The following is a 55,661-nucleotide window of genomic DNA, read 5'->3' on the forward strand; positions in this document are numbered from 1 at the left end:
CACCGGTCACCACGATCAGGAACCCGACTTACACCACTCGGCGGGACTCTCCCCATTCGCATGCCCCAGAGCCTTGGAACATGATGGGCACCATGACGTCGCTGCCTGCTCCCCGGACCCCTGATCCCAAGAGCGCCCCGGCCATCCGGTGGGGCATCGTCGCGCCCGGCGGGATCGCGCGTGACTGGACGGCCGCCCTGCACGCCACGACCGCGTCTCGCGTGACGGCGGTCGGGTCGCGCGCGCAGGACCGCGCGCAGGCCTTCGCCGACGAGTTCGGCGTCGAGCGGGCGTACGGCAGTTACGAGCAGCTCGTGGCCGACGACGGCATCGACGCCGTCTACGTGGCCAGCCCGCACTCCGAGCATCGCGACCATGCGTTGCTCGCGCTCGAGGCGGGCAAGCCGGTGCTCGTGGAGAAGGCGTTCACCCGCAACGCGGCCGAAGCGAAGGACGTGATCGACGCGGCGCGGCGGCACGGTCTGCTTGCCATGGAAGCGATGTGGACGCGGTTCCTGCCGCACCTCGACGTGGTCCGGCAGTGCCTCGAGCAGGGGTTACTGGGCGACGTCGTCGCGGTCGAGGCCGATCACGGCCAGCAGCTGTACCCGGGCGGCCCGCAACGTCTCGCCGATCCGGCGCTGGCCGGCGGTGCGCTGCTCGACCTCGCGATCTACCCGGTGTCGTTCGCGCACCTGGCCCTCGGCGGCTTCGCCACCGTCCGCGCCACGGGCACGTTGGCCGAAACGGGCGTGGACGCGAGCGAGACCATCGCAGTCGTCTCGCCGACCGGCGCAATCGGCACGCTGTCCTCGACGATGCTGGTCAAGACGCCCTGCGCGGCGTCGGTGTCCGGGACCGCCGCGCGGCTCGAGGTCAACGGCTGGTTCTACCGGCCGAACACGGTGCGGCTCATCGACCCCGACGACCGCGAACTCGACCGCCACGAACCGCCGGCACGCGAGCATGGGCTGGCCTACCAGGCCGCCGAGTTCGCGCGGCTGCTCGAGCAGGGTCGCACCGAGTCGGACCTGCTGCCGCTCGACGAGACGCTGCGCATAATGCAGGCACTCGACGAGGTCCGCGCTCAGCTCGGCGTGCGCTTCCCCGGGGAGTAAACAGGTGTCCGGGAGTAGGAGCGTTCAGTGGATCAAGTACTTGAGCACGACGAGCGCGATCCCGAACACGGCGGACGCCCCGACGAAGCCGACGAGTCGTAGACCGCGCGCACCGGCCCGCCGTGCAGCGAGCAGCGCCCACCCCACGATCTGCACAGCGGCGACGATCAAGGCCGCGCCCGTCGCCGTTCGCGTCGCGGCCCCGAACAGCACAGCCAGCCCCAGCACCACAGCCGGCACGATGCCGCTCTCGACGATCGGCCACTCGACCCGCAACGCGCGCCGCAGCGACGGCTGCTCACCGTCGACGCCATCGGCGCCGCCGATGACCCCGCCGAGCGTGTCGGTGTATGCATGCGCCAGCCAGAACACGATCAACGTAGCCGCAAGCGAACCGAGGATCTGACCGGTCGAGTCGTCCGTCCCGCTCTCGACGGCGAGCTGTCCGGCGACCAGGATGGTGCCGTACACCGCGCTGGCCGGGCTGCCCGGGAGTTCTCGCGGCACCTTCACGATCGACGAAGTGTCAGGACGCAGCGGCCAACGCGCGTCGGGTGAGCACGCGCGCGAGGTGCTGGCGGTAGCCGGCGTCGGCGTGCATGTCCTCGACCGGCGTAGTGCCCTCGGCGGCAAGCGCGGCGGCGTCCTCGATCGACGCGCCGTCGAGCAGAGCAGCCTCGGTGGCCTCGGCCCGCAGCGGTGCGCCGCCCATGTTGGCCATGGCGACCCGGCCGGCGACGGTGGCCACAGCCACGATCGCCCAATCGTTCGCCCGGCGAGTGAATTTCTCGTAGTGGGCGCCGGCGGGCCCGGTGCGCGGTACGCGAAGCTCGACGAGCATCTCGTCGGGCGTCATGGCCGTCTCGAAGTAGCCCTGGAAGAACTCTGCGGCGCCGATGGAGCGCCGCCCGCCCGGGCCCTGGACGACGATCGTCGCGTCCGAGGCGAGGACGGCGGCAGGCAGGTCGGCGGCGGGGTCGGCGTGCGCCACCGAGCCGCCGATGGTGCCGCGGTGGCGGATCTGCGGGTCGCCGACGTAGGCGGCCACCTTGGCGATGAGCGGCGCCTCGGCAGCGAGCACCGCGGAGCGGACGAGCTCGACGTGCCGGGTCAGCGCCCCGATCGCCACCTCGTCGCCCTCGACGCGGACGTACGAACCGTCGGCGATGTGTCCGATGTCGATGAGCACCGACGGGAACGCGAACCGCAGCTTCATCATCGGCAGCAGCGAGTGCCCGCCGGCCAGCAGCTTGGCGTCCTCGCCGTGCTCGCCGAGCAGGGCCACGGCCTCGTCGACGGAGCCGGCCCGTACGTAGTCGAACGCCGCGGGGATCATGCGTCCGCCCCAGAGGCAGCGTGCTGCACCGCTCGCACGATGTTGTGGTAGCCGGTGCACCGGCAGAGGTTGCCCTCGAGCCCCTCGCGGATCTCGGTCTCGGATGGGTGCGGGTTGTCCTGCAGCAAGGCGGTGGCCGCCATGACCATGCCCGGCGTACAGAAGCCGCACTGCAGGCCGTGCTCGGCGCGGAACGCGGCCTGCATGGGGTGCAACCCGTCGACGGCGGCATCGCCGGCCGTGGCCGCCAGACCCTCGAGCGTGGTCACCGATGTGCCGTCGGCCTGTACGGCCAGCACCGTGCACGACTTCACCGACTCTCCACCGATGTGCACCGTGCAGGCCCCGCACGAGGTGGTGTCACAGCCGATGTTGGTGGCCTTCAGACCGCACGTGTCGCGTAGGTAGTGCGCCAGCAGCAACCGGGGTTCGACGTCGTCCGTGCGCTGTTCACCGTTAACGGTCATCGACACCTGCATCAGCTACGCACCTCGTTGATCGCTCTCCATACCCGGAAGGATGTTGTCGGCATGTCGATGTGTCGTACGCCGAGATGAGCCACGGCGTCGATCACCGCGCTCTGCACGGCGGGGGTGGCGCCGATCGTCCCGGCCTCGCCGATACCCTTGGCGCCGAGCGAGTTGTAGGTCGTCGGCGTCTCCGAGGCGACAAGCTCGAAGCTGGGCACCTCGGTGATCGACACGATCGGGTAGTCGGCCAGCGTCGTCGTGGTCGGGTTGCCGTCCGGGTCGTACAGCACCTCTTCCAGCAAAGCCTGTGCCGCACCTTGGGCGAGCCCACCGTGCCGCTGTCCCTCCGCCAGCAGCGGGTTCATGATCGTCCCGGCGTCGTCGAGAGCGATGAGTCGCTGCAGCGTGGCCTTGCCCGTTTCGGTGTCGACCTCGACCACAGCAACGTGTGCCCCGAACGGGTACGTCGCGCCCGGCGCGGTGAACACACTGCGCACGAAGAGCCGCTCGTTCTCGGCCAGCGATGCGAACGACACCCCGGTGCCCGGCGCGCCGACGACGGTGAGTCCCGCCGCGCCGTGATCGACCACGAGGTCGCCAGGGTCGACCTCGAGGACGTCGGCCGCGCGCGTCTTGGCCAGCTCGATGAGCTCACGCGACGCCTGACGCACCGCGGCGCCGCCCTGCTGCAGCGAGCGCGACCCGCCCGTCCCGCCGCCCTCGGGGATCAGGTCGGTGTCGCCCCACTTGACGGTGATCTTGTCGATCGGGATGCCGAACTCCTCGCTGGCCAGCATGGCCCAGACGGTGGAGTGCCCTTGCCCGTGCGGCGACGTACCCGTGAGTATGGTCGCGCTGCCGTCGGGGTGGATCTCGACGGTGGCGTTCTCGTGCGGGTCGCCGGACTCCATGCCCGCGCCGGTGATCTCGACGTACACGCTGACGCCGATGCCCAGCTGCACCGTCTCGCCGCGATCACGCCGGGCGGCCTGCTCGCGCCGCAGCCCGTCGTAGTCGGCCGCCTCGAGCACCTTGCGCAGCGCCATCGGGTAGTCGCCCGAGTCGTAGAGCGCGCCACCACCCGAGGTGTGCGGTTCGGTGAACGGCGGCAGCAGGTTCTTCTCGCGGACGAGCGCAGGATCCATGCCGATCTCGGCAGCGAACAGGTCCATGGCCCGCTCGATCGCGGCCGTCGCCTCAGGTCGGCCGGCGCCCCGGTAGGCGCCGACGGGCGTCGTGTTGGTGACCACGCTGTCGAAGGCGAGTTCGAGCTTCGGGATGTCGTAGACGCCCGGCGCCATGAGCAGGGTCAGCGTCGGCAGCACCACCCCCATGCGGGCGAAGGCGCCGCTGTCCTGGATCACGTGCAGGCGGTACGCCTTGACCGTGCCGTCGGCGTCGCCACCGATCGTCAGGGTCTGCAGCTGCCCACGACCATGGGTCATCGCCACCATGTTCTCGGAACGCGTCTCGACCCAGGTGACGGGACGACCCGCCCGACGCGCCGCCCAGCCCACCACGCCGACCTCGGGGTCGGCACCGAACTTGGCGCCGAAGGCTCCGCCCACGGCCGGTGTGATGATGCGGACCTGCTCCTCCGGCAGGCCCAGCATCCCGACGACGGCCCGCTTGCTGCCCTGCGCGCCCTGGTTCGGCACCCAGACCGTCAGCCGGCCGTCCTCGCCCCACGCGGCCGCGGCGGACCGTACCTCCAGCGGAGCCACCGCCACCCGCTGGTTCACGATCTCGCGGCTGACCACCACGGCGCAGTCGGCGAAGAAGTCCTCAGCCGGCTCGGCCGCCTGATTCATCACGACGTTCGTGCCGGCATCGGGGAACAGCAGGGTCTCCCCGGCCAGCGCCTGCTTCAGGTCGACGACCGCCGGCAGCGGGTCGTAGTCGACGTCCACCAGCTCGGCCGCGTCCTCGCCGGCGTAGCGGTCGTCAGTGAGCACGATCGCCACCGGCTGACCGACGAACTGCACGACGCCGTCGGCGAGCAGCGGCTGCGAGAACGCCGGGTCGAAGAACGGCATCGCCGGCGGCTGCGGCGGGGTGTCGAGGTCCTGCGCGGTGTAGACGGCCACTACTCCGGAGGCGGCCTGCGCGCCGGACGTGTCGATCGAGACGATTCGGGCGTGCGCCACTGGTGAGCGGACAAAGGTCGCGCGCAGCGCTCCCGTCAACCGCTCGTCCACCAGGTCCTCGGTGTACACCGCGCCCGTGGTCAGGAACCCCGGGTCCTCGGTGCGCCGCACACGGGTGCCCAGGATGCTGCCCCGGATCGCGTCGGATGCCTGCTCGACGGTTGTCATTGCGCCTCCTGCTCGCGCACCCGAGACCGGGCACCTCGCTTCACCGATGCAATCACACCGGTCACCCCGGCGTCGATGCACCCCGATCGTGCAGCACGAAGCCGGAGCCAGGGTGCCCAGTGACCAATGGCGCGTTGAAACCCGACGCGCCGCGGGTAGGCACCGGACATGGACTGGTACATCTGGTTGATCATCGTCGTCGTGGTGGTGATCCTGATCGTCGCGGCTGCGCTGTTCATCCAGGCCCGCCGTCGACGTGGCGGGGTCATCGTCGATCCGTCCCGCCCCGCCGGTAGGAAGAAACTTCGATGAGCAAGCTGATGCGGACTTCCGAGATCACCAAGCGGCCGGTCGTCACCTTCGCGGGCGACGATGTCGCGCAGATCAAGGACATCGTGTACTCCGCCGGCGGCGGTGCGGTCGGCGGCTTCACCCTGGCCGGGCGCGGGCTGTTCGCCGGGCCGCTGAAGCAGAGCCTGTCCTGGTCGTCGGTTGCCGCGCTCGGTCCGGACGCGGTAATGATTCGCGACGAGAACTCACTCGAAGCCGCTGAGGCAGTGCTCGACGCGTCGGCGGCCGGCGGTGGATCGGGCGGCAACGTGCTCGGCTCGCAGGTCCTCACCGACACCGGTGTGGACCTCGGCAAGGTCGTGGACGTCGTCCTCGAGGTCACCGGCGAGTACGGCGGGCAGTGCGACGTCGTGGGCTACGAGGTCGAAGCGTCCGAGGCGCTCGGCACCAGGGGCCAGAAGGTGCTCATCCCGTTGCCCGACACCATTGCCGCGTCCGGCCAGCACCTCATGGTTCCGGCCAGTGCCAAGGATTTCGTCGGGCACGATCTCGCCGGCTTCGGCGCCGCCGTCACCGACTTCCGCGCCCAGCTCGGGCGGACCTCATGACGACCTTCAACGAAGCGGATGGGCGCAAGGTCGTCAGCACCAGTAACGCCGAGACAGTAGGCAAGATTCACGGCTTCGTCGTCGATGTGCGCGGGCCGTACCTCGTCGCCCTGCAGCTGAAGAAGACCAACTCCGGCGACACCCTGCACTGGAACGACATCACCGCCTTCGGCACCGACGCGGTGACGGTCGCCGACGCCGGCAAGATCGTCGCGGCTGGCGAGGACCTCGCACCGCTGCTCGACAAGCGCAACCACGTCCTGAAGAAGCGGGTGTTGACCACCAACGGCGACGAGCTCGGCACGGTGCAGGACGTCGAGTTCGACCCGGTCACCGGCGAGATCGTCAGCGTGCACGTCGGCGAGACCGCCGTACCCGGCAAGGCGCTCGTCGGAATCGGCCACTACGCCGTCGTCGTTCAAGCCTCCTGACGCCAACCCCTGCTGATCAACAGCACCTAAACGTCGTAGGACGACGTTTCAGTGCTGTTGATCAGCGAGGGGGGTCAGCTCTCGCGGACGATCCCGCCTCCGGCACCCACGACCTCGAGTAGCAGGTCGCTGTCGGCGAACGTCTTGCCGATGACGGCGGTGCGCTTGACGTAGTGACCCACCGGATACTCCATCGTCATCCCGATGCCGCCGTGCAGCTGGATGGCCTCTTGGCCGACGTGCCGCGCGGACAGGTCGATCTGCACCTTGGCTGCGCTGACCGAACGGTGCCGCTCAGTGGCGTCGTCGTCGGCGAGCGCCAGCCGTGCCAGCATGGCCATGCTCTTGGCCTGCTCGTAGGACACGTACATGTCGGCGGCGCGGAACTGCAGGGCCTGGAACACCGAGATCGGTTGGCCGAACTGGACGCGCGTCTTCAGATAGTCGACGGTCAGCCAGAGCATCTTCTCCATCGCTCCGACCGCCTCGGCGCACACGGCGGCCGTCGCGGTGTCGAGCACCGACTCGATGTGCCCGAGCGCGTCGGCGACCGGGCCCAGCGCCGTGGCCGGGGTGTCGGCGAACAGCAGGTCAGCACCGCCGAGGCCGTCCTGCAGGCGGTACGTCGACTTCGTGACGTCCGCTGCATCAACCAGGAAGAGCCCTACCGTGCCGTCGTCGGTCTTGGCGGTCACGACGAGGTGGTCCGCGACGTCGCCGCCGAGCACCGCCGTCTTCTCTCCGCTGAGCGTCCACGACTCCCCGTCGCCGGGCGTGGCCGTGGTGGCGATGTCGGTCAGCGACCAGCGCGAGCCGGACTCAGTGGCTGCGAACGCAAGCAGCGTCTCGCCGCCGGCGACACCGGGCAGGATCTGCTGCTTCTGTTCCGGGGTGCCGGCGGCCGCCACGAGGGACCCGCCGAGGACGACGGTGGCCACGAACGGCTCGAGCACCAGCGCCTTGCCGAAGGACTCCATGACGACGTACAGCTCGTCGACGCCCATTCCGGCGCCGCCGTACTGCTCGTCGAAGGTGAGGCCGAGCAGGCCGAGGTCGGCGTACTGCTTCCACATCTCGCGTGACCAGCCCAGCTCGTCCTGCTCGAGCAGGTGCAACCGGGTGTTCGCGTCGTAACGCTTCTCCAGCAGGCTGTTCACCGCGTCGGCGAGCATCCGCTGTTCGTCGTTGAGTTCGAGTTCCATCGGTCGTCTTCCTCTTATGGGTGAAAAGTCAGAACTTGAGGATTGCTTTGGCGATGATCGTGCGCTGGACCTCGTTCGAGCCCGAGTAGATCGAGGCCTTGCGCCAGTTGAAGTAGGTCGGGAACGCATCGAGCGAACCCTCCGGCGGCGCGGCGAAGCCGTCCGGGACGTCGAGGTTCTCGCGGTAGGCCAGGGCGTTCGGGCCCAGGACGTCGACGAGCAGTTCGGTGGCCTCCTGCTGCAGCTCAGAGCCCTTGAGCTTGAGCACCGAAGACACCGGGTCGGGCTTGCCCGGGCCGTTTCGACCCTCGGCGTCGAGCACGCGCAACACCGACATCTCGATTGCGGTCAGCTCGACCTCGAGCTTGGTGAGCCGCGCCTTGAACAGCGGGTTGTCGAGCAACGGTTTGCCGTTCTCGGTCGTCGCTGCGGCCAATCGCTTGATGCGCTGGATGCGCGCCTTGGTCTGACCCACCGCGACGACACCGGTGCGCTCGTTGCCGAGCAGGAACTTGGCCTGGTCCCAGCCGGAGTTCTCCTCGCCGACCAGGTTCTCGACCGGCACGCTGACGTTGTCGAAGAAGACCTCGTTGACCTCGTAACCGCCGTCGATCAGTTGAATCGGACGGACGGTCACGCCGGGCGACTTCATGTCGATCAGCAGCATCGAGATGCCCCGCTGCTTCTTCACGGTGGGATCGGTACGCACCAGGTTGAAGATCCAGTCGGCGTGCTGGCCCAGCGTCGTCCACGTCTTCTGGCCGTTGACGATGTAGTGGTCGCCGTCGCGCACCGCAATGGTCTTGAGCGACGCGAGGTCCGAACCCGCGTTCGGCTCGCTGAAGCCCTGGCACCACCAGATGTCGAGGTTGGCCGTCTTGGGCAGGAAACGTTCCTTGATCTCCTGGCTGCCGAAGGTCGCGATCACCGGGCCGATCATCTGGGTGTTGAACGCCAGCGGCGGCGGGACGTGCGCGAGCAGCATCTCCTCGGCGTGCAGGTGGCGCTGCACCGGCGTCCAATCCTGGCCGCCCCACTCGGTCGGCCAGTGCGGCACAGCCAGGCCGTGCTCGTTCATGATGCGCTGGCTGGTGACGATCTCGTCGCGGCTGGCGTGCTCGCCGCGGGCACCCTTCGCCCGGATCTCCTCGGGGATCTCGGTGCGGAAGAACGTGCGCATGCGCTCGGCGAACGCACGCTCCTCTTTGCTCAGGGCGATGTCCATGCGCGCTCCTTCGGGGCGTTGCTACTGGCGAGTACCGATGACTACCAGCATGCCCCGTCGAGCCGCACTTCGCGCACCCGCCTCCCGACGTCTGGCTTCGGGATAACGAAGTCAGATACGGTGAGGTCATGGACGACGAGCGCACCAGGACGTTCACCTGGGACGACCCGATGCACACGGCCGCCGCCGCGCAGGGCCGGACCGGTCTGGAGTTCATCCAGGGCATCGCTGCGGGCGAGATACCGGCGCCCCCGATCGCCCGGCTGATGAACTTCGCGGTCGAGGCGGCCGAGGCCGGGCGGTGCGTGTTCACCGTCGAACCGGCCGAGTACCACTTCAACCCGATCGGTTCCGTCCACGGCGGGGTGTACGCCACGCTGCTGGACTCCGCCCTCGGCTGCGCGGTGCAGACGATGCTCCCCGAGGGCGTGGGTTACACCAGCCTCGATCTGTCGGTGAAGTTCCTCGGCGCCGCTCGACTCGGTGCCGGGATGCTGCGCTGCACGGGCACGGTCACCCACTTAGGACGACGCACCGCGCTGGCCGAGGCACGCATCGAGGATGCGGCGGGACGGCTGCTGTCCACCGGCACGAGCAGTTGCCTGATCCTGTCGGGCTGACGGCGGTCTCCCCGCACTTGTCCGTCGGGATGGTCGCAAATCAGCGCCCGCGCACGACCATCTCGACGGACAAGCGCGCGAGGGGTCAGTGCAGGCCGAGGCTGCGCTGGACGTCGCGCGGTGACGGCCGCCGGTCGAGCCGCGCGTGCAGGATGCGCCGGGCGAGCTCGCCCCGCCCGCAGCGAACGGCGGCCAGTACGAGGGTGTCCTGGACGATCTCGCGCTGCGCGGCGCTGCCGCCCAGCCGTTCGACGCCGCGCAGCTCGGCGAGGGCGTCCGCAGCCCGGTCGGCGTCGCCCAGGACGAGGTGCACCAGCGCGTCGGCCAGCGGCGCGACCGTTTCGCGAAACACCGGGTCGGTGCGTTCGGCGGCTCGTCGACGCAACCGTGCCAGCCCCTGCACGTCACCGGCGGCAGTGAGGGCGATGGCCGCGTGCAGGGCGACGAACGGCGTCGGCGGGTCGGCTAGCAACCTGGGTTCGACGGTGGCCAGTACGGGTGCGACGTCGACCGCCTCCCACGCCCCGGCCGCGTGACCGCGCCACAGCAGCGACGCCGAATCGACGAGGGCACGCACGCCGGTGACCGTCGGCGGCGCGAGCTGCTCGGTGTAGCGGGCGAGGGCCGCGCGGTCGTCGCCGAGCGCGAGCTCGTGCAGCGCCGCGTGCCAGGAGAAGTGCGCACGGTGCGAGGCGCGGGCTCCGCACGTGGTGATCCAGGCATCCAGCCAACGCAGGCCGCCGGCATGATCGCCTGTCTCGTAGTGGACGTGAGTGCGGGCGTGCACCGCGTGCCCCGCGGCCGGCTCGGCGGCGAGGGCCAGGTCGGCGAGCTCGCGGGCCTCGTCGTAGCGTTCCTGCTCCTGGCGGATGAAGGCCAGCAGGCCGCGGTACCACCAGTGCTCGCCGTAGACCGGCGCCAAGCCCTCGACGAGGGCCCACGCCTCGGCCGGGATCTCGGTGGCGCCACCGAAGGCGATGGTCGGCACCGCGAGGCTCACCGCCAGCGCGTCCTCGGGATAGGCCTGGATGTAGGCCAGCAACGCCGCGGCCGAGCCGGCGCCCGGCTCGCGCACCCGCTGCACCGCCACCTCGACGAAGCGCTGCTCACGCTCGTCGGCGCGCCCGGCGGCACGCTGCGCGGAAATCAGCGCGGCCTCGACGTCGACGTCGGCGCCCCACTCGACGCCGAGCAGGGCCAGCGCGGCGTGCCCGAGCGCGAACTGCGGATCGGCGACTAGCGCCTCGCGAAGGCGGGTCTCGGCACCGGACCGCACCCGCAGGATGTTGCCGAGCGCATCGTTGTAGAGCCCGGCGGCGTCGGTGCTCGCAGTGAGCGGCAGCCCGAACGGGTCGCGTACCCGCCGCTGCAGTGTCGGCGACGGAAGCGCGGCGACCGCAGCGCGCGCGACCTCGGCCGCCTGGCTTCGGATCTCGGGGATGGCGGTGCTCTCCCACAGCTCGCCGCGGCGCAGCGGGCCGACCGTCCAGACCGCAGGTGACGCGCCGTCGCCGGCCAGCAGCCGGCCGGCGTGGTCGGTGGCGAACCCGAGGTCCAGCGACCCCGGTCGGGCAGTTGCGGAGTTGAGCAGGTTCAGCACCAGTGGGTCGTCGCTCGAGCGCATGCCCACGCACGTGCCGGTGCAGTTCAGGACCGCCGCGAAACGCTGCCGGGTGCCGTCGGACAATTCGACCACCACGCGATCACCGTCGTCGACGGCGTCGGTGACCTCGGCGGCGTGCACGAGCAGTGACCCGTCCTCGACGCGCTGCTGCAGCCACCCCGACAGCGCCGGGTCGACGCGGTGCCGCACGCGGTCCCACCGTCGCGCCGCGGTGCGCAGAAAGCCGCGGCGGGCGTCGTCGTCCATGGCCGACCAGAGCGCCGACGTGACCGGACGCAGGCCGTCGATCGCCCGGCGCCAGTCGCCGCCGGCTGCGCGGACGTGGCGGAACACCAGCCGCCGCACCTCGGCCAACGACAGAGCAGCGGCGTCGGGCAGGTCCGGTGCGGGTACCGGCGGCTGCGGCTGGTCGGCGTGCGGCAGCGGCAGCATCCCGTGCCGTGACGCGACGTGCAGCGTGACGCCACGACGGCCCCACCGCTGCGCCATGTCGGCCATCGTGAGGCCGGCCCCGACGAGCAGCACGTGATCGCCGGTACGCACGGTGGGCGCGGAGCTGGCCCGCCACGGGTCGGCCACGAAGTGCGGCGAGCGGCACAGCTGCTCGGGTGCCCAGGACGCCGACGGCGCACCGTGCCCCATGGCCAGCACGACCGCATCGGCAGGGCGGCTGGTGCCGTCGGCGAGCGTCAGGCGTAGCCGGCGGCCGTGCCGTCGCAGGTCGCGCACCGCGTCGCGGACGTGCTCGACGCGGACGTCGCTGTCGGGACCGGTGAACTCCTCGAGGGTCTGCTCCAGGTAGTCGGCGTAGTGCAGGCGGGGCGCGAAACCGCCGGCCGGAAAGTCGAGGTGGACGTGCCGGCGCAGCCAGCGCAGGAAATGCTCGGGATCATCGGGCAGTGCGCTCATGCCCTTGGCCGGCACGTTGAGGCGGTGGCGCGGGTCGGGCGTCGAGTAGGCGAGCCCCTGCCCCAGGGGCGCCGGGTCGACGAGCAGGATCTCGACGGCCCGCCCCGCCGCGCGCGCTGTCCGGGCGACGTGGGTGGCGGTCAGGCACCCACTCGCACCGGCTCCGACGATCGCGACCACCGGACGTCCGCTCATGCACACTCGCTTCCTTCTCGCGCCGCGGCTGCCACGTTGAGTGTCGGGTTACGCGTTGAGTGTCGGCTTATAACCCGACACTCGACGCGCAACCCGACACTCGACGCGGGCTACTTTGCCTAGCGATTTAGTCGGAATAGTAGCAAGGCGTTCGTGGTTCGCGATCCGAACACAGCTCTGATCTGACCGTGACCTGCGGTTTTCCGCTGAGCGCTACCGTTCGGGCGTGGCTGATGCGCGAGGCCTGGTACTCGTGGTCGAGGACGAGCCGGCGATCGCCGACGTGGTCCGGCTGAACCTCGCGAAGGCCGGTTACGGGGTGCACGTGCAGCACGACGGCGCTCAGGCCCTGGCCGACGTACGGCGGCTGCGGCCCGCCGCGATCATCCTCGACGTCGGGCTGCCCGGCATGGACGGCATCGAGATCTGCCGCGCGCTGCGCGCCGGCGAGGACTGGACGCCGGTGCTGTTCGTGACCGCCCGGGACGACGAGGTCGATCGCATCATCGGCCTCGAGCTCGGTGCTGACGACTACGTCACCAAGCCGTTCTCGCCGCGCGAACTCGTGGCGCGGGTAGGTGGCGTACTGCGCCGGACGAAGGGTGTGCCCGGGGTCGCGCCACAGACCGTCGGCGCGTTGACCATCGACGCCGGGCAGCGGCGCACCTACGCGGGCGAACGCGAATTCGCGTTGACCGCCACCGAGTTCGACCTGCTGGCCCACCTGATGCGCCGGCCCGGCCAGGTGTTCACCCGCGAGCAGCTGCTCAGCGAGGTGTGGGGGTACTCATCGGTCGCCGGCACCCGCACCGTCGACGTGCACATCGCCCAGCTGCGGGCCAAGCTCGGTGCGACCAGCCCGATCCGTACCGTGCGCGGCGTCGGCTACGCCGCCGAGTCCCAGTGATGCGGGCCCGCCATTCGACACTCGCCACCCGGATCGCGCTGCTCAGCGTGGGCATCGCGGTCGTCACCGCGCTCGTGGCCGGCCTGATCGCGACCCAGCTCATTCGCAACGCCGGCGCGGACTCGGCCCAGCAAACCCTGGGACGGCTCGCCGACGTCGCGGAGTCCGTCGCAACCGAGGCGCGCACCGGGCGTCCGGTGCTCCTTCGTCTGCAGACGGCCCTGCGCCACCTCCAGGTTCAGATCGGGGTCGTGCGACCCGACGGTCGGCTGAACACCAAGAATCGGCTCGTCCGCCGCGCGGTCACGGCCGACGAGATCGCCACCGTGCTGGCCGGGCAGAAAGTGTCCGCAACCCGCGACCTCGGTGACACGACCGTCTTCGTCGAGGCTCGACCGACGGCATCCGGCGGCGGCGTGGTCGTGGTGCAGCGGCGCATCGACGCGGTGGCCCAGGACGAGCGCGCGCTGCGCCGCCTGCTGCTCGCCCTGCTCATCGCGGCCGTGGCCGCGATGCTGCTCGGCCTGCTTGTCGCGTGGCGGCTGGCGCGCCCGCTACGGCGGACCGCCGCCGCGGCGCATTCGGTGGCGGCCGGCAATCGCGACGTCACGCTGCCCGCGGTCGGGCCGGCGGAGGTCGTCGAGGTCAGCGAGGCCGTCAACAGCATCGCCGGCGCGCTGCGACACTCCGAGGCCAGGCAGCGCGAGTTCTTGCTCTCGGTCTCACACGACCTCCGCACGCCGCTGACCGCGATCACCGGCTACGCCGAGTCGATGGCCGAGGGGGTGATCCCGTCCGACGACACCGCTCGGGTCGGCGGGGTGCTGCTCGGCGAGGCGCAGCGGCTGGAGCGGCTCGTCGGCGACCTGCTCGACCTCGCCCGCCTGGACGCCGACGATTTCCGGGTCGAGCTCACCGTGGTCGATGTCGGGGCGCTGGCCGAGGACGCCGCGCAGGTGTGGCACGCCCGCAGCGCGGCCGGCGGCGTCGAGTTCCGCCTCGAGCGGCCGCCCGGGCCGTTGTTCGCCCACACCGACCCGTCGCGGTTGCGACAACTCCTGGACGGGTTGTTCGACAACGCGCTGCGAGTGACGCCCGCGGGCGCGCCGGTCGTGCTGGCGGTTCGCGCCGAGCCCGCACCCGATGCGATAGCACCCAATCCGGTACTGGGCGCGGTGGTGGCCGAGGTACGCGACGGCGGCCCCGGGCTCACCGACGACGACCTTGCGGTGGCCTTCACCCAGGGCGTGCTGCACCAGCGCTACCGGGGCGTGCGTCAGGTCGGGACGGGGCTGGGCCTGGCGATCGTCCACGGCCTGGTGACGCGGCTCGGCGGACGCATCGAGGCCGGGCACGCGACAGAGGGAGGAGCCCGGTTCACGGTGCTCCTCCCTCCGGCGTGACGTGCGACTACTTCGTACCGAGGTCCACGATCCGCTTGGCCGTCAGCGTGCTCGTCCCGGTGCCCGTGACCAGGACGTGCCGACCCTTCGTCACGTTGCTGATCGACGACGTGGCGGGCTTGGCGCCCTTCGTCCCGGCGCGGGCGACGACCTTGGTGGCCTTGCCGACCGCGTACGTCTCGCTGGTCTTGTCCGCTGCCAGGACGGTGATGGACGTGGCCGACACCGCGGTCACCGTTCCGCGGATCAGGTCGCGGGTGACGTAACCCTTCTTGGTCTTCACGGTGATCTCGGCATGCACGGCGCGCCGCAGCGGGGAGTGTTGCTTCGTGCTGTTCGGCGACTTCGCGCTGTTCGTCGACGGCGTGCCGCCGGTGGACGCCGAGCCGGTAGTGGCGAGTGCGGCGGTGCTCGCGCCGAGGATGGCGGCAGCGGTGACTCCGCCGACAAGGATCTTGCGATACATCGGGTCTCCTGTCTGAACACGGCGCGGTGGGCCGATCGGTCCAGTGTTCGAGGCCGACGTTCGCGGCAGGCGAAGGAAGTGTTCGGATCGGGTAAAGCCCGATAATTCATACTGGCTCGCGTCATGAACCAGCGCGCGGCATGAACGATCTCCTCGAGTCGGCCCTCGAGGGCCTCGATGCCGCACGTCGCGAACTGCGCGAGCACCCCATGGTGACCCTGGCGGCCAGCGGTTTCGTCGTCGGCGCGCTGGTCGTTGCTGCCGGTGGCCGGGCCACCGCAGCCCGCGCCGACCGTCCGCTGACGTCGTGGCTGGGGCTGCAGGACGTCCGCAGCGCGGCCATCGGCAGCGCGGCGGGATCGATCATGCTCGCCGGCGTACTGACGCTGGCCGTGCTCTGGGTGGCAGCGTTGTGGCTCGTCACGAGGCGAGCCATTCCGCTCACGCGGGTCTGGTGGGTGGCTGCGGTGTGGGCCGCGCCGTTCGCCCTCGGCCCGCCGCTCATGGACACCAGCGTCTACAGCTACGTCGCGTACGGCCGGCTGCTGCGCGCGGGTCGCGACCCGTACCAGGTCGGGCCCGCAAGCCTGGGCGATTCCCCCATCGTGGCCGCCATCGACCCGGCCCAGCGCGGCACGCCCAGCTCGGCGGGGCCGCTCGGCACGGCGTTGCAGCATCTCGCCGTGTCGATCGGCAATGGCGGCCTGCTCGCCACCGTCGTCGTCTGGCGGGTGATCGGCGTCCTGGTCGCCGTCTGGATCGCCCGCACCGTCGCCGACCTGGCCGCCCTCTCCCCCGGCGAGACGACCCCGGCGGGTGCGGTGACGGCCTGCGCGCTGAACCCGTTGCTGCTGCTCTACGTCGTGTCCTCGCCGCACCTGGATGCCGTGCTGGTTGCGCTGGTGCTGGCCGGCCTGCTCGCGGCCGCGCAACGCCGGTGGTGGCGCGCACTGGTGCTCGCCACCCTCGGCGCGGGCATCGGCGCAGCGGGTCTGGTGGCGGTGGTCATCATCGCCGCGGCGCACTGGTTCGGGCGGCGGCGCGCGCGGCTGTGGCCCGTGATCGCCCGCGACTCGGTGATCGTGGCCGTCGTTCTGGCCGTCCCGATGGTGGCCCAGTCCGACGTGTGGGGCGAGCTGCGCAACCTGCGTGGCCGGTTCTCCAGCGACCGCACGCCGTACTCGATAGTCGGCGCGGTCGAGAAGGGCCTGTCGGCCGTGGTTCGCGTCGCGTCGTACGACGACCTCGCCGCGGGCAGCGGGGTCACGGCCGGCCTCGCCGCGGCGTGCATCATCGGCTACCTGCTCTGCACAGTGCGCCGACGCCCGCTCGGGCTGAGCGTCGGTTACGCCCTGCTGTGGCTCGGGCTGCTCGCACCCGCGCTGCACCCCTGGTACCTGCTGTGGGGCTTGCTCACCCTGCTGCCGTTCGCCACCGGGCAGGCCCGCATCGCCCTCGTCGGCTTGTCGATCGGCGCCTGCGTGCTCACGCCGCAAGGCTTCACCGGCCTGCCCCAGGACGTCGTCACCGGCGTTGCGCTCGGCGCGCTCGGCCTGGCGAGCGCCGCGGCCCTGTGGTTCAGCCGATCGCCGGCGACCCAGCTCGCGAGCGCCGATACGTGACGAGCCGGGCACCGCGTGCCGGCACGATCGTGACGTTGCGCGCCTTGTGCCGCTCGGGACGCCCGACTGGCGCCAGGTCGACGCTACGCAGCACCGTCTTCAGCACGGCAATGGCCTCGACGCTGGCCAATCCGGCGCCGAGGCACCGGCGCAGTCCGCCCCCGAACGGGATCCACGTGGCTGGCGGCGGACTCGCCCCGAGGAACCGCTCCGGACGAAATTCCGCAGGCTCGTCCCACACGTCCGCACGCTGATGCACGAGCGCAATGGACGGGAAGATCATCACGCCGGCGGGCAAGTCGTAACCGGCGACTCTGGCCGGCTTGGCCAGCCGGCGGGCGATGTTGCGGATCACCGGACGCAGCCGCATCGACTCCTTGACGGTCGCCTCGAGGTAGGCATCGTCGCCCTCGTCGGCCGCGCGCTGCACCCGGGCGAGCAGTTCGGGCCGGCGGGCCAGATCGTGCAGCGTCCAAGCGAGCGTCGACGCAGTGGTCTCGTGCCCGGCCAGCAACAATGTCACCAGGTGATCGCGCAGCTCCGCGTCGCTCTGCTCGGGCGCGGCGTGCAGCAGCTTGGACAGCACGTCGGTGCGCTCGCCGAGATCGGCGGCGGTGCGACGCTCGGCGATCTCGGTGTACAGCAGCCGATCGACGTCGTCCTTCAGCCGGGCGAAGCGCCGCCATGGGCCGATGGCCTGCAGCCTCGGGAACAACCAACCCACAAAGATCATCGGCCCGACCCGGACGAGCTGCTGCAGGCGCGGGCGCAGCGCGTCGAGCCGCTCGCCTGCGCTGAGCCCGAACACAACCCGCAGGATCACCTCGAGGCTGACGTCGTTCATGTGCTGATGCACGCCGACGGGCTGCCCCGTCGGCCAGGTGGCGACGTCATCCGCGGCGATGCGCTCGACCACCTCGCTCCAACCCTGCAGCGTCTCGCCGTGGAAAGCGGCCATGATGCGCTTGCGGCTCAGGCGGTGCTCCTCCTCGTCGAGCAGCAGGACGGAGTGCTCGCCCATGATCGGCCCGAGGATGGCGTTGCCCTCGCCGGCGTGGAACGTGTCGGCCGCACCGGCGAAGATCTCGCGGACGTGCTCGGGCCGCGACAACACCACCGAGCGGCCCGCGGGCGCGATATCCATCGAGAACACGTCGCCGAAGCGGCGCTGCCAACGCGGGCTGATGAACGGTCCCTTCGTCAGGAACAGCACCGTCTGCACCGCCTTGGGCAGCCTGGAGCCGGGTGGCAGGTCGAGCTGGGCCGGCAGTTCACGGCGGGTCCCGTAACGGTCGATCAAGCTCATCGCATGCCCTTCGACGTCGGCCCGGAGGATCGGCCCGGAGGTGTCGCTAGCGGCCGTTCGAGATCTCGCGGACTGCCGGGCGGACGTCGGCGAGGTACACGGCGGCTGCGACGACCGAGGCCAGCGAGAAGATGTTCAACACCGTGGACGGATCGTCGCCCCTGCTGAGCAGCGTCCCGAGGGCGCCGGCGATGAGCAGGATTGCCGACCACGCGGGCTTGGTCAACTTGTCGACGGCAGGGAACGCCGCGGCCTTGCGCGTGAGGCAGTCGACCAGCGCCCAGGCCCGCAGCACGACCAGACCCCAGAACAGGACGCGGTCTGTCCACAGGTAGAGCTGGTCGACGACGGTCATGCGCGAACGCAGTGAGCGCAGGACCCAAGGACATGGCCTCCGGCGGCCGGAGCGAAGCGAAGGGCGTTCATGTTGCGCAGCGTACCCAGCGCCGGTGTGTGGGGTGGACCGCACAACGGCCCCGCCGCGACGAGGCGGCGGGGCCGTGCTGAGCGGACTCGGTCAGGAGGTCGCGGACTTGCGCGCCGGGCTCTTGCGGGCCGGCGCCTTCTTGGCGGCCGGTCGCGCAGCGGTCTTTCGGGCAGCGGCCGGCTTGGTGACGGCGGGCTTCGGGGCGGGCTTGCGGGCCGGAGCGGCCGGCTTGACGCCGATGCCGGTCAGCGACTGGACGGGCTTGACGATGCGGTCGTTGACCTGCACGAGCACGACTCCGGAGACGGCCGTTGCGGAATCGAGCACCTTGGCGACGCGCTTGTCGCTGCGCAGGTTGGTGAGGACGCCTTCGGCGCGGTCGGTGACGGACGTGCCGTACTCCCGGGCATGGGCCAGGTAGGGCTCGACCGCGGTCTTGAGGGCCTCGAGGTTGATCGCCTTCTCGGCGGTGACGCGCAGCTCGAAGACGGTCTCGGTCGCCTTCTCGGCGATCGTGGACGCGTAGTCCGTGGCGGTGCCGGTCACGTCGTTCAGCTGGGCCTGGGCGGTGGCGAGCGACTGGTCGAGGACCTGCCGGCTCTGGGCCACGGCGGTCTTGCCCTGCGCGACGGCGGTGTCGGCGTACGTACGGAAGTCACTGGCGATGGACATGGCTCACTCCTCGTGAGTAGTGCTGGCTGCCGGGCCCCGGGGTCGGGTCCCGGGGACTTACTCGGTCGGTACTGATGCGTGGGCCGCACCGGCGGCTGCGGGGACGTCCGCCCCGCCGTGCTGTTCGTTCTCGCGGCGGAACGACTCGTAGATGTCGAGCAGCACCTGCTTTTGCCGCTCGGTGAGCTCTGCGTCGGCGAGTATTGCCGCCACCAGCTCCAGATTGCCCTCGCGGACGTCGAGGAACCCGGCGTGCACGTAGAGCTGCTCGGCCGAGATGCGCAGCGCCTTAGCGATCTGCTGCAGGATCTCGGCGCTCGGCCGCCGCATGCCGCGCTCGATCTGCGACAGGTAGGGGTTGGAGACGCCGGCCAGTCGAGCGAGCTGTCGCAACGAGACCTGGGCCTGCTGGCGCTGGTCGCGGATGAACTCGCCGATGGCCGCGCTGCTGCGCTTGGCCTGCTCCTTGGGTCCGTCGACGATCACGAGCCCAGTCTGACGGAGTACTGCTAACTATTGCAAGCGCTCAGCTAGCGATTCTGGTCACGCCTCGGAGTCGACGGCCACCGGATAACCGTCGACGAGTAGGGCAGCGTCGTCGGGCAGCGAGCGCTTGATGACCGCCAGCGCCACCGGACCCAGCTCGTGATGGTGCACGGCGGTACCCACGAATCCCACGGCGCGACCCGCCAGTTCGACCGGCGTCCCGGCTTCCGGCAGCTCGTCGGACTCGCCGGCCAGGTGCAGCAGCACCAACCGGCGGGGCGGGCGGCCGAGATTCTGGACGCGAGCGACCGTCTCCTGGCCTCGATAGCAACCTTTGTCCAGGTGGACTGCGCGGTTGATCCAACCCACCTCGTGCGGGATGGTCCGGTGATCGGTCTCGAAGCCGAGCCGCGGGCGTCGGGCCTCGACGCGCAGCGCCTCATAGGCCCAGCTACCCGCGGGTTCGGCGCCGGCCGCGGCCAGGGTCGCCACGGTGGCCGCGGCCCGATCGGCCGGGACGAGCAGGTCGGCCGCGTCGTCGGACGGCCAGCTCATCCGCCGGACGAATCCACCGTCGGGCAGCGCAATCGCACGCCCCACCTGCTCGGGGACGGGCAGACCGGCCGCGATGAGCACCGCAACGGTCTGCGGGCCGATGAGCGAGACCACCGACCAGTCGGCAGACACGTCCCGCGGTTCGACCCGCTTCATGAAGATCATTTTCTGCAAGTAGCCGAGCACGTCTGCTGCAGCACCGGGTTCGGTATCGATCCACACCGTCCCGTCGAGCTCGGTGGCCTGCCAGTGCTGCTCGACGTGCCCGTGCGGCGACAGTACGAGCGACTCGACGCTCGCGCCGTCGGCCAGCGCGGCGAAGTGCTGCGAGGTGATCGAGTGCAGCCAGGGCAAGCGATCGGGGCCGGAGACCGTGACGACATCACGGTGGCCGCGGTCGACCACGCCGGCGTACCGGGCCGCCCGGCGCTGTTCGACCAGTGGGTCGCCGTAGTGCCAGGGCACCCCGGCGTCGCGGCCGGTGGCTGGGATCGCGCCGTCCAGTGAAGTAGTCATTACTGGCTCATCGTCCCGCCGGCGTCGTTTGTTCCCCGGGCACGTCGTCGGCTGCGCACTCGGCGCACGAGCCGAAGACGGTGAAGTGCGAGCGATCGAGCACGAAGCCCCGCTCGGCCCGCAACCGTTGCGCGAGCGCGTCGACGAGGTCGGGCGGGGCATCGACGACCGCGCCGCAGGTGTGGCAGACGACGTGGATGTGGTCGTCCTCCGCCGGCCGGTACGACGCGGCGCCGTGCCCGAGATGCGTGTGCTTGACGAAGCCGAGTTCCTCGAGCACCTCCAGGTTGCGGTACACGGTGGTGACATCGACGCCCGGGACGGACTCGCTGATCTGCTCAGGCGTCGCGTGGCCGAGCACGCGCACCGCAGCCAGCACCCGGGCGCGCTGGGGGGTGTTGCGCAGCCCGCGCTCGCGCAACCGAGCGGCCAGCTCGTCCGGCGTCGCAGGCGCGTCGTGGTGGTGCGTGCCCATGACGACATCGTAGGAGCGTGAGCTGTGGCCGGTACCCTTTCGGCGTGCCCGAGAGCTCCGACGTCCTGGCCGTCCTGGGCGACGGCCTGGTTGATCCGGTGACGCCGGTTGCGCGGGTCGACGACGCCGGGCTCACCCGCGGCGACGGGTGCTTCGAGGGTTGCCGCGTGCTGGTCGACTCACACGGACGCGGCAGCGTCGACAAGCTCGACGCCCACCTCGCGCGGATGAGTCGATCGGCCGCCGCACTGGACATCGCCTTCGACGTCGACGCCTGGCGCCGACTGGTCACCGACGCGGTGACGGCCTGGGCGGCGACGGGCCAGGGCGAGGCGGCCATGAAACTGCTGCTCAGCCGCGGGCCGGCGAGCACCGGTGCACCCACCGGCCTGGTGTGGATCACGGCGCTCTCCGCCGACTACTCCGGGCTGCGCCGGCGCGGGCTGACGGTCGTCACGCTGGCACGCGGCGTGGGCTCTGACGCATTCGCCGACAGCCCGTGGCTGCTCGGCAGCGTCAAGACGCTGTCCTACGCCATCAACATGGCCGCGCAGCGTGAAGCAGCCCGGCGCGGCGCAGACGACGCGATCTTCGTCAGCACCGACGGCATGGTCCTCGAGTCGCCGACCGGTTCGGTCGTCTGGGCCGCCGGACGCACCCTGCACACCACGCCGACCGGCGCCACCGGCATCCTGGCCGGCACCACCCAGCAGCTGCTCTTCCACCGCGCGCCGTCAGCCGGATGGCAGGTGCGCGAGACGCTCGCGACCGTCGACGACCTGCACGAGGCCGACGTCGTGTGGATCATCAGCAGCGTCCGTGGGCCGGTCGACGTCGTCGAGCTCGACGGCAAGACCCGCCAGCGCCAACCCGACACGGACGCCGAGATCCGCCGGCTCTGCGGCTTCTGACTCGCCCGCTCGGTGGCTGCTGAATTCGCATCACAAATCCCGTTGCCGGGTGCCCCACCCCGTCGTACCGTGGTCGTACACGAGAGAGGGGGTGGTCCGAAGTTGAGAACTTTCAGGACGCGTGAGGTGGCTACCAGCTAACCGCCGCAGTACGAGTGGACAGCGCGGGCTCTCGGAATAACAGCCCCCTGCCGAGTATTCGGCGGTGAGCAATTCCCTGGCAGCTACCCGGCCCCCGAGTCGTCGGCCCGTCCAGCCGACCCGCTCTCGAGCGGAAGTGACTCGGGGGTCGTTCTTTTAAGCGGTCAGAGCAGGCTGACGAGGCGGTAGATCGGCCGCGAGTACCAGGTGACCATGCCCTGCTCGGTCAGGAAGGTCATGATCTTCTCGCCCATCCAGCGGCGCGTCTCGGCGTAGTGCGGGTTGTTGCGCGCCGCGTGCAGGCCCGCCTTGGGATCGATGCCGACCGAACGGTAGACGTGCGGGCTGATCAGTGAGGTGGTCACGCCGGCGGCGACAGCCGCGGCGACGATGTTGTTGAAGACCTTGGCCGGCATTCCGAGCGTGGCCATCTGACGTTGCACCTCCTCGCGGGCGAAGCGCACGTGCCGGGCCTCCTCGACCACGTGGATGCGATTGACCATGCGTACCAGCGGGTTGACCGACTCGTCGTTCATCGTCTCGCGCTGCAACCGGTCGGTGATCTCTTCGGCGACGAGGACAGGGGCGAACAGCGCCGGCCCGGCGGCCGTGGCCTTGTAGACCTTCGCGACGTTGCGGATCCACCGCGCGGGCCGGTACGTCGGGGCGCCGAGCGCCGAGATGGCCTTGGCGAACATGAGCACGTGCCGGGTCTCGTCGCCGATCTCGGTAAGCGCGTACTGCGTGCGCGGATCCTGCGGGTCCTGGCCGTAGGCCCACCGGGCCAGCATCTCGATGAGGATGATCTCGAACCACAGCCCGGTGGACGCCACGCTGGCCAGCTCGTGCCGCGACAGCTCGATGCGCTGCTCGTCGGTGAGCGTCTCCCAGAGCTCGGTGCCGTACAGCGAGACCCGCTCGAAAGGCATGAACCGCTTGTCGGACTCGACCGGGGCGTCCCAGTCGATGTCGAGCTCCGGGCTGTAGGAGTTGCGCGACGACGACCCCAGTAGCCGGGTGGCGGTCTTGCGGACCCCATCGATCGGGGTCGGAGCGATTGGGGCGGGATGGATCGCAGCGGGGGCAGGTGCAACGGTCATGACGACTCCTCAGAATGCATGTAACTAGGTGTACCAGCTACATTTGTCGATGACAAGGTGTCGCAGTAAAACTAATCCGTGCCGAGATTTGTCAGAAGGGCCGAACGGACCTGACGAGCAGCCGACGGCCCCGCTACCTTGCTGGAGTTCGCATCCGGAGCGCACAACTGCCAAGGAGGTCCCGTGCCGGAGATATCCCGTCGAGGCTTGCTGTCGGGAGCCGGTGCAGCGCTCGGCATCGGCGGCCTGATCGGCGGCGCCGCCGGTCCAGCCACCGCCGCGCCTGCGGCCTCGTTGGTCCTGCACGGTTCCCAGTTGCGGGTGCTCGGCGCCCGCGGGCGGGCGGCCGTAGGTTCGACGAGCACGGTCCGCGGCTGCCTGCATCGAGAGGCGGATGGCGCGTCGTCCGGCGAGTTCTTCTCATCGCGCGCCGTCCTCGCCGAACAACGCATGTTGGATCAGCAACTGGGCTTTTTCGAGACGCACCTGTTCGCGCTCGACGACGGGACGCTCACCGGGTCCGGCACCGTCCATCACGACGGCAGCGGCACGTTCACGATCACCGGCACCAGCGGCGCGTACGCCGGACGACACGGCACATACACGAGCGTGCAAACAGCGGACCACTCAGGAACGGGCCACGCCCTGTTCACCTTCACCCTCGGATAGGACGCGCCATGGCTGTCAACCCCTACCTCGTGTTTTACCCCTACAGCGGCAACGCGCTCGTCAGCGAGACGACGACCGCCTTCAAGACCCCGGCGCAGGTCGACCCCTTCCCCGCGTCCGGCACGCCGCTGACTGCCACGTCGTTCTTCCCTGTCCAGCAGTGGTCTGAGGACATCCTGCAAACGCTCAACATCGGCTCGCAGTCGAGCGGAGCGGGAGCCGGCAAGGTCACCTTCAACCCGTTCTCGATCACTCGGAACATCGACGCCATCTCGCCGCAGCTGTTCGCCCAGGCGTGCTCGGGCACAGCGTTCAAGTTCGTCGACCTGCTGCTGCTCAAGGCGAGCGGGTCGACGTTGGCGCAGACCCCATTCCTCGCCTACCGGTTCGGGCTCGTAGCTATCGAGACCGTCAAATGGAGCGAGGTCACCGGGGTCCTCAGCGAGGTCGTCACCTTCGAGTACGGGCAGCTCACGATCGGCTACGCGCAGCAGAACCCCGACGGGACGTACAAGCCGATGACGTTCAAGGGCTGGGACCGGGTCAAGAACGTCGCGATCTAAGCTTGCCGCCCGTGGGCAACGAGACCGCTGCACCGATCGACGGGCGCTCCACCCGCTGGGAGACCCACCGGCGCGAGCGTCGCTCCACCATCGTCGCAGCGGCCATCGCGGCGATCGAGGCGCACGGGCCCGACGTGCTGACCGCCCAGATCGCCGAGCTGGCGGCCGTGCCGCGCACCCACGTCTACCGGCACTTCGACGACAAGCATGCTCTTGACCTTGCGGTCTCCTCGGCCATCGGCGCCCAGATCGCGGAACGCATCCGGGTGGCACTGGCCAGCCGCGGCTCGGTGCGCGCGATCGTCAGCACCTCGATCGACGAGCACCTGAGCTGGATCGAGCAGCACCCGAACCTGTACCGCTTCCTCGCCCAGCACGCCTACGCGATTCGGGTGGGCCGGCACACGAGCGCTGTCGACGCGAAGGCGGCGTTCGCAGCGGAGCTGACGACGCTCATCCGGCGCTACCTCGAGGTGCTGGGCGCGGACACCAGCGGTGCCGAGCGCATCATCGTCGGGCTCGTCGGCTTGGTCGACGCCACCGCGGCGTGGTGGCTGGAGACGGGCATCCCGGACCGTTCGGTGCTGACCGCCGAACTCACCGACCACGTGTGGGTGCTGCTCGATCGCAGCGCCCGCCGACTCGGCCTCGTCCTGGACCCGGACGAGCCGCTGCCGCGCCTGCGCCCGCTCGTCTCCTGACTCCGCTTCGCGGGTCAGGAGCGGGTCAGCCGGGCGTTCAGGTGTGGGGCGAACGGGCGACGACCCGGCGCGAGTTCGGTGGCATACAGCAGTTGAGTGGCATCGTGCAATTCGTCCTGACGCACGGCGTAGAAGCGGCGCTCCCCGTCGACGTCCACCGAGGTCGGCGTGCCGAGCACCGACGTCGCGGCCAGCTGCCACTGCTGGTCGCCGGCCGTCCCGGTGAGCACGAGCGTTTGGCCGGTGTTCGAGGCGAGCACGACCTCGATGTCGTCCGGGCCGGCGCCCGGTCGCCAGAAGCCGCTCTCGCGCCAGGCGAGGCGCACCAGCGCGCCGGTGTCGTCGAGCAGCCAGGACCGTGCGGCGTAGGCCAGGAACGGCCGGCCGTCGTGGGTGAACTCGATCTGCTGGGCATAGCGGAACTCGCGTTCCTCGCCGGGCACTGCTCCAACGCCCGTGCCGCGCCAGCTGCCGACCAAGGGCACCAGCGCGAGCAGCGCGTCGTGGATCGGCGCCCCGGTGCGCAGGTCGTCGGTATCGGGGACCGGGACGTCGTCCATCGGGTCAGCGCTGGCCGACGAGCTTCACCAGCACCCAGCCCGCACCGCCGGCGACGGCTAGGAAAACGAGCACCAGGATCGCGAAGTAGGCAGTCTCCACGCCGCGGACCCTACCGCCGCCGCACAGATCAACAGCGCCGAAACGTCGGCAAACGACGTTTCGGCGCTGTTGATCAGCTGGGGTCAGGACAGCGAGAGCGGGACCTCGACCAGGCCGGGCTCGAGCGCGTGCACGCCACGGCGGACCCGGCCGTCGCGGTGCAGCACCGAAAGCGTCCACTGGCCGGGCGCGGCGAAGAACCGGAAGTCGCCGGTGGCCGAGGTGACCACCTCGGCGGTGAACTCGTCGGTCGAGTCGAGCAGCCGGACGTACGCGCCGGGGACCGGGGCGTCATCCTTACTCACGACGCCGTAGATCACCGTCTCCTTGGTGAGGTCAATACCTGCAGGTATGGTGGGCGTCTGCGCCGGCGCACCGCACATCAGGCTGTCTTCTCGATCGGCACGCCAACGAGCGAGCCGTACTCGGTCCACGAGCCGTCGTAGTTCTTGACGTTCTCGTAGCCCAGCAGCTCGTGCAGAGCGAACCAGGTGTGGCTCGACCGCTCGCCAATGCGGCAGTACGCGATGGTGTCGCGGCCCTCGTCCAGACCCTCATCGGCGTAGATCTTGCGGATCTCGTCATCGGATTTGAACGTGCCGTCTTCGTTGGCCGTCTTGCTCCACGGCACGTTGAGCGCCGTCGGGATGTGCCCGCCACGCTGGCTCTGCTCCTGGGGCAGGTGGGCCGGGGCGAGCAGCTTGCCGCTGAACTCGTCGGGCGAGCGGACATCGACCAGGTTCTTCTTGCCGATCGCATTGACGGTCTCGTCGCGGAAGGCGCGGATCGAGGTGTCCTGCTCCTGGGCGGTGTAGCTGGTCTTGTCGCGGCTGACCGTGTCCTTCGACAGCTCACGGCCGTCGAGCTCCCACTTCTTGCGGCCGCCGTCGAGCAGCTTGACGTTCTGGTGGCCGTAGAGCTTGAAGTACCAGTAGGCGTACGCGGCGAACCAGTTGTTGTTGCCGCCGTAGAGCACGACGGTGTCGTCGTTGCCGATGCCCTTCTCGGACAGCAGCGCCTCGAACTGCTCCTTGTTCACGAAGTCACGGCGGACCTGGTCCTGCAGCTCGGTCTTCCAGTCCAGCTTCACGGCGCCAGCGATGTGCCCGCCGTCGTAGGCGGACGTGTCCTCGTCGACCTCGACGAACACGGTGCCGGGGGTGTTCAGGTTCTCCTCGGCCCAATCGGCCGAGACGAGCGCGTCAGTGCGGCTCATGGTTGATCCCTTCGGATGGCGAATGCGATGACAGATGGACGGCGGCACGACGGGGCCACCGCGGTGGTGCAGCGGGAGCACGGCCGGCCCTCAGACGTTGCAGGTGCGACCGGTCAGACGGTGCGACACAGGCAGCTGCGCTGGCGGCACAGGTCGACCGTCCGCCGGGATGTGAGCAGAGGGCTCACCGGCAGGCTCGGGACGAGCAGGCTGCACATGAACCCGAGCGTAGCGGGCGGCGCAATGCGGTCGCTACCCAGCCGTTCACTGGACGGGACGCGCGTCCTACGAAGTGGGATGACCTGGTGAATCAGCTGTTCGGCGGCGAAACACGGGGGCGTCGGCCGCTCCGGTGACGACCAGCCCCTCACGCGTCGGCCGCACATCGTCGATGCGCAGGCCGTAGGGCAGTGCCGGCAGCGCGACCGGGACGTCGAGCGCCGGAAGCAATTGATTCATGACAATGCTCGGGACGCTGACACCGGCTACCGAGACGCCTCGGATGCGCAGCCACACGGCGCTGCCGTTGCCGATCGTCCAGACCGCCTGGCCGTCGATGCGCGCCAGCTGGCTGAACCCAGGGATGGGCAGCGCGGCCGAGGCCATCAGCCGGTCGCCGACGAGCCGCAGCCGCAGGCCGGGGATCGGCGCCACCCGCGCGAGCTCGCCGAACGGCAGCACGACCTGGCCGCTCACCCGGTCGCAGGTGATCTCCTCGACGCGACGGTGCAGCAGGTCGCGGGCCGGCAGGTAGACGGTGTTCAACCGTGCGTCGAGGGTGGCGCCGGTCAGGTCGCCGATGACCAGGCCGCCGCCGGTCACGTGCACCTCGCCGTAGCGCCCGCGCAGGGCCTGCGTGAGGAAGGGCCGGCCGAGCACGCGGACCGTCGCCAGCCGGCCGAACGGCTCGGAGAGCACCTCTGCGGCGCGCCGCTCGGCCAGGGCCGCGACGCTGCGGTCGACGAACACGAGGCTGATGGCCACGAGCAGCACCAGGGCGACGACCGCCAGCGCGATCAGCACGTCAGGAGCGGATGGCCAGACAGAGCAGGAATGCCCCGGGTGCGAGCACGCCCAGCGGCAGCAGCGCCGCACAGACCGGACGCAGCACCATGCCCACCCGGGCCTGCGGGATGGCTGCACCATGCAGCACGAAGGCCGCGGCCACGGCGAGGAAGGCGGCCACCGCACCGAGCGCCGCGCCCAGGAAGACCGAGCGGCCGTCCTCGAACTCGGCGTGCTCGTGCAGGGTCAGGTAACCCACGGCGGCCCCGACGACCGCCGCGCCGACCAGCGCAAGCATTCCGCGATGGACCTCGGGGTCGAAGCGCGGCACCGGGACCACGAGGTCGATCAGGTAACCCACGACCAGGGCCGCGCCGACGCAGCTCACAACCGCTGACACGATGATGCCGCCCAGGCGCTGGTCCACGAACTCGTGCCGCAGCTGCACCAGGGCGGCCAGCGCCACGACCGAGACCACGAGCACCGCCATGTACGACAGTGACTCGACGAGGCGGGTCCGTGCCGCGCCCCGGGTCAGCTGATGGAAGAACATCACTGGTACCGCGAGGCCGAGCACTGCGAGCAGGGTCCCGAGGCGTCCGTGCGGCCACACCGAGACCACGACGTCCGCCCCGCCGGCGGCGAGTGCGGCGATGACGATGGCGCCCTTGCGGCCGGGCATCGCAGTGCCGAACACCCACGACACCGCGAACAGCGCCTGGACGACAGCCACCGCGACGAGCAGGGCCAGCGCCCCTACCCGCGCCGCGACGCCGAGCCCGCCGGCAACGACCAGCACCGCGATCAGACTGCCGATCAGCGAGGCGTCGACCTCCCGGACCGCCGCGCCGTCCGACCCCGACGTCGTCGTCGTCGTCGTCGAGGCATGCACGTCAGTCACGGCGAACATCGTCGCAGACCGGCTGCCCCGAACCCACCGCTGTGCGCACCCAGTCCGCGATGCGCAGGAGCAGGTCGTCGGTCGTGGCGAGTTCGGCGTGACCCATGCCTGGCTCGATCCATACATCCGCCGACGGCGCCGCAGCGGCCAGCTTTTCGACATGCGTCAGGGGGAAGTAGTGGTCTTCTTCGCCGTGGACCAGCAGCAGCGGCCGGGGTGCGATGGCGCCGGCGACCTCGGCCGGCGCCTCAGGCTGCACCTCCCACGCGTTGGGTGCGACCCGAGTGCGCCGCGCCAGCCGCACCGTCACGCGGCCGGTACGCGTCTCGAAGAGCCAGTGCACGATCCGCATCGGGCGGGTGCCGCGCTCCCACCAGGTGCCGGGGGCGCTAACGCTGACCACCGCGTCGGCGTCGCCACCCAGGCCGGCGTGGCGCAGGACCGACGTGCCGCCCATGGACCAACCGAGCACGACCACCCGGAGATAGCCGGCCGCCCGCAGCCATCGGACGGAAGCTGCGATGTCGTGCACCTCGTCGGCACCGGCCGTCGTGGCCCCGGCGGAGCGGCCGTGCCCGCGCAGGTCGGGAGAAAGCACGCCGTAGCCGTTGTGCGCCAGCGCTGCACAGATGCGTTGGACGTCGGCGTTGCGCGAGGAACCGGTGAACCCGTGGGCGACCACGCAGCCGACGTCTCGCGTGGGCGCCGGCCAGTGCAAGCCGGCGAGCCGCACACCGTCCCCAGCCAGCAGGGTCACCGACTCGCTGCGATCGGGGCTGGCGGGCGGCGGCATCGGGTCATTCTTGTCGTCTCGGTCCCCTGCCGGGAGTGACCTGATTCACCCGAGGTTCACCCCACAGTCGCGGGTACGTCATTCGGCCCGATCTCGGCTAGTCTGTAAGCGCTTGAGGGCAACGAGGCCCGCCGCACCACCCACCTCGATCTACGATGATCTGGAGGCGAGAGTGGAACTCATTCTGCTCACCGGCGCAGTGCAGCCCACGGCCGAGGTCCTGCCTGCGCTTGGGCTTCTTCCGCACCACGTCACCGTCCTGCCACAGGACGCGAGCGCTCTCGTCGACCGCGCGCTCGGCGACGCCGTACTTGTTGACGCCCGCCGCGACCTCATGGGCGCGCGCTCGTTCGTCCGGTTGCTGACGGCCATGGGCACGACGGTCCCCGTCATCGCCGTGCTCACCGAGGGTGGCCTGATCGCGGTGTCCGGCGAATGGGCGGTCGACGACTTCGTGCTCGACACCGCCGGGCCCGCCGAGCTCGACGCCCGCCTGCGCCTGGCCGTCGAGAAGCGTGCCGCGGTGTCCGATGACGTCAACGGCCGGCTCGAGATCGGCGAGCTGACGATCGACGAGACCACGTACTCCGCCAAGCTGTCCGGCAACGCCCTCGACCTGACCTACAAGGAATTCGAGCTGCTCAAGTTCCTGGCCCAGCACCCGGGCCGGGTCTTCACCCGCTCCCACCTGGTGCAGGAGGTGTGGGGGTACGACTACTTCGGCGGCACCCGCACCGTCGACGTCCACGTTCGGCGTCTGCGGGCCAAGCTCGGCGTCGAGTACGAGGCCATGATCGGCACGGTGCGCAACGTCGGTTACAAGTTCGTCCGGCCGTCCGACACCGGTCGCCGCGAGCTGTCCAACAGCACCCCTGTCGATCGGGTGGCCGACGCTCTGAGCGACGACGTGGGTGCCGACGAGAACGCCGCCTTCGAGCGCCAGTTCAACGCCTGACGCCACTAGCGTTGCGGTGGTGACACCGTCGATCTCCCAGCAGTTGCCCGCCAAGCCCGACGTCGTCGCCCTGGCCGCGACCATCGAGGCCGAGGACGGCGCTCCCCCGCTGTCCGATCAGGCGATCGCGCAGCTCGGCGATCCCGCCGTCACCCACCTCGTGGCCCACGACGGCGAGCGGTTGGTGGGGTACGCCCAGCGCGACGGTGACTCCCTCGAGATCGCGGCGGCGCCAGACGCGGTGCTGGATCTGCTCGACGCGGCCGGCGACGGCCCACTGCTGGTGTGGTCGCACGGCCGCGGCAGCCGGTTGCAGGCGCCGCTCGAGCAGGCCGGGTTCGTCCGCGACCGGGAGTTGCACCAGCTGCGCCGACCGATCGACGACGAGCACCCGCTGCCGCCGGACCCGCCGCTGACCGACGACATCGCGGTGCGGGCGTTCGTCCCGGGCACCGACGACGACGCCTGGCTGGCGCTGAATGCAGCCGCGTTCAACCACCATCCCGAACAGGGCGGCTGGGACGAACGCGACCTGCAGGCCCGGATGGCGGAGTCCTGGTTCGACCCCGCGGGATTCCTGCTGGCCGAGCGCCCAGGGGCTCTGGTGGGCTTCCACTGGACCAAGATCCACCCTGACGGGATCGGCGAGGTCTACGTGCTCGGTGTCTCCCCCGACGCACAGGGTCTCGGCCTCGGGCGCGCTCTGCTGGTGCGGGGGCTGCGCCACCTGGCCGGGCGCGGTTGCCCCGCGGTACTGCTCTACGTCGACGGCGACAACGCGGCGGCCATGCACCTCTACGCCCGAGATCGATTTGTGACCCACGACCTGGACGTCCAGTGGCGCCGGCCGTGATTGCCTCGCTGCACTGACCGGCATCCCAAGATTCGGGCGCCACCGCCGGTTGGGCGCGCCGCTGTTCATCTGGCGGCCATGCGTCCTGCTTGTGCGCGTCACTTCACGCCGCGGTGGCATTCATCTGCCGTTCACCCTGGCCACCCCGCCGCGCCACGTGCCACTCCTAGCGTGCGGTCCGAAGGTCAACCGACGAAGGGGAACTAATCGTGAAGCTCACTCGAGCTGCCGTGGCCGCGGGGGTCATGGCGAGTGCTCTCGCCCTTGCAGCCTGCGGCTCGTCAGGCGGCAGCGACAAGTCCAGCGCGCCCGCCGGCGCCAGCACGTCCAGCGCAAGCACCAGCGCGTCCAGCGGTGGCGGCTCCACCTCGGGCTGCCCGTCCGGCACGCTGAACGGCGAGGGCTCGACGGCCCAGACGAACGCCATGACGGCCTGGATCAACGCCTTCACCAAGAAGTGCTCCGGGGCGAAGATCAACTACAACCCGACCGGTTCCGGTGCGGGTGTCAGCCAATTCAACGCCGGCCAGGTCAACTTCGCCGGCTCGGACTCGGCCCTCGACCCCACCAAGGGCGAGGTTGCGGCAGCCGCGAAGACCTGCGGCAGCACCGCTCTCGACCTGCCCATGGTCGTCGGCCCCATCGCTGTCGCCTACAAGCTCAACGGGGTCAAGGACCTGACCCTGACCCCGAGCCTGCTGTCGAAGATCTTCACCGGCAAGATCACCACCTGGAACGACGCGGCCATCAAGACCGCCAACCCCAGCGCCACCCTGCCGTCGACGAAGATCAGCGTGATCTTCCGCTCGGACGCTTCGGGCACCACCCAGAACTTCGAGAAGTACCTCGCCGCTGCTGCGCCGAGTGACTTCACGGCCACCCCGGCCAAGGACAACGCCGCCACTGTCTTCAAGGGCACCGGCGCTGCCAAGTCCCAGGGTGTCGCCCAGGCGATCTCCACGACCGAGGGCGCGATCGGCTACGACGAGTACTCCTTCGTGGCCACGACGCTCAGCACCGCCAAGATCGACAACGGTGGCGGCGCGGTCGCGGTCAACAAGACCACGGCCTCCGCAGCTGCGGGTGCGGCGACGGTTGCCGGCACCGGCGACGACCTCACGCTGAAGATCGACTACGCCACCAAGACGCCGGGTGCCTACCCGATCATCCTGGTGACCTACGAGATCGTGTGCACGAAGTACAAGGATGCGGCAGTCGGCACATTCGTCAAGGACTTCCTGACGTACACCTCGTCCGACGGCCAGGCTCTGCTCACCGGCCTCGGCTACGCACCGCTGCCCAGCGCGCTGCAGACCAAGGTGCAGGCGTCGGTCGCGAAGATCAGCTGACGTTCGCTGCGTAACCCGCCCTGCTGGTCGCCGGTCTCGTGGCGACCAGCAGGGCGCCGCTCGTTCTAGAAATCCACTACGTTTTCGGGGACCCGCCTTATGCCAGAGCGAGAGACCATGACCGACCGGACTACGCCTCCGCCGAACTCACCCCTGCCGCCACCGCGCGTCGGCGGCGAGTCGATCGAGCTGCGCAAAGACCCCTCCAGCGACACGTCCAACGACACCTCTAGTGACACCGGTCGGCACTCAGCTGACCCCCAGCCCGCTGAGACCACCATCACCTCGTCCGATCCGCTGGCCATGGCCGGCGGCCTCGAGGATGCTCCGCCCGTCTTCGGCGCCGGTGACACCGGCGGCAAGCGCCGCATCGGTGACCGCGTCTTCGCCGGCATGAGCGTCGGCGCGTCCGGCTTCGTCATTGTGTTGGTCGGGCTGGTCGGCGCTTTCCTGCTCATCAAGTCGGTGCCGTCGATCGCTGACGACAAAGTCAACTTCCTGACCTCCACCGAGTGGTCGCCCACCCCGGGCAACCTGCGCTTCGGCATCGCCGCCCTGTTGTACGTCACCGTGGTCATCTCGCTGGTCGCCATGATCATCGCGGTGCCGGTGGCGATCGGCGTGGCCCTGTTCATCACCCAGTACGCGCCGCACTCGATCCGCAAGCCGGTTGCATACATTCTCGACCTGCTCGCCGCGATCCCCTCGATCGTCTACGGCATCTGGGGCCTGATCGTGCTGGCCCCGAAACTCACGCCGGTGCAGAACTTCCTGTCCCACATCCCGATCGGGTTGTTCGACAACAAGAGCGCCACCAAGACCATCTTCGACGGTGGCGTGGTGCTCGCGGTCATGATCCTGCCGATCATCACGGCTATCAGCCGCGACGTCTTCGACCGCACCCCGCGGGCGAACATCGAGGCTGCATTGGCGTTGGGTGCCACCAAGTGGGAGATGATCCGGATGTCGGTGCTGCCGTACGGCCGCGCCGGCGTGGTCAGCGGCTCGATGCTCGGCCTGGGTCGCGCGCTCGGCGAGACCATCGCGGTGTACCTGATCGTGGGCACCTCGAGCTCGTTCTCTACCTCGATCTTCAGCGGTGGCTCCACGTTCGCGTCACAGATCGCCAACGGCTCGTCGGAGTTCAACAACCCTGAGTCGACGGGCGCCTACATCGCCGCCGGCCTGGTGCTGTTCATTCTGACGTTCATCGTCAACTCCGCTGCCCGCGCGATCGTCAACCGGCGGAAGGACTTCGTATGACCGCGACTATGGCCCCGCCACAGAGTGAGCTGACGTTCGCCAAGGGCAAGGGCACGCGAAAGATCAAGAACAGTGCCGCCACGGGTCTCGTCTGGTTGGCCTTCGGCATCGCGCTGGTACCGCTGATCTGGCTGCTGTACACGGTGATCAGCAAGGGTTACCACGCCATCGTCCAGACCGGCTGGTTCACCTCCGACCAGGCCGGCATCAGCTTCTCGGTCAAGGGTGGCGGCGTCTCGGCCGCGATCATCGGCACTGCCGAGCAGGTCGCGCTGTGCACCGTCATCTCGGTGCCGATCGCCATCCTGGTCGGTGTCTACCTGGTCGAGTACGGCCGCGGGCCGTTCGCCAAACTCACCACGTTCATGGTCGACATCCTCACCGGTATCCCGTCGATCGTGGCCGCGCTGTTCATCTACGCGCTGTTCATCACCACCCTGGGTGGTGACCGCGCCGGATGGTTGGTGTCCCTCGCGCTGGTCATCCTGATGATCCCGGTCATCGTGCGTACCACTGAGGAGATGCTGCGCCTCGTCCCGAACGAGCTGCGCGAGGCGTCCTACGCCCTGGGCATTCCGAAGTGGCGCACGATCATCAAGGTCGTCATCCCCACCGCGTTCACCGGGCTGGTCACCGGTGTGGTGCTCGGCATCGCCCGCGTCGCCGGTGAGACGGCGCCGCTGCTGATCCTGGTTGGCTACTCCGGCAACACGAACACCGACCTGTTCAACAATTTTCAGAGCTCACTTCCCGGGTTCATCAACAACCAGGCCATCAACCTGACACCCTCGGGTGGCGGGACGGGCAAGGTGCTGGACCCGGAGACCGGTCAACTCGTGGCCGGCAAGGCCGTGAACTTCGCCCCGGACCGGCTCTGGGGCGCTGCCCTGACACTGATCATCATTGTTATGGCCCTCAACCTCATCGCGCGGCTCATCGGCCGTCGCAACAAGATCGCGAACTGACGGAGACGACGATGGCCAAGCGCATCGAAACCAACGACCTGAACATCTACTACGGCAAGTTCCTCGCCGTCAGCGACGTGACCCTCACGGTCGCACCGCGCAGCGTCACCGCCTTCATCGGCCCGTCGGGCTGCGGCAAGTCCACCGTGCTGCGCACGCTCAACCGCATGCACGAGGTCATCGCCGGTGCCCGAGTCCAGGGCAAGGTGATGCTCGACGGCGACGACATCTATGCCTCGAACGTCGACCCGGTCGACGTCCGTCGCACCATCGGCATGGTCTTCCAGCGACCCAACCCGTTCCCGACGATGTCGATCTACGACAACGTCGTCGCCGGCATGAAGCTGAACAGCAAGCGGATGAAGAAGTCCGAGACCGATGCGATCGTCGAGAAGTCGCTGCGCGGCGCGAACCTCTGGGAAGAGGTCAAGGACCGTCTCGACAAGCCCGGCGCCGGCCTGTCCGGTGGCCAGCAGCAGCGCCTGTGCATCGCCCGCGCCATCGCCGTCGAGCCGCAGGTGCTGCTCATGGACGAGCCGTGCTCGGCGCTCGACCCGATCTCGACGCTCGCCATCGAGGACCTCATCCAGGAGCTGAAGAAGAGCTTCACGATCGTGATTGTCACGCACAACATGCAGCAGGCGGCACGGGTGGCCGAGCGGACGGCGTTCTTCAACCTGGCAGCCGTGGGCAAGCCGGGCCAGCTCGTCGAGATGGACGCCACCGACAAGATCTTCAGCAACCCGTCCGACCAGCGCACCGAGGATTACATCTCCGGCCGCTTCGGCTGAGTCAGGGGCGATCTTCCTGCGCGGGCTGCGTCCCGACGCCACCGGCGCAGGAAGATCTGCGCAAGACGTCTGTCGATCAGGTTCGCACCCGGGGTGATCGGCTGCAGGGTCCTCAACCGACCACCGGGCGTGGGAAGCTGATCGACCCTGACCACGGCTGCTGTATTGGCGGCGATCTTCCTGCGCGGGCTGCGTCCCGACGCCACCGGCGCAGGAAGATCTGCGCCGCCGCGGGCGTCCGTCCACGCATGCCCGATAAGGGACGTCCGGCGATTGCTAGGACGCCCCGTCAGACGTAAAGTCCGTTGTTGAGTACCAATCAATAACGGAGGCACGCGGTGTCGGTCGGCAGCTCGGATTACGACGTCCTGGTCATCGGATCGGGGTTCGGCGGCAGCGTCACCGCGCTACGGGCGACCGAGAAGGGCTACCGGGTCGGGGTCCTGGAGGCCGGGCAGCGGTTCACCAACGACACGCTGCCCAATAATTCCTGGCACCTGCGCGACTACGTCTGGGCGCCGAAGCTGGGTTGCAAAGGCCTGCAGCGCATCCACGTGCTTAAGGACTGCATGATCCTGGCCGGCGCCGGCGTGGGCGGCGGTTCGTTGAACTACGCGAACACCCTGTACGAGCCGTTGCAGCCGTTCTACGACGACAAGCAGTGGGCGCACATCACCGACTGGCGCGATGAGCTGGCGCCGCACTACGAGCAGGCGAAGAAGATGCTCGGCGTCGTCACGAATCCGACCACAACGCCGAGCGACATCGAGATGCAGCGCTTGGCCGAGCAGTTCGGCAAGGCCGACACGTTCCACCCGACCCCGGTCGGCGTCTTCTTCGGCCGCGACGGTCGGCAGGAACCCGGCCAGACCGTGCCCGACCCGTTCTTCGGCGGTGCCGGCCCCGAGCGCACCGGCTGCATCCAGTGCGGCGAGTGCATGACGGGGTGCCGGCACGGCGCCAAGAACACCTTGACGACGAACTACTTGTACCTGGCCGAGAAGAACGGCGCCGAGATCCTGCCCCTGACCACCGTTGTCGACGTGCGTCCCGGTCGGCGCGGCGGCTACGAGGTCGTCACGGTCGCTACCGGCGCGTGGTTGCCCACGAAGCGCACGATCACCGCCGACCAGGTGGTGTTCTCGGCCGGCACCTACAACACCCAGAAATTGCTGCACAAACTTCAGGCTTCGAGCCTGCCGAACATCTCCTCGCGGCTCGGGCACCTGACCCGGACGAACTCCGAGGCACTGCTCGGCGTCCGCGTCGCCAAGCCGACGCGTGATTACACCGAGGGCGTGGCGATCACGTCGTCCTGGCACCCGGACGAGAACACCCACATCGAACCCTGCCGCTACGGCAAGGGCAGCAACGCCATGGGGTTGTTGAACACCATGCTGACGCGGGGTGGCACCCGACGCAGCCGTTGGCTGCAGTTCCTCGTGCTGATGTTCAAGAAGCCCGGGAATGTCCGCTTGTTGGTCCCGCGCAGGTGGTCGGAGCGGGTGATCATCCTGCTAGTGATGCAGTCGCTGGACAACAGCATCACGGTGCTGCGGCGCAAGTCCCGCTTCGGCGCCCGGCTGACGTCCACCCAGGGTGCGGGCGAGCCGAACCCCACGTGGATCCCGGTCGCCAACCAGGCCGCCGAGCAGCTCGCCGAGAACGTGGGCGGCGTGCCCGGTGGCACCTGGGGCGACCTGATGAACATCCCGATGACGGCGCACTTCATCGGCGGCTGCCCGATCGGCGACTCGGTCGAGACCGGCGTCATCGACCCGTACCAACGGCTTTACGGTCACCCGGGCCTGCACGTCATCGATGGGTCGACGCTATCGGCGAATCTGGGCGTCAACCCGTCGCTGTCCATCACTGCCCAGGCCGAGCGGGCACTGTCGATGTGGCCCAACAAGGGCGAGCTCGACGAGCGACCGCCCCTCGGCGCGTCGTACGAGCGGATCTCGCCGATCGAACCGATCAAGCCCGCCGTTCCCGATGACGCGCCCGCCGCCTTGCGATACGGTCCGGTCCGGCTGGGAATGCCCGGGTTGCGCAGCGCGTGATCGCGCCGCATTCTTCGTCAAGACAGTCTGGACATTCCGGGCCTTACCCCGCTCCTTGCCGGCATCGTGGGCTGTTATTCTCCGCTGCACAGCGTGTGACGTGTAACACGGCGCAGGTCACGTATGAACGACCACCGAAAGGCCACGCATGACCCTCATTGTCGAGAGCGGCCGGGAGCACCCCGGACGTCCCCGTCGGCGCCTCGTCCGCCTCACCGCCCTCGGCGTGACGGTCGGTGTCGCTGCCGCGACTATCGTCGGCTCCGGCGGCGGCGCCGCTGCTGCAGCCACCGCCCCGAAGGCCCAGTCGGTCGGTCGATTCCTCGACGGTTCGGCCGGCGGGATGGCCATCGAGTCCATCGCGGACCTCGTTGATGCCCGCGCCAAGGCCGCCCCGAACACCTCCGTGCGCAACCCGCTCGAGGCCAAGGTGCTCGGCCAGGCCGATGTGCCGATCGGGAACGCCCTGCAGCTGCCCGGTGGTGGCGCGTTGAACCTCGGCGCCGCCAACCAGCTGGCAAATGCGAAGACCGACGGTTCGGCCATGGGTGCGTCCGGAGCTCTGCTCAACTCCGGCGGCGCGTCCGTCGGCGGCGACAACGCTGCCTACCCGGCCGATGCGAAGGTGAACCTGAGTTCGGCACTGGTTGGCTCGGTGCCGATCCCGGCCCTGTCGACTTCGTCGCTGCCCGGCCTGCCCAGCGTCCCCGGCCTGCCCGCCGGGTCGACCACCAACCTTGCTGCCCTCGGCGGCATCACCGCGGACCTTGGAGCGGTTGTCGCCATCGCACAGACGGCCAAGGGCGGGGAGGCCACCACACCGGAGTCAGGTATCGCTGACCTCAAGCTGGCCATCGGCTCGCCGGCGCTCGGTGGGTTGCTCGCGCAGCTGAAGGCACTGCTGAGCCCGTCAGTCTTGAACACACTCCTCGGCAGCCAGGCAAACACGGGTGCGCTCGCGACATTGCTTCAGTCGCTCACGACGGCGCCGGTCAGCATTCCAGGACTTCCCGGGTTGCCCAGTCTTCCCGGCCTGCCAGACCTTCCCGGGACTGGCGGCATTCTCAGCGGTACCACAGGTGGCCTTACCGGCGGCACGACAGGCGGCACGACAGGCGGCCTCACCGGCGGCACGACAGGTGGCCTTACCGGCGGCACGACAGGTGGCTCGCCCACTGGAGTGAACTGCGCCTTGACCGCACCGGCGTCGGCGACGGCCCCGATCTCGCTCGATGACGGGGCGGTCGTGATCGATCCCACCACGGCCACGATCACCATCGACGTGGGCAAGTTGGTCACCGTGCTGCTCGGGAAGGACATTTCGAACCTCGACACCTCGAACTTCGACGTGATCGACTTCCTAGTCGAGAACCTGCCGAACATCCTGTCGACGGGGCTCGAGGGCGTCGTCACCGGCATCACCGACTCGCTGAATGCACAGTTCACGAGTTGCGTCTCGTCGCTCGGGACGACGCTGGGTGTCAGCACAGTCACCAACGGCCTGACGCAACTGACGAGCGCGCTGCAGCCTGGTCAGACGGCGCTGATCAACGCGATCAACAGCGCTACCGCTCCGCTGGTGTCCGCTAGCAAGGCGCCGCTGACCCAGCTGGCCGCCGGCCTCAAGCAGATCCTGGACATCGGCTTGAACGTGCAGTCGGGTCCGGGCATCGAGCCGGCAGACACGGACTACCCGTACACGTCGGGGCTCAAGGCCACGCCGGACCAGGCCACGGCCGTGGTCGCCAAGCAGACCGTGGTGCGGGCCATCGAGCTCGACCTCCTGCCGGCCAGCGGTGGGGCCAGCCCGGGCGGCACGCTGCCTGGCCTGCCCAGCGTCCCGGGGCTCGGCTCGCTGCCGGGTACTAGCGCGGCGTCGGCCCGCCAACTGGCAGGAACGCCGCGAGCGCTGGCCGCGACCGGTGGCGCGGCGGTGCTGGCACTCGGCAACGCTGCCGCCGGACCGAGTACGAACCCGACGGTCCCGCGGGAGTCGTCGTCTACGCCGAGCAGCGAGGTTGAGGCGACGGCCATACCGACCGGCATTCCGGCCGGTGCCGCCGGTCGCGACGGTGGCGGGTCACCGGCACTGCCGATCGTGCTCGTCCTGATCGGTCTGGTGCTGGCCGGCGGCGGCGTGACCGCGTACCGCAGTCGGGGGCAGTACAGCCACTGACGTCAGCCGTATGACGCTTCGGCCCGCCACCCATTTTGGGTGGCGGGCCGAAACCGTTAAGCTGTTCATGCGCAGCGGGAACCGGGGGGGCTTCCGCGGCACAAGGGTGGGGGCTAACACCATGACTCAGTCGGCGCATTTTCACGGGGCTTGGGACGACGACGGCACCTGGACGTCGCGGCTTGCCGCGAACCTGGGTCATCACGCCAGCGAACTGCTGATTGCTTCGATAGGCGCAGCCGTCATCCTTGGCCTGCGCCCGCTACCCGGCGCATTCGGTGTCACCGTCCCGGTGGCCCTGTTCGGGTTCGTGATCGCCAGCTGGCTGCTGATGCGGGCCCACGACCGTCGCCTGTGCGAGGCCTGCATGTCGGCTATGCCGCTCGACGCGGCCAAGCAGGCCACCAAGTACACGAAGCGGTTCTGGACCGCGCACACTGGTTCTGAGCCCCGGTTCCTGATCCCGTACCTGGTGGTGCTGCTCGGCTCGAACTTCGCCGCCGGCACCGTCGGCCGGATCTTCTGGGCTGCCATGCAGCTGTCGATGGTCTACCTGATCCTTGCGCAGTCCACCCACCGGCGTCTGCAGCCGTGGTGCCCCTGGTGCAAGGGTGGCGGCGGTGGCGAGGATGTCGACGAGACGCCGCCCGTGCTGCCTCGCGACGACCGCCAGCTCATCTGACCAGCCGCCCCGTGCGCACGCTGTCCGATGAGGGCCTGCGCTTCGTTACCGAGCGGCATCTGGCCACCCTCACCACGCTGCGCGTCGACGGCAGCCCGCACGTCACGCCGGTGGGCTTCACCGCCGAGCAGACAGCAGACGGTCAACTCCTACGCGTCATCTGCAGTGCCTCGAGCCGCAAGGCACGCCACGTCGGCACCGGCGGACGGGTCGCCGTCTGCCAGGTCGACGGTCGGCTCTGGCTGACCTTCGAGGGCCACGCAGTCGTGCGATCCGACGAGCAGGCCGTCGCCGAAGCCGTCGCACGCTACGCCCAGCGCTACCGGCAGCCCCGCGAGAACCCAAACCGGGTGGCGCTCGAGATCGCGGTCGATCGCATCCTCGGCTCTCCTGCGTTGTGCGCCGGTCAGGCAGGGAGCTGACTTAGCATTACACGCGTGTAATTCAACGGCGACACGCCGAACGCGACAACGACTTCTTGCCACAAAGTCTTGTGGACCACCGTGACGTGTGTGACGGTTGGTGCAGTTGATACGCAAGTCGTCGCTCATCCGCACCCGTCGAGCGCCGACGCAACGCCGAGATCTGCTCCCCCGCCAGCTCGGCCGCACGCCGGAAGGACCACCGATGGGCTGGAAACGTACGAGCACTCCCGCCTGCACCGATGTCGACGAGAACGCGCTGTTCTTCGCCGGTTGGCGCCAGAAGAATGCCGTGGCAGTTCCCGACGACGGCCCCGACCACGTGCCCAGCCGGGCGCGCCCCCGACTGGTCGCCGTCGGCGCGCTGTTGGTCACTGCGGGCACGAGTGTCGTGCTCACCACCTCGAGCGCGTCCGCGGACCCGACCCCGAACACCTGGTACCGGTTGCGGATCTGCGAGTCGGGCAATAACTACAAGATCAACACGGGCAACGACCACTACGGTGCCTACCAGTTCGACCTGTCCACCTGGCGCAGCGTGGGCGGATCGGGTTACCCGCAGAACGCGTCGAAGGCCGAGCAGGACGCCCGCGCCCTCATCCTCTATCGCAAGCGCGGCTGGCAGCCGTGGCAGTGCGCCTCGATCCTGGGCCTGCGCGAGGACTCCGACGCCCGGTCCGGACGCATGTCCGACATCACGATCAGCACCGGTGGTTCGACCGGGTCCACGACACCGCCCACCACGACGACGGGCGGGATCCCGGCCTTCCCGGGTGGGACGCATTGGTACACCTACGGCGAGATGTCAAGCAACATCAAGATCCTCCAGGACCAGCTGCACAAGCGCGGCTACCTCCCGGTCGGCACCGGCGCTTACGACGCCAGCACCCTCGCGGTGGTCAAGCAACTGCAGCGGCTCAACGGGCTCATCCCGAACGGATACATCGGGCCGAACACCTGGCGCCTGGCGTGGACGGGCACGTATTCGACCTCCGCGACCGTCCAAGCGCCGAGCGTCCCGGCCTTCCCGGGTGGGACGCATTGGTACACCTACGGCGAGACGTCCAGCAAGATCAAGATCTTCCAGGACCAAATGCACAAGCGCGGTTACTTCCCGGTCGGCACCGGCCAGTACGGCCCCAACACGTTGCGCATGGTCAAGCAGCTGCAACGCCTCAACGGGCTCGTCCCCAACGGCTACCTCGGTCCCAACACCTGGCGCCTGGCCTGGACCGGCAGCTACCACGCCTGACCGCCTAGGGTCACGCTCGTGCGAGACGAGGGGGTGACGGCTGAGCTGCGAGCGGTGCTGTCGGGCATCGCGCCACGCGACGGGTTGCCCTCGATCGCGCGGGCGTCCCGGGCACTGATCGCGGGTTCCATCGTGCTGGCCAACCTCATCGGGGCCGGCGTCGTCGTCACCCTGCTGTCCGTGGTGCTGCCGATCCCACGCACCGCTCAGACCGGGTCGGGGTTGGCCGGCCTGGCGCCGGGGACCCTGCTGTTCGCCTTCGGCTACGTCGTCGTCGCGATCGCAGTCGGCCTCACGGCCGGCCTGCGCCTGTCCCGTCCGGTGCTCGCGTTCTACACCTCCGACGATCCGCCCGATGCGCGGACGCGGGACGCCGTCCTGCGACTTCCCGTTCGCCTGCTGCGGCTGCAGGCCGGACTGTGGACGCTCGCGACGATCGCCTTCGGGGCGCTGGCGTTCTCGGTGACGCCGCTGTACGGGTTCGAGGTGACGATCACTGTGGCGCTCGGCGGCACGCCGACTGCGTGCCTGGCCTACCTGCAGACGCAACGCCTGCTGCGCGCCGGGGTCGCGCGCGTCCTTGCCGACGCACCGCCGCGCCCCGATGAGGTGCCCGGCGTCGGACCCCGGGCCTACCTGGCCTGGGCCCTCGGTGTGGTGCCCGTGGGCGGGATCGTCGCCCTAGCGGTGTTCACGCCCTTCACCGACCCCAGTAGCGGCGACCTGGCGCGTGCCGTCGGTGTCCTGGCCGGGGTGTCGATCGCGGTCGGCGCGCTCGCCGTGCAGTCGTTCTCACGCGCGGTCACCGATCCGCTGCAGCGCATGCGCGATGCCTTCACCGCGGTGCAGGCGGGTGACTTCGACGTGCAGGTGCCGGTGTTCGACGCCACCGAGATCGGCTACGCGTCGGCCGGGTTCAACCGGATGACGGCCGGGCTGCGCGAGCGCGAGCGGTTGCGCGACCTGTTCGGCCGCCAGGTGGGCTCCGACGTCGCCCGGCAGGCACTCGAGCAGGGCGTCCGACTCGGCGGCGAGGAGCTGCACGCCGCCGCGCTGTTCGTCGACGTGATCGGTTCGACGAGCTTCGCGCAGGACCGCTCCCCCACCGAGGTCGTCGATGCGCTGAACGAGTTCTTCGGCGCCGTGGTCGAGGCCACCCAGCGGCACGGCGGATTGATCAACAAGTTTATCGGCGACGCCGCACTGTGCATCTTCGGCGCCCCGCTGCACCTCGACGACCCGGCCGGCGCCGCGCTCGCCGCCGCGCGCGACATGGCCCGGCTGCTGTCCGACGGCGAGCTCAAGGCCGGCATCGGCGTGTCGATCGGGACGGTCGTGGCCGGCAACGTCGGGACGGCCGAGCGCTACGAGTACACGATCATCGGCGATCCGGTGAACGAGGCCGCGCGGCTGACGGACCTGGCCAAGTCGAGATCGAAACGGGTGATCGCCTCCGGCGAGGCGGTCGACGCGGCCGACGAGACGGAAGCGCGGCACTGGCAGGACGCAGGCGAGGAGACACTGCGCGGACGGGACCGCGCGACCCGGTTGGCCGAACCGCGGGCCTGATCAGCGAGGTACAGCCTGCGGGAACGAGAACACGCCATGCGGGTCGTAGGTCTGTTTCACCTGCTGCAGCCGGGCAAGGTTCGGGCCCCAGTAGGCGGTTGCATAGTCGGTCAGCGTCGCGTCGGCGTAGTTGACGTAGGCGGAGCTGCCGACGAACGGCAGCAGCGCGGTGCGCTCGCGGTGCACGAACTGGTCGTAACGGCTCGGGTCGTGCGCCTTCTTGTACGGCCAGGTGGCGGTGTACTGGATGTCGGCGATCGCGCTGCGCCACGGGAACGCCGTGTCGTCGGCTCCGGCGTCCGACACCGCGCCGCCCAGGGCGTCGAAGGACACGCCGCCCTCGACCATCCCGTCTACGTCCATACCATTCTGCACGGTATTGACAATCGCCCGCACCGCATTGTCCGGCAGCGCTTTGGTCAGGATCGACGACGTGGCCGCTTCCGGCAGGCGCTGCGCGGGCGTGAGCGCGGCGCTGATGCACTGCGCCGCCGAGCCGTCGCAACCGGCCGAGGCCAGCATGGCCGCGCCGTAGGAGTTGGCCGAGGGCGAATTCGTCCTCGGCCGGGGGGTGTTCTGCAGCAGGGCCTTGACCTGCTTGGCAGGCGAGCCCTTCCCGGTCCAGACGACGGTGATCGTCGCGCGAACACCGTCCCCCGGCCGGGCCAGGATCTTGCAGGTGCTCCACAGCTCTCGCGGTGTGCCGGGCGACCACTGCTGCCAGGCCGACAGCACCTGCGCCGCGTCCTTGCCCGACCATTCGAGGTAGACCTGCTTGACCTGCGGCGCCGCGCGTACCGAGAACGTCAGCGAGGTGACGGCCGCGAAGCTGCCACCGCCGCCGCGCAGGGCCCAGAACAAGTCCGGATGCTCCTTCGCGCTGGCCGTCGCCGTCCTGCCGTCGGCAGTGACGACCTGCGCCGACGTCAGCTGATCGCAGGTCAGTCCGTAGGACCTGGTCAGCAGGCCGACGCCGCCACCGAGGGTGAGGCCGGTGATGCCAACCGTGGCGCACGAGCCGGCGCCGATCGACACACCCTTCGTATCGAGCTTCTCGTACACGTTGCCGAGCAGCGCGCCGGCTCCGATGGTGGCCATCATGGCGTTGTGATCGACGCTGACGTCGTCCAGGCCAGCCACGTCGACGACCAGCCCGGAGCCCACCGACCAGCCGCCGTAGGAGTGCCCGCCGTTGCGGACACGGAGGTCGGCGCCGCCGTTCGCGGCGAAGCGGACGCAGTCGACGACGTCGCTTGGCTTGCTGCAGTGGGCGATCGCCTTCGGCTTGACCTGCCCGGCGAAGCGCGGGTTGTAGAGCAGCGCGTCGGGCTGATAGCCCGACTGGCCGGGCGTGGCGAGCCGACCGGAGAGCTGACTGCGCAGTTGCGCGTAGGTCGGCCGGCTGGGCGCGCTCGATGCCGGTGTCGTCGGGACCGCTGACCCGCTGCTCGTCGCCGGGCTGCTCGAGGGCGGGGCACTGCTCTGGTGGTCGTCCGACCCGCCCGTGCAGGCGGTGGCGACTGCGGCCAGCCCCGCCATGCCGGCCAGCTTCAGCGCGGCACGCCGGGTCGGCTCGTTGCGCACGCCGCGGACTCTGCACCCGGCATCACCCAAAGGCAAGCGACGCCCCGGCCAGTTGACGGTCAGCGCCAGTCCACCTGGACGACCTCGCCACCGTTGATGTGGACGACGTCGGCCGGCGTGCCGTCGACATTCCAGAGTTGGTAGTCGCCGGTGGTCAGTCCCGGGTAGAGCGCGGCGTAGTCGACGCCGGCGGGCCCGCGTCGGGCCAGGACTGCCACGTGCGTCCGACCGGGGTGGTGGTGGTGCACATGCCCTGCGTCGTCCGGCGAATGCTCGTGCGGATGGTCGCGCTGGAACACGTCGAGCGCGCCGTCGCTCAGGGGGCTGATCTCGATCTCCGCGCCGAGCAGGTCCGCCGTTGTGTACAGCAGCAGGGCTCCGACGTCACCGCCGATGTCGAGGATTACCGAACCGTCGTCAGCGTCATCGACGGGCATAGTTACCTCTCGATGGCGAGGTCGGATTGAACGCGGAGTTCCGCAGTGCGCCCGGCAGGATTCGAACCTGCAACCTCTTGATCCGTAGTCAAGTGCTCTATCCGTTGAGCTACGGGCGCTCAGGTGGTGCTGGACGTGCTGGTACCGACGATCGAGTCTAGCGACCGCGCGGCGACGTCCTGGATCTGGGCGTCGGCGGAGGCTCCGGGATTCGAACCCGGGATGGGCTTGTGACCCAAACCGCATTAGCAGTGCGGCGCCATAGACCAGACTAGGCGAAGCCTCCAAGCGGCAGATCAAGCACAGCCACCGATCGGTGAGCTTACAAGCCCGGTCATCCGCGTTCTACAGCCGCCCGTGCGCTCAGCACTCGATGACGTTCACGGCCAGTCCGCCACGGGACGTCTCCTTGTACTTGTCCTTCATGTCCGCCCCGGTCTCCCGCATCGTCTTGATCACCTTGTCCAGGCTGACGATGTGTTGGCCGTCGCCGCGCAGGGCGATGCGGGCGGCGTTGATCGCCTTCACGGCGCCCATGGCGTTGCGTTCGATGCACGGCACCTGGACGAGCCCACCCACCGGGTCGCACGTCAGCCCCAGGTTGTGCTCCATGCCGATCTCAGCGGCGTTCTCGACCTGGTCGGGCGTGCCGCCGAGGACTTCGCACAGGGCGGCGGCCGCCATCGAGCACGCCGAGCCGACCTCGCCCTGGCAGCCGACCTCGGCACCGGAGATCGACGCGTTCTCCTTGTACAGAACCCCGATCGCGCCGGCACAGAGCAGGAAACGGACGATCTCGTCGTCGGTCGCGGCTGGATTTCGTGGATCGGCGCAGAAGCGGACGTAGTAGTGCAGCACCGCGGGCAGCACGCCGGCCGCGCCATTGGTCGGCGCCGTGACCACCCGTCCGCCGCCGGCGTTCTCCTCGTTCACGGCCAGCGCGTACAGGTTCACCCAGTCCATCGCGCGCAGGGCGTCGATGTCGGCGACGCGTTGCTCGTCGAGCAGGTTTCGGTATAGCTCAGGGGCGCGGCGGCGCACCTTCAAGCCGCCGGGCAGCATCCCCTCGCTCCGGTAACCGTTGTGCACGCACTCGGTCATCACGGCCCAGATGTCGAGCAGCCCGGCGCGGACCTCGGCCTCGGTACGCCACGACAGCTCGTTGGCCAGCATCACCCCGCTGATCGGCAGGCTGGTCTCGGCGCAACGCGAGAGCAGGTCTGCACCGGACAGGAAGGGATATGCGACGGGGGTGGCGTCGGGCGCGATGCGGTCGGCGCCGGCCGCGTCCTCGTCCACCACGAAGCCGCCGCCGACGGAGTAGTACGTCCGCTCGCGCAGCAGCGCATCGTCGGCCCCGTAGGCGAAGTAGCGCATCCCGTTGGGGTGAAAGGGCAACGTCTGACGACGGTGCAGCACCAGGTCGTCGACGGACAGCGCGACCTCGTGCGTGCCGAGCAGCCGGACCCGGCCTGTCTCGCGAACCGACTGCGCGCGGGCCGGCAACGTCGTGGTGTCGACCGTCTCGGGGCGTTCGCCCTCGAGGCCGAGGATCACCGCGCGGTCGCTGCCGTGCCCGCGCCCGGTGGCGCCGAGGGAGCCGAACAGCTCGGCGCGTACCCGAACGACGTCGCCGATCAGGCTGTCGTCGGACAGCCCCTGGGCGAACGTGCGGGCGGCGCGCATCGGGCCGACGGTGTGTGACGACGACGGCCCGATCCCGATCGAGAACAGATCAAAGACGGAGAGGGGCATAAGGCCCATCATCGCGCGTCGCGGTTACTCGACGGTCAGAGTCACATCGATGTTGCCCTTGGTCGCTTTGGAGTACGGGCAGAACTCGTGGGCCAGCTCGACGAGCTCGCGCGCCTGCTCGGGGTCGACGCCGGGGATCGAGACCTTCAGTTCGACGGCGATGCCGAAACCGCCGTCCTCGGACGGACCGAACGACACCTCGGCCGTGACCGTCGAGTCGGAGGTGTCGACGCCCTTGGTCTTGGCCCGGTTGCCCAGCGCGCCTTGGAAGCAGGCCGCGTAACCGGCGGCGAACAACGTCTCTGGGTTGGCCTTCGGCTCGCCCGACGAGCCGGGCTGCGCGGTGTCGAGGTCGAGCACCCCGTCCTCGGAGGCAACGTGTCCTGCACGGCCACCCTTGGCGGTGGCGGCGGTGGTGTAGGCGATCTTGGTCAGTGCGATGGTCATCGGAATGTTCCTTCGTAGTTCGGGAGTCGGTGCTGGTCGATACTGTCTCGAACCGGATTCCCCGCTCGGAAAATCCCGTCGTAGGAAGGAGGTCCATGAGCACGCCGATCGTGCGCCGCTCGCCCACCCATCGGGCGACGGTGACGGCCACCGTCGGCCTGACCCCCCGGATGCGTCGGATCACGGTGGCCACCGAAGCGATGCGCGGCGTCTCGCTGCGGCCCGCACAGGACGTCGAGCTGCACCTGCGCGAGGAGTCCGGCCGTCGGGTGAAGCGGCGCTACACGATCGCGCGCGCCCGCCCCGACCTCGGCGAGCTCGACCTGGACGTGCTGCTGCACGGCGACGGGCCGGGTTCACGGTGGGGCGCTACCGCAGCTCCCGGTGACGAGGCCGAGTTCCAAGGCCCCCGCGGCAAGCTCGAGCTGCGGCCCGCGCCGTGGCACCTGCTGGCCGGCGACGAGTCGGCGCTGCCGGCCATCGCCGCGATCCTGCGGGCCCTGCCGGCCGACGAGCCCGCGCACGCCTTCGTCGAGGTCACGGACGCGACTGATGAGGTAGCCGAACCGGTGACCTGGCTGCACCGGCGCGACGCCCCGCCGGGCGGCCCGGACGTGCTCGAGCCAGCCCTGTCGACCTTCCCGCTCCCGGCCGGTGACGGTCGTGCCTACCTGATGGGCGAGACGCGGGCCATGGTCGCGCTGCGTGCCGTCCTCGAGGCCCGCGGCGTCGCGCACGACTCGATCTTTGTCAAGGGCTACTGGAACCTGGGCCGACCCGATCGGCTCGCCAACCGCCCGCCGCGCTGACGTCGCTCAGCCCGGGCAGCCGCCCGGCGGGAACGACACCGGCCGGACTCCGCCGCCCACGGCCTGAAAGATGGTCGCGCGCAGCACGGCCACATTGGCCGACGTTGCTGTGGCCAACGCCTGCACCATCGGCCGAGCGATGTTTGAACGCGGCCGAACAGTGATACACGCCAGCTCGAGACCCTGTTCGTCACTGCCCAGCAAGATCAGGGAAGACCGGCCGGTTGCTACGACCTGCAGCTCGGTGAGGCCGGTGGGGATTTCTTGGGAGTTGAATTCGCCGGCGTCGGGCAGCGTTTCTAGCACGTCGCGTCCACCCCTCATGCCGACGACGTAGACCGTAGACCCGACAACGGCCAACGAGCTGTCGGTGGTGGTGAGCACGACGGGGCGCTGCACCCCGCCGCGGGGCGTCCATCGACCGACGGCGCTGCTGTTGCCGCCCTCCACGAACAGCAACGAGTTGCCGGCCGTGACGAGGCTGCGCGCATGCGGGTCGACGGGAACGACAGCGCTGAAGCCTGTCCCACCGGCCTTGATACGGAGCAACCGCCCCGATGCGAGGACGTACAGCGCACCGTCGAGCACCGCCGCGCCACCGATCAACGACCGGGCCGACGCCCGCGACACCCGGGTGAGGTCTGTGGTGGAGAAGCCCTCGACGTTGCCCGCACCGCCGTTGCTGTCGGCCGACCCGTGCGAGACGACCCAGATCGTCCGCTCGGCCGGGTCCGGGACGAGCTGCAGCTCGGCGAAGTCGCCGCCCGTCGGCGAGATCGCAACGCTGGCCGACGCACGGCCGACCGGACCCGCTCGGTGCAGCCGCTGACCCGCGACCCAGAACAGCGACGTGCCGTCCGAGGTCAGGGCGACGATCTGCTCGACAGGCCCGGTTTCGGCCGATGGCGGGGCCGAGCTGCTCGGCGAGACTGCCGGTTTGCGGGCGTCGTCCGACCTCGAAGAGACCAGCGCGCCGACGGCGACCGCCAGCGCGAGCAGCCCGGCGACGACCCACACCCAGCGCGGCCAGGGGCGGCGCGGGCCGGTGTCCAGCACGTCGTCGTCGAAATGATCGCCGGTGTCGGCGTCGACGAACTCGATGCCGGGCATTGGTGTAAATGTCTCAGCGTCAGAGGATGGGGGCAGGGCGGTAACCGGCTGCCGCGGGTTCGGAGGCGAGAACAGCGTCGACGGCCGCCGCGACGGCCGCTACCTGGGCGCGGGCCGCGCCGGTGAAGGCGATCGGCTCGGCGAGCAGGCCGTCGAGCTGGCTCGCAGTCAGGCCCAGCCGGGAGTCGGCAGCGAGGCGCTCGAACAGGTCGTTGCGCTCGGTGCCCTTCTCGCGCATCTCGAGCGCGACGGCGACCGCGTTCTCCTTGATCGCCTCGTGCGCGCTCTCGCGTCCGACGCCGTTGCGCACCGCAGCCATCAGCACCTTCGTGGTGGCCAGGAAGGGCAGGTACCGGTCGAGCTCACGCTCGATGACGGCCGGGAAGGCGCCGAAATCGTCGAGCACGGTGAGCGTGGTCTCGAGCAGACCGTCGAGGGCGAAGAACGCGTCGGGCAGAGCGACCCGCCGCACCACCGAGCACGACACGTCGCCCTCGTTCCATTGGTCGCCGGCGAGCTCGCCGACCATCGACGCGTAACCGCGCAGCAGGACGGCGAAACCGTTGATGCGCTCGGCCGAGCGGGTGTTCATCTTGTGCGGCATCGCGCTCGAGCCGACCTGCCCGGGTTGGAAGCCCTCGGTGACCAGCTCGTTGCCGGCCATCAGCCGGATGGTGGTGGCCAGGTTGGACGGCGCGGCCGCGAGCTGGACGAGCGCGGTGAGCACGTCCCAGTCGAGCGAGCGTGGGTACACCTGGCCGACGCTGACGAGGGTGTGCGAGAAGCCGAGGTGCGTCGCCACCGTCCGCTCGAGGCGACCCAGCTTCACCGGGTCGCCGTCGAACAGGTCGAGCATGTCCTGCGCCGTGCCGACCGGGCCTTTGATGCCGCGCAACGGGTAGCGGTTGACCAGGTCGTCGAGGCGCCCGAGCGCCACGAGCAGCTCGTCGGCGACGGTGGCGAACCGCTTGCCGAGCGTGGTGGCCTGCGCCGCGACGTTGTGCGAGCGGCCGGCCATCACCAGGACGTCGTACTCGGCGGCCCGGCGGGTCAGTCGCGCGAGGACCGCCAGCGTCTTCGTCCGCACCAGCGCGAGCGCCGAGCGGACCTGCAACTGCTCGACGTTCTCGGTGAGGTCGCGGCTGGTCATGCCCTTGTGGATCTGCTCGTGCCCAGCGAGTGCCGCGAACTCCTCGATGCGGGCCTTGACGTCGTGTTTGGTGACGCGCTCGCGCTCGGCGATGCTCGCGAGGTCGACGGCGTCCACACCCTGGTCGACGACCCGCTGGTAGGCCTCGAGCGCACCGTCTGGCACGTCGACGCCGAGCTCGTCCTGGGCGCGGAGGACCGCCAGCCAGAGCTGCCGTTCGAGGACGACCTTGTGTGCCGACGACCAGAGCGTCGCCATGTCGGTGGAGGCGTAGCGCGCGGCGAGGACATTGGCGACGGCAGGCTTCACCGGGCCATTGTCCCCCGCCGGCCGATCGGTCACCGCCCGGCAAGCAGGCGCGGGTCGGTGGCGAGCTTCGACGGCGTGGTGATGTCGGCGTCGAGGGTTCGTGGATTGCGAACCGTGACCATCACCGTCCAGGAACTCTGCGCCACGATCGCGATCACCGACGTCCCGGCGCCCGAGTTCCCGGAGCTCACTTGCGTCGAGTCGGTGACGAGCATCGGACGGATGGCGATGGTGATCGTCTCCGCGGGCGTGTGCGCCAGCACATTCCGCGTTCGCATCCGCAACCCCGCCGTCGACGGCCCACTGAGCAGGCTCGTCGCACTGTCGACGGTGAGGTCGGTGTATCGCGCGCGCAGCGCCTGCAGCACCGGGGCGGGCACGGCGTCGCTCGTCCGGCAGAGCGCGGTCGTGCGGCACGCCGGCCCGGGCTCGGGCAGGCCATTCTTCAGCGGGATGAGGATGACGGTGCCCCGGTCGTGTCGGATCGCGATCTTCGGACCGGCCACCGGGCTGAACGAGAGTTGCGGGGCCGGCACGCTCGGGAAGGTGACCAGTGGGGTTGCTTCGGAAGTAGTCGGCGATCGGTTTGCCGACGGTGAGCCGTCCGACCCGCGGGTGGCGACCCGCACGACGACGAGTGCGGCTACGGCAAGGACGGCCAGCAGGGCCAGTGTGCGACGGGTCCGGGACGACCATTCCGGACGACCCGCCCCGGGCAGGTCCTCGTCGACACCGGAGTCCACGTCGTCGTCGAGGACGAAGTCGACCTCAGGCGGCTCGTCGGGATCGCGGAGGCGCACCTGGCCCAGTGTCCACCGCCGGCGACGGGCGGTCAGCTGACCGCGAGCAGGCGCGGGTCGCGGGCGAGCGCGTCGACCGTGGAAAGGCCTGGGATCGCACTGCTCGGACCGCTGACCACGACGTGCACGGCCAGCCCGTTCGAGACGCCGGTGACGGAGACGATGGTGGCATCGCCGCCGTTCGTGACGGCCGCGGACGGTCGCTCGTCATCCGCGGCCGGCTCGATCCGGATCCGCACGCTGAGCCCGCCGACGCGGGCGGTGATCTGGCGACTTCGCAAGGTGGGATGGGCGCCGCGCACCAGGACGCTGCCGCCGAACACCTGGTCGGCGCCGTGCAACCTTGCCCGAAGTGCGGCGGTGACGGCCGACGGCAGGTTGAAGGACACCCGACACGCGTCGACGACCGGGCAATCGACGGCGATCGACAACTCGCGCGTGCGCCTGGGCGCTGCGCTGGGGCGCGCGATCACGTTGTCCGCGCTGGGCGTCGGCGGCGCACTGGACGCCGGCGCCGACGACGGGTGGCCGTCGCTGTGCTGCAGGACCGCGATCAGCGTCGAGCCGGCGACCACGGCCAGGATCGCGCCGGCACTGATCCGCACGAAGCGCTTCGTGCGCGGCGACGCCAATCGACGGGGGCGTTGTCGAGCTCCTCGTCCTGTCCCGGGTCGAAGTCGTTGTCGACGAACTCGATCTCCGGCACGGGTCGAGCCTAGGTCGCAACGAGGCGTTGGTCGGCAGCAAGGCGGCTGAGTTCGTCAAAAACGTCGCCGGTGCCAGACCGGTCGATGACCTGCGCGCGGACGAACCACTGCTGCAGCACCGCATCGATGGAGGTGACGGAGTGCGAGCCGTCGTCCTTGGCGTCGCCGTCCGGGGTGTCGCCCGCGGCGTGGGCCTGGACGCGCAGCGTCAGGGTGGCCGTGCCGGCGCGAGCGATCACCTCGCGGTACCAGAGCGGGTCGCCGAGGGCTTGGTCGACGAGCCGGGTCGTCTCGGTGGCCGTGAACCGAGCAGTCGGGAACACCGCACGCACGGCCGCCCGCACCGACGCCGGGACGGACGGCGAGGTGTAGCACTGCAGGCCCGGGCAGCGGGTCGGGTCGGGGCCGGTGCGCCGGGGCAGGTCGATGACCCGGCCGGTGCTCCGATCGAGCGTGACCCTGGTGTTGCTCGGTGCGGGGGTCACCGGCGGCGCCCCGGCGGGACGCTCGTGCATCAGAGCCCTGCCGACGAGCAGCGCCAGCACGGCCAGCACGACCACCAGCGGCAACCCGTACCGTCCGCGCAGGAACTCCTCGGCCCGCGGCCGCCAGCCCTCGACCCGCAGTCGCGAGCCCTGCGACGTCGGCAGGTCCTCGTCGTCACTCTCGACGAAGTCGATCCCCTCCCGCTGATCAACAGCGTCGAAACGTCGGTTCCCGACGTTTCGACGCTGTTGATCACGCAAGGGGGTGGGCCGCGCCCACGGCGCGCAACGCGATGTCGGTGCGGTACTGCCCGCCCGGGAGGTCGATCGTGGCCAGCAGGGCGTAGGCCCGCTGGCGGGCCTCGTCCAACGTCGACGCGCTGGCGGTGGCCGACAGCACCCGTCCGCCGGCCGACACGATGGCGCCGTCGTCGCGGCGCCGCGTGCCGGCGTGGATGACACCGCTCTGCTCAGCACCGGTGAGCACGTCGCCCGTGCGTGGGGTGTCGGGGTAGTTCGCCGAGGCCAGGACGACGGTGACGGCCGAGCCGTCGTGCCAGCGCAGCGGTTCGTGCTCGGCCAGCCGACCGGTGGCCGCGGCCGCGAGCAACCCGGCGAGCGGGGTCGCGAGCAGCGCCAGCACGACCTGCGTCTCCGGGTCGCCGAAGCGGGCGTTGAACTCGATCACCCGCGGCCCGTCGCGGGTGATGGCCAGGCCGATGTAGAGCAGGCCGGCGAACGGCGTGTTGCGGCGGGCCATCTCTTCGATCGTCGGGCACGCGACGGTGCGCACGATGTCGTCAGTGAGTTCGGCCGGCAGCCAGGGCAGCGGCGCGTACGCGCCCATGCCGCCGGTGTTCGGCCCGGTGTCGCCGTCGCCGATGCGTTTGAAGTCCTGGGCCGGGACGAGCGGGACGACCGCCGTGCCGTCGGTGAGGCAGAACAGCGAGACCTCCGGCCCGTCGAGGTACTCCTCCACGACGACGCTGCCACAGGCGGACGCGTGGGCAAGCGCGGCTTCGCGATCGTCGGTGACCACGACGCCTTTGCCGGCGGCGAGACCGTCGTCCTTCACCACATAGGGCGCGCCGAACTCGTCGAGCGCCTCGGCGACCTGCTCGGCCGTGACGCACATCCTGGCCCGGGCGGTGGGGACCCCGGCCGCGGCCATCACGTCCTTCGCGAACGCCTTGCTGCCCTCGAGCCGGGCCGCGGCCTGCGACGGGCCGAAGCAGGCGATACCCGCCGCGCGCACAGCGTCGGCCACGCCGGCCACGAGCGGCGCCTCGGGACCGACGACGACGAGGTCCGCGTCGACGTCCTGCGCGAGCGCAGCCACCGCGGCCGGGTCGGTGGCGTCGACCCCGCGCTGCTCGGCGACGGCCGCCGTCCCGGCGTTGCCGGGCGCGCAGACCAGCGCCGTGACCGACGGGTCATGGGCCAGCGCGAGGCACAGTGCGTGCTCGCGGGCGCCGTTGCCGAGAACGAGGACGCGCACGCAGCGAGGGTAACCGGGTCCCGTGAGTGGTCAGGAGGTGCGGACGACAGTCAGCCCGGCCTGCGTGGGCACGTAGATCAGTCGGCCGTATTCGGCCACGGTGGCGAAGCGGGACGTGACACCGACGTCGACGGACTGCGTCGTCCGGCCCGTCGTGAGGGAGAGGGCGTGCAGCACGCCGTTGACGGCGTCGATCGAGAAGAGCCGCCCGCCGCCGTAGGTCGGCGACCCGGCCACCGAATCAGCCGCGTGCCACAGGATGTGCATGCGGCCCCTGGCGTCGACCCGCACGGCCCGGACTCCGTCGGCGCACGGCACGTACACGACGTCGAGCCGTCGGGCGGTGCCCCCGAACGACCGGCACACGGTGGCCTGGCTGACCTGCCCGCCG

At 69.9% G+C, this 55,661-nt stretch carries 57 protein-coding genes and 2 tRNA genes (1 of these 59 running past the window's edge); 25 read left to right on the forward strand and 34 right to left on the reverse strand.

Annotation, left to right across the window (positions count from 1 at the left end):
• Window positions 1-92 precede the first annotated feature (92 nt).
• Entirely contained in the window at window positions 93-1,118 is a 1,026-nt protein-coding gene (locus tag ACFFC4_RS13820) for a Gfo/Idh/MocA family protein (RefSeq protein ID WP_375501808.1), read from the forward strand.
• A gap of 24 nt (window positions 1,119-1,142) precedes the next feature.
• Here the strand turns inward: ACFFC4_RS13820 and ACFFC4_RS13825 are convergent, their stop codons facing one another.
• Genes ACFFC4_RS13825 through ACFFC4_RS13840 form a run of 4 tightly spaced genes read right to left on the reverse strand, consistent with a single transcriptional unit; the run spans window position 1,143 to window position 5,239 of the window.
• On the reverse strand, window positions 1,143-1,631 hold the full coding sequence (locus ACFFC4_RS13825) for a hypothetical protein (protein ID WP_375501810.1): 489 nt from the start codon (window positions 1,629-1,631) through the stop codon (window positions 1,143-1,145).
• 13 nt (window positions 1,632-1,644) lie between these two features.
• On the reverse strand, window positions 1,645-2,454 hold the full coding sequence (locus tag ACFFC4_RS13830; RefSeq protein ID WP_375501812.1) for an FAD binding domain-containing protein: 810 nt from the start codon (window positions 2,452-2,454) through the stop codon (window positions 1,645-1,647).
• The gene (locus ACFFC4_RS13835) at window positions 2,451-2,933 is read right to left on the reverse strand and encodes a (2Fe-2S)-binding protein (protein ID WP_375501814.1); all 483 of its coding nucleotides are present in this window, start codon (window positions 2,931-2,933) and stop codon (window positions 2,451-2,453) included. Before ACFFC4_RS13835 ends, ACFFC4_RS13830 begins: the two co-directional genes overlap by 4 nt.
• Window positions 2,933-5,239: a xanthine dehydrogenase family protein molybdopterin-binding subunit gene (locus ACFFC4_RS13840; protein ID WP_375501816.1), complete on the reverse strand. Its 2,307-nt coding sequence runs from the start codon at window positions 5,237-5,239 to the stop codon at window positions 2,933-2,935. The genes ACFFC4_RS13835 and ACFFC4_RS13840 overlap by 1 nt, the downstream gene beginning before the upstream one ends.
• A gap of 168 nt (window positions 5,240-5,407) precedes the next feature.
• On the opposite strand from ACFFC4_RS13840, the gene ACFFC4_RS13845 reads away from it, so the two are divergent.
• From ACFFC4_RS13845 to ACFFC4_RS13855, 3 genes are read left to right on the forward strand one after another with little or no spacing between them, the layout of a single operon-like run.
• The gene (locus tag ACFFC4_RS13845; RefSeq protein ID WP_375501818.1) at window positions 5,408-5,551 is read left to right on the forward strand and encodes a hypothetical protein; all 144 of its coding nucleotides are present in this window, start codon (window positions 5,408-5,410) and stop codon (window positions 5,549-5,551) included.
• Entirely contained in the window at window positions 5,548-6,138 is a 591-nt protein-coding gene (locus ACFFC4_RS13850; RefSeq protein WP_375501820.1) for a PRC-barrel domain-containing protein, read from the forward strand. Before ACFFC4_RS13845 ends, ACFFC4_RS13850 begins: the two co-directional genes overlap by 4 nt.
• Window positions 6,135-6,569 carry a PRC-barrel domain-containing protein gene (locus ACFFC4_RS13855; protein WP_375501822.1) on the forward strand — a complete coding sequence of 145 codons (435 nt, stop codon included), beginning with the start codon at window positions 6,135-6,137 and terminating at the stop codon, window positions 6,567-6,569. Before ACFFC4_RS13850 ends, ACFFC4_RS13855 begins: the two co-directional genes overlap by 4 nt.
• A gap of 74 nt (window positions 6,570-6,643) precedes the next feature.
• Here the strand turns inward: ACFFC4_RS13855 and ACFFC4_RS13860 are convergent, their stop codons facing one another.
• Together ACFFC4_RS13860 and ACFFC4_RS13865 are read right to left on the reverse strand one after the other, a co-directional pair.
• The gene (locus tag ACFFC4_RS13860; RefSeq protein ID WP_375501824.1) at window positions 6,644-7,771 is read right to left on the reverse strand and encodes an acyl-CoA dehydrogenase family protein; all 1,128 of its coding nucleotides are present in this window, start codon (window positions 7,769-7,771) and stop codon (window positions 6,644-6,646) included.
• A gap of 28 nt (window positions 7,772-7,799) precedes the next feature.
• Window positions 7,800-8,996, reverse strand: coding sequence for an acyl-CoA dehydrogenase family protein (locus ACFFC4_RS13865; RefSeq protein ID WP_375501826.1), 1,197 nt, complete (start codon window positions 8,994-8,996; stop codon window positions 7,800-7,802).
• Window positions 8,997-9,124: 128 nt separating this feature from the next.
• Here ACFFC4_RS13865 and ACFFC4_RS13870 point away from each other — a divergent pair, with 128 nt between their 5' ends.
• The gene (locus tag ACFFC4_RS13870; protein WP_375501828.1) at window positions 9,125-9,616 is read left to right on the forward strand and encodes a PaaI family thioesterase; all 492 of its coding nucleotides are present in this window, start codon (window positions 9,125-9,127) and stop codon (window positions 9,614-9,616) included.
• Between the two features lie 85 nt (window positions 9,617-9,701).
• On the opposite strand, the gene ACFFC4_RS13875 is transcribed toward ACFFC4_RS13870, so the two are convergent.
• Window positions 9,702-12,344: an FAD/NAD(P)-binding protein gene (locus ACFFC4_RS13875; RefSeq protein ID WP_375501830.1), complete on the reverse strand. Its 2,643-nt coding sequence runs from the start codon at window positions 12,342-12,344 to the stop codon at window positions 9,702-9,704.
• A 226-nt stretch (window positions 12,345-12,570) separates the two neighbouring features.
• Between ACFFC4_RS13875 and ACFFC4_RS13880 the strand changes: the two genes are divergently transcribed.
• Window positions 12,571-13,251 (forward strand): response regulator transcription factor, encoded by a 681-nt coding sequence (locus ACFFC4_RS13880; RefSeq protein ID WP_375501832.1) that lies wholly within the window; start codon window positions 12,571-12,573, stop codon window positions 13,249-13,251.
• Entirely contained in the window at window positions 13,251-14,654 is a 1,404-nt protein-coding gene (locus ACFFC4_RS13885) for a sensor histidine kinase (RefSeq protein ID WP_375501834.1), read from the forward strand. The genes ACFFC4_RS13880 and ACFFC4_RS13885 overlap by 1 nt, the downstream gene beginning before the upstream one ends.
• Before the next feature lie 7 nt (window positions 14,655-14,661).
• Here ACFFC4_RS13885 and ACFFC4_RS13890 read toward each other — a convergent pair whose 3' ends face one another.
• Window positions 14,662-15,120 (reverse strand): hypothetical protein, encoded by a 459-nt coding sequence (locus ACFFC4_RS13890; protein ID WP_375501836.1) that lies wholly within the window; start codon window positions 15,118-15,120, stop codon window positions 14,662-14,664.
• 140 nt (window positions 15,121-15,260) lie between these two features.
• Here ACFFC4_RS13890 and mptB point away from each other — a divergent pair, with 140 nt between their 5' ends.
• Complete coding sequence (gene mptB / locus ACFFC4_RS13895) at window positions 15,261-16,742, forward strand: polyprenol phosphomannose-dependent alpha 1,6 mannosyltransferase MptB (protein WP_375501838.1); 1,482 nt, start codon at window positions 15,261-15,263, stop codon at window positions 16,740-16,742.
• On the opposite strand, the gene ACFFC4_RS13900 is transcribed toward mptB, so the two are convergent.
• From ACFFC4_RS13900 to ACFFC4_RS13925, 6 genes are all read right to left on the reverse strand, one after another.
• A complete protein-coding gene (locus ACFFC4_RS13900; protein ID WP_375501840.1) occupies window positions 16,699-18,048 on the reverse strand; it encodes a cytochrome P450 in 1,350 nt (449 codons plus the stop codon). The two genes, mptB and ACFFC4_RS13900, sit on opposite strands and share 44 nt — an antisense overlap.
• 46 nt (window positions 18,049-18,094) lie before the next feature.
• On the reverse strand, window positions 18,095-18,403 hold the full coding sequence (locus ACFFC4_RS13905) for a DUF2516 family protein (protein WP_375501842.1): 309 nt from the start codon (window positions 18,401-18,403) through the stop codon (window positions 18,095-18,097).
• Between the two features lie 162 nt (window positions 18,404-18,565).
• A complete protein-coding gene (locus ACFFC4_RS13910) occupies window positions 18,566-19,147 on the reverse strand; it encodes a hypothetical protein (protein WP_375501844.1) in 582 nt (193 codons plus the stop codon).
• A gap of 57 nt (window positions 19,148-19,204) precedes the next feature.
• Window positions 19,205-19,633: a helix-turn-helix domain-containing protein gene (locus ACFFC4_RS13915; protein WP_375501846.1), complete on the reverse strand. Its 429-nt coding sequence runs from the start codon at window positions 19,631-19,633 to the stop codon at window positions 19,205-19,207.
• A 57-nt stretch (window positions 19,634-19,690) separates the two neighbouring features.
• Window positions 19,691-20,704: a YgfZ/GcvT domain-containing protein gene (locus ACFFC4_RS13920; RefSeq protein ID WP_375501848.1), complete on the reverse strand. Its 1,014-nt coding sequence runs from the start codon at window positions 20,702-20,704 to the stop codon at window positions 19,691-19,693.
• 7 nt (window positions 20,705-20,711) lie between these two features.
• Complete coding sequence (locus ACFFC4_RS13925; RefSeq protein WP_375501850.1) at window positions 20,712-21,179, reverse strand: Fur family transcriptional regulator; 468 nt, start codon at window positions 21,177-21,179, stop codon at window positions 20,712-20,714.
• Window positions 21,180-21,223: 44 nt separating this feature from the next.
• Between ACFFC4_RS13925 and ACFFC4_RS13930 the strand changes: the two genes are divergently transcribed.
• Window positions 21,224-22,090: an aminotransferase class IV gene (locus ACFFC4_RS13930; RefSeq protein ID WP_375501852.1), complete on the forward strand. Its 867-nt coding sequence runs from the start codon at window positions 21,224-21,226 to the stop codon at window positions 22,088-22,090.
• 305 nt (window positions 22,091-22,395) lie between these two features.
• On the opposite strand, the gene ACFFC4_RS13935 is transcribed toward ACFFC4_RS13930, so the two are convergent.
• Complete coding sequence (locus tag ACFFC4_RS13935) at window positions 22,396-23,331, reverse strand: diiron oxygenase (protein ID WP_375501854.1); 936 nt, start codon at window positions 23,329-23,331, stop codon at window positions 22,396-22,398.
• 183 nt (window positions 23,332-23,514) lie between these two features.
• Between ACFFC4_RS13935 and ACFFC4_RS13940 the strand changes: the two genes are divergently transcribed.
• From ACFFC4_RS13940 to ACFFC4_RS13950, 3 genes are read left to right on the forward strand one after another with little or no spacing between them, the layout of a single operon-like run.
• The gene (locus tag ACFFC4_RS13940; protein ID WP_375501856.1) at window positions 23,515-24,000 is read left to right on the forward strand and encodes a hypothetical protein; all 486 of its coding nucleotides are present in this window, start codon (window positions 23,515-23,517) and stop codon (window positions 23,998-24,000) included.
• Window positions 24,001-24,008: 8 nt separating this feature from the next.
• Window positions 24,009-24,563: a type VI secretion system tube protein Hcp gene (locus tag ACFFC4_RS13945; RefSeq protein WP_375501858.1), complete on the forward strand. Its 555-nt coding sequence runs from the start codon at window positions 24,009-24,011 to the stop codon at window positions 24,561-24,563.
• An 11-nt stretch (window positions 24,564-24,574) separates the two neighbouring features.
• The gene (locus ACFFC4_RS13950) at window positions 24,575-25,264 is read left to right on the forward strand and encodes a TetR family transcriptional regulator (RefSeq protein WP_375501860.1); all 690 of its coding nucleotides are present in this window, start codon (window positions 24,575-24,577) and stop codon (window positions 25,262-25,264) included.
• A 14-nt stretch (window positions 25,265-25,278) separates the two neighbouring features.
• On the opposite strand, the gene ACFFC4_RS13955 is transcribed toward ACFFC4_RS13950, so the two are convergent.
• The 6 genes from ACFFC4_RS13955 to ACFFC4_RS13980 all read right to left on the reverse strand — a co-directional run bounded on the left by ACFFC4_RS13955 (window position 25,279) and on the right by ACFFC4_RS13980 (window position 29,839).
• Window positions 25,279-25,824 (reverse strand): FABP family protein, encoded by a 546-nt coding sequence (locus tag ACFFC4_RS13955; RefSeq protein ID WP_375501862.1) that lies wholly within the window; start codon window positions 25,822-25,824, stop codon window positions 25,279-25,281.
• 183 nt (window positions 25,825-26,007) lie between these two features.
• A complete protein-coding gene (locus tag ACFFC4_RS13960; RefSeq protein WP_375501864.1) occupies window positions 26,008-26,307 on the reverse strand; it encodes a DUF1416 domain-containing protein in 300 nt (99 codons plus the stop codon).
• Window positions 26,307-27,140 carry a sulfurtransferase gene (locus ACFFC4_RS13965; RefSeq protein WP_375501866.1) on the reverse strand — a complete coding sequence of 278 codons (834 nt, stop codon included), beginning with the start codon at window positions 27,138-27,140 and terminating at the stop codon, window positions 26,307-26,309. The genes ACFFC4_RS13960 and ACFFC4_RS13965 overlap by 1 nt, the downstream gene beginning before the upstream one ends.
• A gap of 285 nt (window positions 27,141-27,425) precedes the next feature.
• The gene (locus tag ACFFC4_RS13970; RefSeq protein ID WP_375501868.1) at window positions 27,426-28,163 is read right to left on the reverse strand and encodes a DUF2993 domain-containing protein; all 738 of its coding nucleotides are present in this window, start codon (window positions 28,161-28,163) and stop codon (window positions 27,426-27,428) included.
• A gap of 1 nt (window position 28,164) precedes the next feature.
• Window positions 28,165-29,046: a hypothetical protein gene (locus tag ACFFC4_RS13975; protein ID WP_375501870.1), complete on the reverse strand. Its 882-nt coding sequence runs from the start codon at window positions 29,044-29,046 to the stop codon at window positions 28,165-28,167.
• A complete protein-coding gene (locus ACFFC4_RS13980) occupies window positions 29,039-29,839 on the reverse strand; it encodes an alpha/beta hydrolase family protein (protein ID WP_375501872.1) in 801 nt (266 codons plus the stop codon). The genes ACFFC4_RS13975 and ACFFC4_RS13980 overlap by 8 nt, the downstream gene beginning before the upstream one ends.
• A gap of 172 nt (window positions 29,840-30,011) precedes the next feature.
• Between ACFFC4_RS13980 and ACFFC4_RS13985 the strand changes: the two genes are divergently transcribed.
• The 12 genes from ACFFC4_RS13985 (at window position 30,012) to ACFFC4_RS14040 (ending at window position 44,179) form a co-directional block, all read left to right on the forward strand.
• The gene (locus ACFFC4_RS13985) at window positions 30,012-30,794 is read left to right on the forward strand and encodes a DNA-binding response regulator (RefSeq protein WP_375501874.1); all 783 of its coding nucleotides are present in this window, start codon (window positions 30,012-30,014) and stop codon (window positions 30,792-30,794) included.
• Between the two features lie 19 nt (window positions 30,795-30,813).
• Entirely contained in the window at window positions 30,814-31,647 is an 834-nt protein-coding gene (gene mshD, locus ACFFC4_RS13990; RefSeq protein ID WP_375501876.1) for a mycothiol synthase, read from the forward strand.
• A 209-nt stretch (window positions 31,648-31,856) separates the two neighbouring features.
• A complete protein-coding gene (gene pstS / locus ACFFC4_RS13995; RefSeq protein WP_375501878.1) occupies window positions 31,857-32,996 on the forward strand; it encodes a phosphate ABC transporter substrate-binding protein PstS in 1,140 nt (379 codons plus the stop codon).
• A 303-nt stretch (window positions 32,997-33,299) separates the two neighbouring features.
• Window positions 33,300-34,259, forward strand: coding sequence for a phosphate ABC transporter permease subunit PstC (gene pstC, locus ACFFC4_RS14000; protein ID WP_375501984.1), 960 nt, complete (start codon window positions 33,300-33,302; stop codon window positions 34,257-34,259).
• The gene (pstA, locus tag ACFFC4_RS14005) at window positions 34,256-35,224 is read left to right on the forward strand and encodes a phosphate ABC transporter permease PstA (protein WP_375501880.1); all 969 of its coding nucleotides are present in this window, start codon (window positions 34,256-34,258) and stop codon (window positions 35,222-35,224) included. Before pstC ends, pstA begins: the two co-directional genes overlap by 4 nt.
• Before the next feature lie 11 nt (window positions 35,225-35,235).
• Window positions 35,236-36,015: a phosphate ABC transporter ATP-binding protein PstB gene (gene pstB, locus ACFFC4_RS14010; protein ID WP_375501882.1), complete on the forward strand. Its 780-nt coding sequence runs from the start codon at window positions 35,236-35,238 to the stop codon at window positions 36,013-36,015.
• A 338-nt stretch (window positions 36,016-36,353) separates the two neighbouring features.
• A complete protein-coding gene (locus ACFFC4_RS14015) occupies window positions 36,354-38,078 on the forward strand; it encodes an FAD-dependent oxidoreductase (RefSeq protein ID WP_375501884.1) in 1,725 nt (574 codons plus the stop codon).
• Window positions 38,079-38,226: 148 nt separating this feature from the next.
• Window positions 38,227-40,254, forward strand: coding sequence for a choice-of-anchor G family protein (locus ACFFC4_RS14020; protein ID WP_375501886.1), 2,028 nt, complete (start codon window positions 38,227-38,229; stop codon window positions 40,252-40,254).
• Window positions 40,255-40,375: 121 nt separating this feature from the next.
• Window positions 40,376-40,936 (forward strand): hypothetical protein, encoded by a 561-nt coding sequence (locus ACFFC4_RS14025; RefSeq protein ID WP_375501888.1) that lies wholly within the window; start codon window positions 40,376-40,378, stop codon window positions 40,934-40,936.
• An 11-nt stretch (window positions 40,937-40,947) separates the two neighbouring features.
• A complete protein-coding gene (locus tag ACFFC4_RS14030) occupies window positions 40,948-41,358 on the forward strand; it encodes a pyridoxamine 5'-phosphate oxidase family protein (RefSeq protein WP_375501890.1) in 411 nt (136 codons plus the stop codon).
• A gap of 205 nt (window positions 41,359-41,563) precedes the next feature.
• Window positions 41,564-42,610 carry a peptidoglycan-binding protein gene (locus ACFFC4_RS14035; protein WP_375501892.1) on the forward strand — a complete coding sequence of 349 codons (1,047 nt, stop codon included), beginning with the start codon at window positions 41,564-41,566 and terminating at the stop codon, window positions 42,608-42,610.
• Between the two features lie 18 nt (window positions 42,611-42,628).
• The gene (locus tag ACFFC4_RS14040) at window positions 42,629-44,179 is read left to right on the forward strand and encodes an adenylate/guanylate cyclase domain-containing protein (RefSeq protein WP_375501894.1); all 1,551 of its coding nucleotides are present in this window, start codon (window positions 42,629-42,631) and stop codon (window positions 44,177-44,179) included.
• Here ACFFC4_RS14040 and ACFFC4_RS14045 read toward each other — a convergent pair whose 3' ends face one another.
• From ACFFC4_RS14045 to ACFFC4_RS14070, 6 genes are all read right to left on the reverse strand, one after another.
• A complete protein-coding gene (locus ACFFC4_RS14045; RefSeq protein ID WP_375501896.1) occupies window positions 44,180-45,763 on the reverse strand; it encodes an FAD-binding oxidoreductase in 1,584 nt (527 codons plus the stop codon).
• Between the two features lie 59 nt (window positions 45,764-45,822).
• On the reverse strand, window positions 45,823-46,200 hold the full coding sequence (locus ACFFC4_RS14050; RefSeq protein ID WP_375501898.1) for a hypothetical protein: 378 nt from the start codon (window positions 46,198-46,200) through the stop codon (window positions 45,823-45,825).
• Window positions 46,201-46,246: 46 nt separating this feature from the next.
• Window positions 46,247-46,319 (reverse strand) — tRNA-Arg (locus ACFFC4_RS14055).
• Window positions 46,320-46,396: 77 nt separating this feature from the next.
• Window positions 46,397-46,486, reverse strand: a tRNA-Ser gene (locus ACFFC4_RS14060).
• Window positions 46,487-46,563: 77 nt separating this feature from the next.
• Entirely contained in the window at window positions 46,564-47,955 is a 1,392-nt protein-coding gene (locus ACFFC4_RS14065; RefSeq protein ID WP_375501900.1) for an L-serine ammonia-lyase, read from the reverse strand.
• A gap of 24 nt (window positions 47,956-47,979) precedes the next feature.
• A complete protein-coding gene (locus ACFFC4_RS14070) occupies window positions 47,980-48,402 on the reverse strand; it encodes an organic hydroperoxide resistance protein (protein WP_375501902.1) in 423 nt (140 codons plus the stop codon).
• 95 nt (window positions 48,403-48,497) lie between these two features.
• Between ACFFC4_RS14070 and ACFFC4_RS14075 the strand changes: the two genes are divergently transcribed.
• The gene (locus ACFFC4_RS14075) at window positions 48,498-49,211 is read left to right on the forward strand and encodes a siderophore-interacting protein (RefSeq protein ID WP_375501904.1); all 714 of its coding nucleotides are present in this window, start codon (window positions 48,498-48,500) and stop codon (window positions 49,209-49,211) included.
• 6 nt (window positions 49,212-49,217) lie between these two features.
• Here the strand turns inward: ACFFC4_RS14075 and ACFFC4_RS14080 are convergent, their stop codons facing one another.
• The 7 genes from ACFFC4_RS14080 to ACFFC4_RS14110 all read right to left on the reverse strand — a co-directional run.
• Window positions 49,218-50,321 carry a hypothetical protein gene (locus tag ACFFC4_RS14080; protein ID WP_375501906.1) on the reverse strand — a complete coding sequence of 368 codons (1,104 nt, stop codon included), beginning with the start codon at window positions 50,319-50,321 and terminating at the stop codon, window positions 49,218-49,220.
• A gap of 19 nt (window positions 50,322-50,340) precedes the next feature.
• Window positions 50,341-51,780, reverse strand: coding sequence for an adenylosuccinate lyase (purB, locus tag ACFFC4_RS14085; RefSeq protein WP_375501908.1), 1,440 nt, complete (start codon window positions 51,778-51,780; stop codon window positions 50,341-50,343).
• A 29-nt stretch (window positions 51,781-51,809) separates the two neighbouring features.
• Window positions 51,810-52,580, reverse strand: a complete 771-nt coding sequence (locus tag ACFFC4_RS14090) for a hypothetical protein (RefSeq protein WP_375501910.1) — start codon at window positions 52,578-52,580, stop codon at window positions 51,810-51,812.
• 32 nt (window positions 52,581-52,612) lie between these two features.
• Window positions 52,613-53,185: a hypothetical protein gene (locus tag ACFFC4_RS14095; RefSeq protein ID WP_375501912.1), complete on the reverse strand. Its 573-nt coding sequence runs from the start codon at window positions 53,183-53,185 to the stop codon at window positions 52,613-52,615.
• Between the two features lie 110 nt (window positions 53,186-53,295).
• The gene (locus ACFFC4_RS14100) at window positions 53,296-54,033 is read right to left on the reverse strand and encodes a hypothetical protein (RefSeq protein WP_375501914.1); all 738 of its coding nucleotides are present in this window, start codon (window positions 54,031-54,033) and stop codon (window positions 53,296-53,298) included.
• Window positions 54,026-55,270 (reverse strand): phosphoribosylamine--glycine ligase, encoded by a 1,245-nt coding sequence (gene purD / locus ACFFC4_RS14105; RefSeq protein ID WP_375501916.1) that lies wholly within the window; start codon window positions 55,268-55,270, stop codon window positions 54,026-54,028. The genes ACFFC4_RS14100 and purD overlap by 8 nt, the downstream gene beginning before the upstream one ends.
• A gap of 30 nt (window positions 55,271-55,300) precedes the next feature.
• Window positions 55,301-55,661, reverse strand: partial view of a PQQ-binding-like beta-propeller repeat protein gene (locus ACFFC4_RS14110; RefSeq protein ID WP_375501918.1) — the final stretch only. The gene runs 995 nt beyond the window's last position; only the last 361 of its 1,356 coding nucleotides appear in the window; its start codon lies beyond the right edge, outside the window — the gene reads right to left on this strand; it ends in the stop codon at window positions 55,301-55,303.

This window comes from uncultured Jatrophihabitans sp. (assembly GCF_964244045.1).
In the GTDB taxonomy this organism is placed as follows: domain Bacteria; phylum Actinomycetota; class Actinomycetes; order Mycobacteriales; family Jatrophihabitantaceae; genus Jatrophihabitans.

Bases quoted from the DNA above. Each gene is read 5' to 3' on its own strand.
- ACFFC4_RS13820 (WP_375501808.1), top strand. From the start codon at position 93: ATGACGTCGCTGCCTGCTCCCCGGACCCCTGATCCCAAGAGCGCCCCG.
- ACFFC4_RS13830 (WP_375501812.1), bottom strand. From the start codon at position 2,454: ATGATCCCCGCGGCGTTCGACTACGTACGGGCCGGCTCCGTCGACGAG.
- ACFFC4_RS13835 (WP_375501814.1), bottom strand. From the start codon at position 2,933: ATGCAGGTGTCGATGACCGTTAACGGTGAACAGCGCACGGACGACGTC.
- ACFFC4_RS13840 (WP_375501816.1), bottom strand. From the start codon at position 5,239: ATGACAACCGTCGAGCAGGCATCCGACGCGATCCGGGGCAGCATCCTG.
- ACFFC4_RS13845 (WP_375501818.1), top strand. From the start codon at position 5,408: ATGGACTGGTACATCTGGTTGATCATCGTCGTCGTGGTGGTGATCCTG.
- ACFFC4_RS13850 (WP_375501820.1), top strand. From the start codon at position 5,548: ATGAGCAAGCTGATGCGGACTTCCGAGATCACCAAGCGGCCGGTCGTC.
- ACFFC4_RS13855 (WP_375501822.1), top strand. From the start codon at position 6,135: ATGACGACCTTCAACGAAGCGGATGGGCGCAAGGTCGTCAGCACCAGT.
- ACFFC4_RS13860 (WP_375501824.1), bottom strand. From the start codon at position 7,771: ATGGAACTCGAACTCAACGACGAACAGCGGATGCTCGCCGACGCGGTG.
- ACFFC4_RS13865 (WP_375501826.1), bottom strand. From the start codon at position 8,996: ATGGACATCGCCCTGAGCAAAGAGGAGCGTGCGTTCGCCGAGCGCATG.
- ACFFC4_RS13870 (WP_375501828.1), top strand. From the start codon at position 9,125: ATGGACGACGAGCGCACCAGGACGTTCACCTGGGACGACCCGATGCAC.
- ACFFC4_RS13875 (WP_375501830.1), bottom strand. From the start codon at position 12,344: ATGAGCGGACGTCCGGTGGTCGCGATCGTCGGAGCCGGTGCGAGTGGG.
- ACFFC4_RS13885 (WP_375501834.1), top strand. From the start codon at position 13,251: ATGCGGGCCCGCCATTCGACACTCGCCACCCGGATCGCGCTGCTCAGC.
- ACFFC4_RS13890 (WP_375501836.1), bottom strand. From the start codon at position 15,120: ATGTATCGCAAGATCCTTGTCGGCGGAGTCACCGCTGCCGCCATCCTC.
- mptB (WP_375501838.1), top strand. From the start codon at position 15,261: ATGAACGATCTCCTCGAGTCGGCCCTCGAGGGCCTCGATGCCGCACGT.
- ACFFC4_RS13900 (WP_375501840.1), bottom strand. From the start codon at position 18,048: ATGAGCTTGATCGACCGTTACGGGACCCGCCGTGAACTGCCGGCCCAG.
- ACFFC4_RS13905 (WP_375501842.1), bottom strand. From the start codon at position 18,403: ATGACCGTCGTCGACCAGCTCTACCTGTGGACAGACCGCGTCCTGTTC.
- ACFFC4_RS13910 (WP_375501844.1), bottom strand. From the start codon at position 19,147: ATGTCCATCGCCAGTGACTTCCGTACGTACGCCGACACCGCCGTCGCG.
- ACFFC4_RS13920 (WP_375501848.1), bottom strand. From the start codon at position 20,704: ATGACTACTTCACTGGACGGCGCGATCCCAGCCACCGGCCGCGACGCC.
- ACFFC4_RS13925 (WP_375501850.1), bottom strand. From the start codon at position 21,179: ATGGGCACGCACCACCACGACGCGCCTGCGACGCCGGACGAGCTGGCC.
- ACFFC4_RS13935 (WP_375501854.1), bottom strand. From the start codon at position 23,331: ATGACCGTTGCACCTGCCCCCGCTGCGATCCATCCCGCCCCAATCGCT.
- ACFFC4_RS13945 (WP_375501858.1), top strand. From the start codon at position 24,009: ATGGCTGTCAACCCCTACCTCGTGTTTTACCCCTACAGCGGCAACGCG.
- ACFFC4_RS13955 (WP_375501862.1), bottom strand. From the start codon at position 25,824: ATGGACGACGTCCCGGTCCCCGATACCGACGACCTGCGCACCGGGGCG.
- ACFFC4_RS13960 (WP_375501864.1), bottom strand. From the start codon at position 26,307: ATGTGCGGTGCGCCGGCGCAGACGCCCACCATACCTGCAGGTATTGAC.
- ACFFC4_RS13965 (WP_375501866.1), bottom strand. From the start codon at position 27,140: ATGAGCCGCACTGACGCGCTCGTCTCGGCCGATTGGGCCGAGGAGAAC.
- ACFFC4_RS13980 (WP_375501872.1), bottom strand. From the start codon at position 29,839: ATGCCGCCGCCCGCCAGCCCCGATCGCAGCGAGTCGGTGACCCTGCTG.
- pstC (WP_375501984.1), top strand. From the start codon at position 33,300: ATGGCCGGCGGCCTCGAGGATGCTCCGCCCGTCTTCGGCGCCGGTGAC.
- pstA (WP_375501880.1), top strand. From the start codon at position 34,256: ATGACCGCGACTATGGCCCCGCCACAGAGTGAGCTGACGTTCGCCAAG.
- pstB (WP_375501882.1), top strand. From the start codon at position 35,236: ATGGCCAAGCGCATCGAAACCAACGACCTGAACATCTACTACGGCAAG.
- ACFFC4_RS14020 (WP_375501886.1), top strand. From the start codon at position 38,227: ATGACCCTCATTGTCGAGAGCGGCCGGGAGCACCCCGGACGTCCCCGT.
- ACFFC4_RS14025 (WP_375501888.1), top strand. From the start codon at position 40,376: ATGACTCAGTCGGCGCATTTTCACGGGGCTTGGGACGACGACGGCACC.
- ACFFC4_RS14035 (WP_375501892.1), top strand. From the start codon at position 41,564: ATGGGCTGGAAACGTACGAGCACTCCCGCCTGCACCGATGTCGACGAG.
- ACFFC4_RS14050 (WP_375501898.1), bottom strand. From the start codon at position 46,200: ATGCCCGTCGATGACGCTGACGACGGTTCGGTAATCCTCGACATCGGC.
- ACFFC4_RS14065 (WP_375501900.1), bottom strand. From the start codon at position 47,955: ATGCCCCTCTCCGTCTTTGATCTGTTCTCGATCGGGATCGGGCCGTCG.
- ACFFC4_RS14070 (WP_375501902.1), bottom strand. From the start codon at position 48,402: ATGACCATCGCACTGACCAAGATCGCCTACACCACCGCCGCCACCGCC.
- ACFFC4_RS14075 (WP_375501904.1), top strand. From the start codon at position 48,498: ATGAGCACGCCGATCGTGCGCCGCTCGCCCACCCATCGGGCGACGGTG.
- ACFFC4_RS14080 (WP_375501906.1), bottom strand. From the start codon at position 50,321: ATGCCCGGCATCGAGTTCGTCGACGCCGACACCGGCGATCATTTCGAC.